Here is a 57,671-nt window from a genome sequence, read left to right as displayed (position 1 = left end):
TACTCTCGCTTGGCTTTGGTTGTGGTGATCGGTTGTGCATTGCTATTCGCGCTAACTTCTAACGACATCATCGGCTACATCACTAAGATGATCTCGACAGTCATGTCTGGCATGTTCGTGTGCGGTATGTTGGGTCGCTTCTGGAAGCGTTACAACTGGCAAGGTGCATTGGCAACATTGGCAGGTGCGTCTATTGCTTCATTTGCAGTAATGCTGAGTCCTGACCTAACCGCTTTCTGGGGCAACCCAGTGATTCCATCTTGCTTATTTGCCCTAACTGCTGGTGTGGCAGTGAGCCTAGTGACTCCAGCTAACCAAGTTTCACCAGAAATGGCACGAGCAATCCTAGATGATGAGCGTGCACTGATGGAAATGGAACTGTCTGACGATGGTGTTCTGGAAGAAGATGCTTCATTAAAAAACCGCACAACAGCAAATCAAAACGCTTAACAGCAAAGAGTTTCGGCTCGAACAGAGACTCGCTCATAAGCTCCTGACAAACTGGTGGCTCCCCCGAGCCACCATTCTAAATTTATCCAAAGTAGGTGAACGATGACCGATTCATCCCAGACTAAAATTGCTTTCTTTGGCGAATGCATGATTGAACTAAGCGGCGACCCAATTCGCAAAGGCTTTGGTGGCGACACGCTCAATACCGCACTTTACCTCTCTCGACTAACGGCTAAACAACCTGTCCAAGTGTCTTACGCGACCGGTCTTGGGGAGGACGTACTTTCTCAAGAGCTTCTGGAAAACTGGCAACAAGAGGGCATTGCGACTGATCTTGTCGAGATCTTCCCAGCTCAACTGCCGGGTTTGTACATGGTGCAGACCGACCAAGAAGGCGAACGCAGCTTTCTATACTGGCGTGACAGCGCAGCCGTTAAAAGTTACTTCTCTACTTCTTCGCTCAACAAATTAGAAGCCGCGATTGCGAACCGAGCGCTGGATTATCTTTATCTGAGTGGCATCAGTATTGCGATTCTAAATGACGATAGCAAAGTAAGGCTTAAAAAGGCATTAAGTCAGTTCTCACAAGATGGAGGCAAGGTTGTCTTCGATAATAACTTCCGTCCTCAACTTTGGTCTGTACAAGAGGCGAAACATTGGTACAGCCAAATTCTGCCTTTAGTCGACATTGCGCTTATCACTGAAGGCGATGATGTCTTGGTGTGGGGTGAAGAGGAAAGTGTCGAGCAACGCTGCCTTCGCTTTGGTTGCCAAGAAATCGTGATTAAACGTGGTTGCGAGCCTTGCAAACTGGTTTGGTCGCATGGTGATGACAAGCAAAGCGCTTACGTAGGCGCCGAGAATGTCGTCAAAGTGATCGACACCTGTGCTGCTGGCGATTCATTCGCTGCAGGTTACCTTGCAGGACGATTGACCGGACAAAGCTGCGAGCAGTCTGCCCAACTCGGTCACGCACTAGCGGCAACCGTTATTCAATATCCTGGCGCAGTCATTCCAAACGACGCCATGACTCATCTAATTCGATAATTTCCGAGAACGTATTATGTCCCAAGCAATGATTGAGCAACTTCAGCAATTCAAAGTTATTCCTGTTATTCAAATCAATAAGGTTGAGCACGCGATTCCATTGGCAAAAGTGCTAGTAGAAAACGGTCTGCCAGTTGCGGAAGTGACCTTTCGAACAGAAGCCGCTGCCGATGCGATTAAAGCCATGCGCGATGCCTACCCGCAAATGTGCATCGGTGCTGGCACGGTACTGACGCCAGAGCAGATTACCCAAGCGAAAGACGCGGGTGCAGAGTTTATTGTCGCGCCGGGTTTGAACCCCAATACCGTGCGTCGCTGTCAAGAAATCAACATGCCAATCGTACCGGGCGTGAATAACCCAAGTCAGGTTGAACAAGCACTTGAGCTGGGTTTGAACTTCCTCAAATTCTTCCCGGCAGAAGCGAGCGGTGGTATCGCGATGGTGAAGTCACTACTTGCACCTTATGTTGATGTGAGTCTGATGCCGACAGGCGGTATCGGTAAAAGCAACGTCAATGATTACCTAGCCATCGACCGTGTGGTTTGTTGCGGTGGTACTTGGATGGTGGCACCGAGCTTAATTGAAAACGAACAGTGGGACGAAATTGGTAAGCTGGTTCGTGAAGCAGTAGAGCTGGTTGCGTAACTCAAACAGAGCTCTTTTACCCAAGTCACCAGACCCCATGAAATAGCGTGACTTGGGTTGAATAATAATAACGACGACAGGATGGCGCGGATGAACAAAGGTACATTAGCACTACTCATTTCAGGCTTAATCACAATTCCAACGGCAGCGATGGCGATGACTCCCAACACCGATCTTAACCTAATGCCTTACCCACAAAATGTAGAGTTGGGGCAGGGTAAAATCACACTGGATAAATCCTTCAGCATTTACATCAAAGGCTACGATTCCCCGCGCGTGCAGTTCAATGCTAAGCGCACCATGGATCGTCTATATCGCCAAACCGGCTTACCAATGTTGAACTGGCATGCTGAGTCGGAAAAAGACGCGACCTTGGTGATTGATATTCGTAATGCGCCCAAGTCAGAGGTGCAAGACATTAACAGCGATGAATCGTACCAACTTGAATCGCGTAATGGTCAGATCATCATTCGCTCCGAACGCCCTTACGGTGCTTTCCATGGTTTAGAAACCTTCTTGCAGTTAGTGACTACGGACGCGACTGGCTACTTTGTGCCTGCGGTGTCGATTCAAGATGAGCCGCGTTTTCCTTGGCGTGGTGTTTCTTACGACACTTCTCGTCACTTCATTGAACTTGATGTGATCCTTCGTCAACTTGATGCGATGGCATCAGCAAAAATGAACGTTTTCCATTGGCATATTTGGGATGACCAAGCGATTCGTATCCAGCTGGATAATTATCAAAAGCTGTGGCAAGACACCGCTGATGGAGATTACTACACCAAAGATGAAATTCGCTATGTGGTGAATTACGCGCGTAACCTTGGCATTCGAGTTATCCCTGAAATTTCTTTGCCGGGACATGCTTCGGCCGTAGCGCACGCTTACCCTGAATTGATGTCTGGTATGGGTGAGCAATCTTATCCGCATCAACGTGGCTGGGGTGTGTTTGAGCCGTTAATGGACCCGACCAATCCCGAACTTTACAAGATGCTGGCGAGCGTGTTTGACGAAGTGGTTGAGCTCTTCCCAGATGAGTACTTCCATATCGGCGGCGATGAACCAAATTACCAACAGTGGAAAGATAACCCGAAGATTCAGCAATTCATCAAAGACAACAATCTGGATGGAGAGCGTGGTCTGCAATCGTATCTGAACACCAAGGTCGAACAGATGCTGGAACAGCGCGGTAAGAAGATGACTGGCTGGGATGAAATCTGGCACAAAGACCTTCCAACCTCGATTGTGATTCAAAGCTGGCAAGGGCACGACAGTATCGGTAGAGCAGCAAAAGAGGGCTACCAAGGTATTCTCTCAACAGGCTATTACCTAGACCAGCCACAACCAACCAGTTACCACTATCGAAATGACCCAATGCCGAAAGGAATCACGGTTGATGATCAACTTCATCAAGGTGAGAAATTCGCGACTTATGATTGGGTGAAACTACGGAATAAAGGTGGTCCACGTACAGGTAATCTGACCATTATTGAAGCGACAGATGGCAGCTACCGTGCGTTTACCGATTACAACGGCAAGTCCCGCGAAGAGGTGTTCATCATTGAGTATGTGCCGGGTGTGAAGTTTAAAGGGCACTTCGATAACTTTATGTCTTACACCGAATTCAACTATGACTTTGCGGATGGCAAGTTGAAAGACACCAGTTACCAGTTGATTGGTAATGTGCGTTGGCCTGCTACTGGAGAATTGGTCGCGAGCAGTGACATGCAGGGGAGTGTTATTCCAGAGCCGAATGGCGGCTATCCGGCTGAGCTGACCGAGAAAGAACAGCAGTTAATTTTAGGTGGAGAAATCACCATTTGGGGTGAGAACCTCGATTCAATGACCATCGAGCAACGCTTATGGCCGAGAAGCTACGCAATTGCTGAGCGCCTATGGTCGAGCCAAGACCTGACCGATGAGCGCAGCATGTACAAGCGCATGAAGGTGATGGATACATGGTCTGAGATTTCGCTTGGTCTACGTCATCATGCCGATGCCAATATGATGTTGAAACGTCTTGCCAATGGTGCGGACGAAACGCCGCTACTAACATTAGCGAAGTACATCGAACCTGCTCAATACTACGCTCGTCATTGGGAGAAATGGATCTCTACGCCAAACGAAGGTGATTTATACAATCAGTATGAGCGATTAAACCGATTTGCGGATGCACTGCCAGTAGAAAGCTTAACAGTGTATGAGATGCAAGATTTGGTCGCGGCTTATGCTCAAGGTGATACAGCAGCATTGGATGCGTTGGCGATGCATTATCAGAGCGTTAAGTTAGCGGCGCAGCAAGCCAAACCTACTTTCGCTGCAAACATGGCATCGGTAGAAACCGTGCCAGTTGCAGAAGCCGCAATCAAAGTTGCCGATTTAGGTTTAACATTGATTGAGCTTGCTAAGCAGGGTAGTGGTATTGGCCAACCTGACGCTGAAGCGTATCAACGCGCCATCGATGAAAATGCGATTATTTTTGATGAAACGATTGTCGCTATCGTAGTACCAACCGAGCAGTTGCTTCACACTTTAACCGATTGATAACTAAAAGGGATTGCCGTCTGGTAACGCAGGCGGCATCTTATCGGTTAAGCACTCTTTTATCTCCTAAAGGTTTCCCATGATAGTAAATGGTCACTTACATTTTTATGTAGGCACCTATACCGATTCACCAAGCCAAAGTCAGGGCATTGCGTGTGTTTCTCTCGATACTGCTACTGGCGCATTAACGCTCACCAATGAACATGTTCCAGAAGCGGTGAAAACGGTTCGTAACCCTTCTTACCTTGCGCTCAAAGGAGAGGGTTTATATACCTTTAATGAAGTCAATCGCTTAGAAGGTGCAGAGCTGATATTTGCTGAAAAAACAGACAGCTATGGATTGCCAATTGAAGGTGACTACCCTTGCCATATCGACATTAAAGAACCGTTACTCGCTGTTGCAAACTACGGTTCCGGCAATGTAAGTGTTTACCAACTTGATGAGCAAGGCAAGCCTTTGAAATCCATTGCAGAATTGTATGTAGAAGGCAATGGGCCGAATATTGATCGTCAAACTTCACCTCATGCGCATCAAGTCACTTTTCTAAAACACTCCGCTCAATTGGCTGTGGTCGATTTAGGCACAGACTGTGTTCATTTCTATGACTACGACAATGATGGTGAAACAGTTAAGTTTTCACTTTCTCAAAGCGTCGCTATGCCTGCTGGCTCTGGGCCTCGTCATTTGGTCTTCAATCGTGATGAATCTGTCGCGTACGTTGTTTGCGAATTGTCTGAAACGCTGGTGGTACTTCGCAAGCAAAGTGGGCAGTGGAATCTGACTGAGCAAGTTAAGCTGCTAGCCGATGAAGAGAACAAAGAAGCGGCGTCTGCTATTCGTCTCTCTGCGGATGAGCGCTTTGTCTATGTCTCATGCCGTGCGCAAAATCTGATCAGTACATTTGATGTAACGAGCAATACTCCGGTTCAAATTGCGGCGTCCGATTGTGGTGGCGCGTTCCCAAGAGATTTTGTTTTATCCCGTGACGGGCAGTGGATGCTCGTTGCTAATCAACATTCACATAATGTCGCTAGCTTTCATAGGAATCAGAAAACTGGCGTTATCACTCCAACCGGATACTCATGCGACATCGGTGCGCCTGTGTGTTTGGTTGAGAAGTCGTAATTAAGAGAAATAACATGACAATTCATCGTATTAATCCATGCAAACGTTGGTCTGATGTAACGGTGTTCAACGGTATTGCCAACTTTGTTGAGGTGGCAGAAGCTGACACTACTGCGGATATGAAAGGGCAAGTACAACAGATTTTCGACCAAGCCGAGCAAATGCTAGCCAGTGTTGATAGCGACAAGTCGCGCATTCTATCTGTGACGATTTACGTGACGGATTTTGCTAACTTCGATGCCCTTAACGAAGTATGGGATGCGTGGTTCCCTGAAGGCTGTGCACCAAGCCGTGCTTGCGTCAAAGTTGAATTGGCGAACCCTGAACTGTTAGTAGAAATGGCGTTCGTTGCTGCTGCGGGTGAGAAGTTCCAGTAGCTCGACATCACTCTACTTAAACCATTAAGCCCAGCGTTATCCTCAGCCCAGCGTTATGTTGTTCAATAACGCTGGGCTTTGTTTTATTGGGCTAATGCTAAAGACAAACTAAAGGTCTACACAAAGATCTTGCCTTTCATGTAGAGCACGCCGTCGCCCGATACTCTTACTTGTTCGCCGTTTACTTCACAGTGCAAAATGCCTCCACGCTGAGAAGCTTGATAAGCAACCAGTGATGTTTTGCCTAATTCTTCTGCCCAGAATGGTGCTAATCCAGCGTGAATCGAGCCGGTTACCGGGTCTTCGTCGCCACCATTTGCAGGCCAAAAGTAACGTGATACAAAGTCTTGTTGATTGCCTTTCGCAGTAACGACCACATCGTGAGGAGCGAGTGTCTTGAGGTGCTCAGAACGGTACTGAACCTCAATTACCTCCTGCTGGCTGTCGACCACCACGAAGTAAGCTTGGGGGCTAAGCAGTACGCGTTCCACATCGCAACTTAAGCCTTCAATTAATGCCGAGGGAATATCAGAAACGGCTTTTGGAGGACGAGTGGGGAACGTCATCTCGATCTTACTTTGCGCATTCTTCTCCACGGTGAGGGTTCCTACTTCCAGAGTATGAAACTCAATCGTGCCACTAATGCCAAGCTCATCAAACAGCACTAACGACGAGGCCAGTGTGGCGTGTCCACAAAAGTCGATTTCAGTTATAGGAGAGAACCAACGAATCTCATATTGGTTTGCGCCAATGGATTTTAGAAAGGCCGTTTCCGATAAGTTGTTTTCTGTCGCGATACTTTGCATCAACTCTGGAGCAAGCCATTCCTCTAACGGCACCACCGCTGCAGAGTTGCCTTTGAATTGCGTATCGGTGAAGGCGTCCACCACGTAGATATCCAGTTTCATTTACGCTTCCTTGTTTGCTTTGGGCTAATGAGCATATACCCAAGTAACCTCGAGATGCTAGGTTCAGCGAGAATGACTTGGTTTGTAGACGCGGCGGCGATTTAAAGGTCTAGTGGATCTAAATCAAGAATCGACAACAAAGTATACAAGCCAAATCCCTTACTATTTACAAAGAGGTCCCTTTGGGAGCGTGTCATTGCCCCGATTGCTGCGTCAAACAACTTTGAAAGAGCTGGCTATTACGCTGCGTTGTTTTCCTTGAACTCGAGTCAATGACAGCGCTCTGAATCCTGCATCTTGAAGTCACTTGGGCAGACACCAAATAGGTCGCCAGTAAGCACGAATTTGAAAATATTACGAAAAGTATCACTGATTAGCTTAAAATGAATGCTATTGATACTTAATGATGGGTTGCTGTTTCTTTTGGGGCTTACACTTATGCCGAACTTAAGAAATAGGAACATCATCATGAAAGTAATCACGACATCAGTACTAGCAATGAGCTTATTGGCGGTTGGTTCAGCACAAGCATTTGAGTTAACCAGTAAAGATATCCAAGAAGGTCATCCTATGGCGAAGACCTTCGAATACAACAGCTGGGGCTGTAATGGTGGCAACCAATCTCCACAATTGATGTGGAAGGATGCGCCAACAGGAACAAAGAGCTTTGCAATCACGGCTTATGACCCTGATGCGCCTACTGGCAGTGGTTTCTGGCACTGGGTTGCGTTTAACATTCCAGTTTCAGTAAGCGAACTGCCACGCGCAGTGAACATTGAAAAATTGGGCGGTAAAGAGTCGCGTATTGACTACGGAACAGTTGGTTTTGGTGGCGTTTGCCCACCAGAAGCAGACGGCATGCACCGCTACCAATTTACGGTTTGGGCATTGCCAACAGAGAAACTAAACCTAGATGAAAACACACCAGCTGCTGTGGTTGGTTTTACGCTTAACAGCATGGCACTAGACAAAGCAAAACTGACGGCGACGTACACACGTTAAGCCGTAATAGATAGATGATAAAAAACGAGGGGAATAGATGATCCATCAATATCGAGTCACGTTGTTTCGTGCCGAGCAGTTACAGAAGCTGCGTAATGTGAAGATCCATTCCCCAAGTATTATTCAGATCATTACAGGCAGTAAGCGTTTTTTCTGGAAAGAATCGGCGCTGGATCTTTCCAATTCTGAGCTGCTGCTTTGTGAGGCTTCTGCATCGCTGAGTTTTGAGAACTTACCGCAAAAAGGTAAGTTTCTCTCTAGAATGTTTAGCTTCCATTGTTTGCCGTCAGAATCAATGCTTGAACTTAGCGCGAGCATTGATAGTGGTGAGGAAAAGCCAACATTAGAATCCGATAAAGCCTTGGAAGACACGCTCAATGCTCTGTTCTCGTTTGACCAACAAACCCTGAGTAAAGAGACCCAAACCTTCTGGGTAATGGGGTTGTATCAGCAACTTGCTGAGCGTGGTGTGTTGCATCGTTTGTTTGCGAGTGCGAATACAACATTCAGCCAGAAGCTGAGCCGTTATTTGTCGCATTCTCCGGGAGAGGAACACACTTTAGAGCTGGTGGCTGAGCGTTTTGCCATGAGCCGTGCGACCGTGATTCGCAAGCTCAAGCAAGAGGGTACTCAGTATCGGGAAGTGCTTGCAGAAGTTCGCTTAAATCATGCGCTGCACTTAATGCAAAACGGTCACTACAGCGTGGCGATGCTGGCGCAATTATGTGGATATCAATCTGAAGGGCGTTTTAGCCAGCGTTTTAAAGGTAAATTCGGCCTAACACCGAGTGATTACATCAAAACGGTGGTCGTCAATTAATGTGTCCTGAATAAAACTAAGCGCGTTTTACTGAGCTTAATGTGCTCGAAGACTTAGAATCCGCAATCGCAAGATCGGACAAGAGTTGTTGCAGTAGTTCCGCTGCATGAACGTTCGCGCGCACTTTGTCGACATCGGTCAAAGTTGTGCTGTCTTCCTCTTCTAGACACTTAATCGTCTGTTGTGAAAGCTTGAGAACAGCATGCCACTTCAGTTTTTTATATTCTAAATTCATTACTCAAACTCCTATATGAATTTCTAATTTAAAACATTGTTCAAAACTTTGAGTTAGCAAATTGGATTTTGTTGATCTCATCATGCCTAGCATGGAAAACAAAAAGCGCCCGTCGCTTTAACGACGGGCGCTTTCAAGTCACTATAACCTTTGGTTATTTGTAGTATTTCTTTTTCATTTTGAGCGCGACGTTCACCAAAGCAATCAATACAGGCACTTCGATCAGTGGACCAATGACACCAGCAAACGCTTGGTCTGAATTTAGGCCAAACACCGCGATAGAAACCGCAATTGCCAATTCAAAGTTGTTGCCTGTTGCCGTGAAAGCAATCGATGCGTTTTTGTCGTAGTCGATGCCCATTTTCTTACCGACGAAGAAGCTGACAAAGAACATCAACACAAAGTAGATAGCCAGTGGAATTGCCACACGGAATACATCCATTGGCAGTTCAAGAATCATTTCACCTTTCAAGCTGAACATCAGTACGATGGTCGCAAGCAGGGCGATAAGCGTAATTGGTGAAATGCGTGGGATGAACACGTCGTTGTACCATTGCTCACCTTTCGCAGCGACCAGCCATTTGCGGCTTAGGAAGCCCGCTAGGAATGGGATACCAAGGTAAATCAGAACACTTTCCGCGATGTCCATCATCGAGATATCAACCACGAAACCTTCGTAACCAAAGACTGGTGGCAACACCGTGATGAACAACCATGCCATCACACTGTAAGTCACAATTTGGAAAGCGCTGTTTAATGCAACTAGAGCTGCGCCGTATTCTTTGTTACCACCACCGATATCGTTCCATACCAGTACCATTGCAATGCAACGAGCAAGACCGATCAGAATGATACCGACCATGTAACCCGGATGATCACCTAGGAAAGTCAATGCAAGGATAAACATCAAAATAGGGCCGACAATCCAGTTCATGACCAAAGACAGCGTGATCGCTTTTTTGTCTTTCGTCACTGTACCTAGCAGGTTGTAGTTCACCTTTGCGAGTGGCGGGTACATCATCAAAATCAAACCAATCGCTAGCGGTACGTTTGTGCTACCAACTGACATTGACTCGTTCCACTCAGCTACTTGAGGGAATGCTGCGCCAATACCTACACCGATTGCCATTGCAACAAAAATCCACACCGTTAGGTAACGGTCCAAGAAGCTCATTTTGTCGCTGGCACTATTTAAAACTTGAGTAGTCATAGTGTTCTCTTATTCGTTTATCGTCGAAAGGCGATAGTTAAAGGTATAGTTTATCTCTGCACGCCTGACCAGCGTGCAAAGGGAATTAATCAAATAACTTGGAAAATCCTAGATTGAACTGATCAAACGCGTCGCGTTGAATGCGGTAACACACCTTAGGTGGGTTTGGCTCGGCGCTGATAAAGCCAGCTTGCTTTAGAATACGCAAGTGCTCGGAAACAGTAGATTGCGCAAGACCCAGTTCAGAAACCAAATCACTGTTCAAACAACCGCCCATGGTATCGAGCGTGTGCAGGATATGCAGAATGCGCAAACGTGCTGGATGTGACAAAGCTTTTGCTTGTGCTGCTAGAGTTTGTTCTTTCTCGAGCTGTTGTTGTGTTGTCTGAAAAACAACTTCGCACGTGTCGTTGCACTTATCACTCATTCGCTGGCCTTAATAGTTAATCGTCGAATTGCGATAGAGTGTACGCCTGCTCTGTGGAAGATGCAACAACTCGATGAAAAAATTAATCGGGAAATAACGATGAATAAAAAGCTGAAAGAATATATCTTTTAAAAACAGTGACATAGTAAAAAATCAAATAGGTTACTAAAAGTTAACTAATTGCACTATATTTCTAGGTTACCATAATAAACCACATCCGACGCACAATGGTTATTGCGTCATCTTGTGAACTTATTTAAAGGTAATCCCATGAGCAACGTACTGATCATCAACGCACACGAACCATCACCATACTCAGAAGGTCGTTTAAACGCTTCTCTTGTCGACAAAGCACAGACGCTTCTGCAAGCAAAAGGCCATGAGGTTCGCGTTGTGACAATGCAAGATGAGATCAACGTAGATGAGCAACTTGCACATTTTGAATGGGCTGATCGTGTGATCATCCAAAGCCCAATCAACTGGATGTCTGTGCCTTGGTCATTCAAAAAATACATGGACGACGTGTTTACTGCGGGTATGGGCGGCGCACTGTGTGCATTCGATGGCCGTAGCGCAGAAGAACCAAAGAAAAATTATGGTACAGGCGGTACTCAAACCAACAGCAAATACATGCTGTCACTGACATTCAACGCGCCAGAAGAATCGTTTGATGATGAGAACGAATACCTATTCCAAGGTAAAGGCGTGGACGATTTGATGTTCCACATGCACGCTAACTTCCGCTTCTTTGGTATGTCAGCACTGCCTACATTCGCTTGTTACGACGTGATGAAGAATGCAGATATCGAAAACGATTTTGTTCGTTTCGAAGCGCACATTAACGAAAACTTCTAATCCTTTTAGAAACATAGTGCGAACTGAATGATGGATTGAGATGGACTGCTGCATGCGGTCCATTTTTATTTGTTTGCGGCGAGGTGACGTTTTTATTACTCTAAAGCACTAAATGTATCTAGCTTACTTTTCGTTACCTAGATTAGGTGCGTATCTTGAGGTGTATTGTGGAAAGCAGAATCAGTGTAGATAGCAAAGGTCGTAAGTCAGTGGCGAACGTATGTGCAGAGCCATGTGCTATCGAGAAAGGGATGCGTCTAATTGGTGGTAAATGGAAAGGCTCTTTGATTTTTCATTTGAAAGACGGCCCAGTTCGCTTCAATGACTTAGCACGCATGCTAGGCGGCGCAAGCAAAAAGATGATTGACCAACGCCTTAAAGAGCTGGAAGCGGAAGGTATGGTGGTGCGCAAAGTGATCAGCGATCGCCCAATTGCAGTCAGCTATGAGCTAACAGAGTTCGGCCGTACCGCACTTAAGATTCTTGATGATTTGCGAATCTGGTCTGAGACTCACCAGATTGAGTTGCGTAAATAACGCGGTCTCTTGTATCTCATCATCGCTTAACGGTTTAAGCCAATAAAAATGCCAGCACATCGCTGGCATTTTTTATGTTTGATTGTTGTTTGGGACTGATTGGGCGTAATCCGCTTAGTAGTCCAACGTACCACGAATAGGGTAGTTGTTGTCTGGATTACGAATCCAAGCCAAACCACGTGATAGCGCGCCAAGCTCCGGTCGAACAAACGGGTTGTTTGAAATATCCACCACGTGCAAGTTGCCGTGTTCATTCACCACAAACAGACCTGGTTCTGCGAAGTTATGGTCAGTTTCTTGCTCTGAACGAGGCAGTGAAATGTACAGACCCAATGTTTTCATTTGTTCTTCAGTTAGGCCGTAAGCAATCGGGAAGCTGATTTCGAGTTTCTCTAGATGTCCCTCAAGCTGTTCTTTTGAATCGCCAGAAACCGCAAGAATATCAACGCCTGCTTCTGCAAAAGCTTGCTTGTAGCCCTCTAACTCATTGAGGTATTTGGTACAAAGAGGACAGTGTTTACCACGATAAACGAATACGGCTTGCCAAGTCGCATCACCTTGCGGCTGACCTAACGTCACGCTTGAACCATCTAGCAAGGTTGCTTGAAGAGAAGGGAAGCTGTCGCCCGCTTTAAGTTTCACTGAAGTTGCCATAATGACTCCCGAATTGGTGGTATATATCCATGGATGCCCCTTCTCAATAAAAGCGATTGTGTAGGGGGTGAGACTTCAATGTAGACCCAGTTTTACGGCATTTCAACTAGTTAACTTTTGGTAACCTAGATAATGAATGGCAAGAAAAAGAAACAGTTAGAAGAGGAAAGCAGAACTTAAAGATACAACGAAGTGGGGGTGTAGTATCAGGAGCTAAGTTCTGCTTAAGGTTCGTTTACCAGTTGAAGAAATCGTTCATTGTTACCAGAGCCATTACTTCAAGCTTGTTGTCCGAATGCGCAACGCGCTCTCGGAAATAGGTTGCCATCGTAGGCATGTCTTTCGCTGATCGAAATCGGAATCGCATAGTGTTTCCTCCTTGTTGCTGACAGGGTCAGTATGCGAAGAAAAGAGGAGCTGAAAAAGAGAGTAGATTTCTGTGGTTTATTCCTAGTTAGCCCCAGAAGGTGCGCTAACTCACCGATTTTTGTGTTAGTGGGGGAAAAAAGGGGAACAAAGTGTTTGGAAGTTTTCTTATTTTCTCTCGGATAAGTTGAGTAAAATAAACCTATATCCACTTTTTGAGGGCGCGCGGTGTCTGATCTCAACTTGTTCCGCTACTACCAACGACTCACTCCCTTTGGCGTGGGGAGTGAAGCCAAAACCACATTGCAGGAAGTCGCTGACTTGTTGTTCACTTCTCCTCGCCATGCACGCAGCTTACTGTCGCAAATGCAGGAGCAAGCATGGTTGAGTTGGCTGCCAAAAGCGGGACGAAATCAGCGTTCAACGTTATTGCTGAACATCGAGTTGAGTGCGTTAAAAGAAAGCCTCGCACTGGAGCGAATCAAACTGGGTAAATACGAAAAAGCGTTGGCGATTCTCGATGAAGATGAAGCGGCGTTTGGACGTTTGCTCAAAACGACTTCAGGAGCGTCTGTTCAAGAAGGTCGACTCAACATTCAGCTCACCTACAAACGTATGTTTGAGCGTATTGTTCCTCATCAACTGCATCGAAGCAGTGAGCGCTTCTTCTTGCGTCAAATCTACTGTTGTTTGGTATCCAGTGACTACAACGGAGTGGTGAAGCCAGAACTTGCTCATCATTGGCGTTATGACGAGAAAAGTTTCGAATGGACCTTTTACCTGCGCCCAGGCTTAACTTTTCACAATGGCGCACCGATTGATGCCGATACCGTTGTTAGCCTGTTTGCCAAACTCAGTTCTCTTGAGTTGTATGAGAAAGAGCTAGCTCATGTCGATAACATTACCGCGCCAAACCCACTTAAGGTCGTGTTTACCCTCAGTAAGCCAGATTTGGGTTTTGCTGGGCTTATTTCTGGCGTGAAGTACGGCATCCAACCCGTTAGCCAAGTGAACGTTGCCAATAACAATTTGGTCGTTGGCAGTGGTCCTTTCTCTGTGATTGAACACAGTGCTCATCGATTGAAACTGCAAGCTTTTGACGGCTATTACGCGTGTCGAGTACTGACCGACATGGTGACGATCTGGATCGTTAATGATGAGAAAATGGAGAACCCATCTCTAGCCGCGAATACACCGCCTAAGCAGGTAGAAAAAGCAGACGACGAGCTTGCCGACAGCATGTGCGGGCATTACATGTCGACACAAGATGCAGAAACGGCTCCGGCTAGTCAGCACAGTCGCACCGAGGACGGTTGCTTGTTTGCCTTATTTAATCAACATGCCAAGTATCCTCTGTCTCAAGCGCAGCGTCGTTATATCGCCGAGTTGATTCAACCGGAGCGACTTGCTGATGTGATGCGCAAAGAAAAGATCGTGTTTGGAAGTGTGCCTGCTTACAACATGTTGCCAACGTGGAAGCCCGTACTAAGACCGTTTGGTGAAGAAAGCAAACTGCCTAAACATATCACCATCGCAGGATACAACTACACAGCATTGAGACGGTGTGCGCGTGCAATTGCTAACCTACTTGAAGGGACGGGAAGCAAAGTCGGCATTGTGATGTATTCCTACCGAGAGCTAAGCGAAAAAGCCAAAAACGGCACGCTAGATGAAACCTTGGTGGTGACGAACATCAACTTAGATGACAACCGTCATGCATCGGCGTTTACCAACTTCTTTAGCAATACCGTGTTGCACCACACTTTGGGTGAAGAGAATGCGACTTGGTTGGATGAGCAATTAGAGAAAGTGCGCGCGTATACCTCGCTAGAAGGTTACCTCAAAGCGCTTGAACCTATTGCTTCCACACTCGTCAGCGAATACTGGATTGCACCTATGTTCCACCATACGCAAACTTTGCGCTTCCATGGTGTATTGGAAGATGTTGCTTTAACCAACTGGGGTTGGCCAGATATTCGCTCGGTGTGGTCAGCGGATTAACTGTCTTACTTATTTAGCAAAGTGCTGTTTCACGAATTCAATGAAGGCTTTGGTTTTCGCCGATTGATAGATGAGTTGCGGATACACCAAGTAAACCGCGTTGTGCTGGTGGTCAGTTTCTTCCGACAGAACCTGCACTAGACGGCCGTGTTCAACGTCTTGCTCGACAAAGTAACTTGCTAATCGTGCAACGCCATTGCCAGACAGGGCTGATTCTTTAAGTAAGCGGTTTTCATTGGTAGAAAGCCAACCTTGGGTTTGAACTGTTCCCGTTTTTAAAGGCCATTCTTTTTGATGCAGTGTGGTTAAGCATTGATGCTGTTTTAAATCCACTAACGTCTCCGGTGAGCCTTTTTCTTGCAGATACTGAGGAGAAGCAACCAGCCAGTGATAGTAGTCCAAAAGGTGATGCGCAATCATATTCTCGGGTGGCGTTCATGTCGCTCGAAACGCAAAGTCGACGCTGGTTTCTGTCAGATTAAACGCTTGATAGCTAGAAAGGATCTCGAACTCTACGTTTGGATGTAGAGCGCGAAACGCTACGCATAAATCATGCAGCACCGCTTCAGCAAACATCTTGGGAGCGGTAAGTCGAATCAGACCGTCTATTTGCTCAGATTGCTGACTTAAACTCTTTTCCATTTCCATTACGCGGCGTTTGAGATCTTCCGCTTGTGCAAAGATCGATTCACCTTCTGCCGTTAGTCTCACGCTGCGTGTGGTTCGAACAATCAAAGGCGTAGCGAGTTCCGATTCCAATCGCTTGATTTGTTCTGACAGGTAACTTTTAGAAATGCCAAGTTGCTCCGCTGCCCTAGAAAAGTTGAGTGTTTGAGCCACTTCGGCAAACAGCATCAGTTTTTCAATTCTTTTGTAATCTGCCATCTCGATTGTTCGTCTTTATTGTTCGCTTTAATTGTTCGGTAGCGAGGATAATGAATTCAATTTTACGGTATTAAACTAATTTTTACGAACGGTAAGATGGTTCGAGTTAACTTAAGAAATTGAAAATGCAGAAATCGGAAAAGTGAGAACAACGATGAACAATCCAACACTACCGCTCGCCAAAACCTTACCTAACGTTAGCCGCTTGGTCTTCGGCTGCATGGGGCTAGGAGGGGAGTGGAATCGCAACCCATTAACCGCCCAAGATGAAAACCAAGCTTATGCCGCTGTAGAGGCAGCATTAGAGGTTGGCATCAATCTCTTTGATCATGCTGATATCTACAAATTCGGTAAGGCAGAAGAAGTATTTGGGCGCATCTTAGCCAATGACTCAATGTTACGAGAACGAATTTATCTGCAATCCAAGTGCGGCATCCGTCTAGGAGATGAGCAAGGTGTTAAGCAGTATGACTTCTCTGCTAAATGGGTGACGGCTTCTGTTGAGGGCATTCTTGAGCGCCTTGGCGTGGAGAATCTTGATGTTTTGATGCTGCATCGTCCTGATCTTTTGGTTGAATTTGAAGAACTAGGCACAGCGCTACAAGCCCTGAAACAAGCTGGCAAAGTTAACCACTTCGGTGTTTCTAACATGAACAGTGCTCAAATTGATCTTCTCCAACAAGCAACGGGCGAAGTTGTTGTGGCGAACCAGTTGGAAATGAGTCTGGCTAAGTCTGACTTCATCAAGCAGGGCATGGGCCTTCCTTCGTCTGCATCTGACTACGTTGCGGGAACACTGGAACATGCCCGTAGGCACAATATCCAACTGCAAGCGTGGGGCAGTATGGCGCAGGGAAGATTCTCAGAGCGTGGCTTACATTCTGATTATCACAATACTAGACAGGCAGCGGAGATGGTGATGGCGCTAGCAGCTGAATATGGCGTGTCGTCTGAGGCGATTGTTTTAGCCTTCTTGACGCGTCATCCAAACCAAATTCAGCCTGTTATTGGTACTGCAAACCCACAGCGTATTCGCGCTTGTGCTCAAGTAGAGAACGCCACGCTATCACGCAGTCATTGGTATGGATTGTTCGAGAAAACCCTTGGTCATGAGATCCCGTAGGAGAGAAAAATGAAATACGTACAAGTTCAAACTCTGATTCAAACGGCATTGGAAATTGCTGCTGCTCGTAAGCAAAACATTGCGGTTGCTGTGGTTGATACACATGGTGAGTTGCTCGGTTTTGCCCGAATGGATGATGTGAGCGTGCAAGCAGGTTTGTTGGCACAAAATAAAGCCTACACCTCGGCTAGAGACCGTCAGCCTAGTGGCAATCTGGGCGCTTGGGCTCGTGAGACGGGTAAGCAGTTGAGTTATTGGACTGACCCAAAGATCACAGGCTTTATGGGCGGTGTACCTGTAGAACAAGAGGGGAAAGTCGTCGGTGCAATTGGCATCAGTGGGTTGGCAGAGCAAGACGATGAAGCGCTTGCGATGGAAGTATTAAAAGCGCTGTAAACAAAAAATCCCACCAATGCTCTTCGCTAGACATTGGTGGGGATGGTCAAAATGATGGAGTTGACCACGAATATCAACGGTAAATGCCTGCTCGTCTTCGAAAAGCGTCATCGAAGTGGAGCGTGACAAGGTGGTTATTGCTGACCACTGACAAAATCAGCGCAAACCTAGGTTAGGAGCGTGCTTACTGGATAACAGAAAGCCACTATCCAATAAGCTGTCAGTTCATTTTGCCAATCAGTTAAAGGCGCGAGCTAAGGTTCCGTGACCTTGGCAAGCGTACTTTACTGAGTTGCTGCAGACGAATACCGATTCACCCGCTTTCAAAGTGATGTGATCGTCTTGGCTAGAAACCGAGATTTCCCCTTCGATACAAAACAAAATCTCTGCGCTACGTACGAATTGAGTCGTTGCTGTACCTTCAACTGCCATCACTTCAAAACCGAAATCATCCACCGGAATTGGGTAACTAAGCTTGCCTTGTTTATGTACGGGCGCGAGCTTGATTTGTTCTGGGTCAATCGCATTGAAGATGGTGTTGTCGATAAGCTCAGGAACATCGATGTACTTAGGTGTTAAGCCAGCGCGCAGCACGTTGTCTGAGTTCGCCATGATCTCCAAACCTGTCCCTTGAACATATGCGTGCGGCGTTTCTGCATGGAGGAACATCGCTTCGCCCGGAGCGAGTTCAATCGTGTTCAACATCAATGGTGAAAACAGACCAATATCGTCCGCGTAATGCTGACGGAAGTCTTGAATATAACCGTAAGCTTCTCGTGCCATAGCGGTTTTCGTAGGGCGCTCTAGGCTTGCGTATAGCTCATTCAAAGCCTGCTGTTTGCGCTCGCCTTCTAACGACATAATTGCTGAGAAGAACACTTTAAGACCTTCACTGTTTGGTGTGGCTTTCAGTGCGTTGATTTCTGTCTCTAGAGTAGAGATGTTCGCTTGCTCAAACAGAGATAAGATCTGTTCAATTGGGCGGAAGCCGTTCATCGCTTTGTAAAACGTCAGCGCGTAAACCAACTCTGGTTTGTGGTTTGGATCTTTGTAGTTACGGTTTGCAGCATTCAGCGGGATGCCTTGTTCGTTTTCACGAGCGAAGCCCATTTCCGCTTTGTGCTTACTAGGGTGTACTTGGATAGACAGCGGTGTTTCAGCCGCCAATACTTTGAATAGGAATGGCAGTTCACCAAAACGTGCCGCGGTGTAATCACCCAGCGATTGCGTTTTGTTTTGGTTGATGACTTCTGACAGCAGTTGTTTGGTGTCGGCAAGCTTTGAACAACCGTTTGGATGAGCACCCATCCAGATTTCTGCTTGTGGCTCGTTCGCTGGATTGTCGATGCCGAATAAATCATGGATCGAGGTGTGGCTGCCCCAGGCGTAGTTTTGAATTACATTGTCCAGTTTGAATAGAGCGTGTTGCATGGCGATATTCTCTTGATTGGAACGAAAGAAGAGGAGAGGCTTGCTCCACGATGAGAGCAAGCCTGAGTCGGTTTGGACGGGCTATCTAGTCGATGGCCTTATCCCGAGAATCGGATTAGAACTTCACTTGGAAAGACTTAACCTGACACGGTTTCAGCGTGCCGAACGATGCTGTGTCTACCTCGTTTGGTAGCACTTTCTCGTCTAGCTGTGTTTCTTTCCATGACGTTACTGCAGAAGTAAATGCCACGGTGTCGTTAATCACTTCGCTCTCTGATGGGTTGTAGACGCGCAGGATGAGTGCATCCTCGTCTTCCGCCTTCTTCAGTACGCTCAGTACTGCGCCTTCTAGCGATTTGTTTAGCAAGCTGTGCGTTAGCGGTAAATTTTGCTCGCCTACGTTCAGTTTCATCGCGTTGTAAGGGATCTTGTTGTAGCACTGGATTGGAGTCACGTTGTCACGCGCTGCCGCCATTACGTTTGCGTCGATGTGGTTGCCCGTGAAACCAAATAGTGCGAACTCACAAACGATCTTGCCGCGTACTTGTGAATCTGGCGTCGGGATCTTGATACCAGATGGACGACCCGGACGAAGCAACAACTCTTCTTTACCCAATACGCCGATACCACGCAGAAGGGTTAGGGCGAATGTGTCACGCTCTTCATTGCCTTGGCTTGAAATCACTTCAAACTCACGCAGACCGTTGCTCATTAGCGCCATACCACCTTGTGCGTTCTCAACCGCAGCAAAGTTCATTAGCTGGTAAACCGGCACTGGTGCTTCTTTCCAGCCGTCTGCTTCCCAGTTCGCCATTTCTGGATCGTTCGTTGGGCGAGTGATCAAACCGAACTGGTTGTCTGCTACTACGGTTTCAGACACAAACGGCGTTGGTACTAATACGCGAACGCGGTGGTCGTCAGCTTGGTTATCCAGCTCCATACGAACTTCAATACGGCGTGTACCTTGTTTTAGAACCACTTGGCAGTTCACGTCTAGGTAACCGTTTTGACCTGTGCGCTCTTCACGTTGTTGTAGATCCTCAGGCAAGTTCATGCGCAGCTTGATGGTTGCCACAGATTGGAAACCTTCGTGCTTCACATTCACTTCTGCGTCGAATTCGTCTGAGTACAGTAGCCACTCTTTACGAGAAGGTGAGTAGTCGTATTCGTCGCCATCGTCAGAGCCATCTTCAATGCGCAGCGCTTGTTCGTAAAGGTGCTCTGTCTCTTTGTCGAAGATGTTCAGAGTGCCATTCGCGTTTACGTTGATGCGGTAGAATTCATTCTCCAGCAGGCTATTTTCATATGAGAAAGCTTTCTGCTCAGCCACTTTTTGCGTGCCTTTCTCATTCGCTTGAATGTGTAAGGTAGTGAAGCCCATCGCTGGCACAGTGTGCTTGATTTGAATATCGTATTCGATGAACGGGTCGTAGTTACCGTAGTGAACGATTTGACGGTCAATCTTACCTGGGTCGATCACGCGTTGATCTTGGATGAAGTACTCAACTGGCGTGTCGTTTTCATCAAACAGGTTGAACTGTTCTGCACGGATAGTTATGGTGGTGTTTACCACTTCTTCACGAGCGTATGGCGATAGGTTGAATAGTGCTAGCTTGTCGCAACCTTCGCGTGCTGGCATGTGGTCAACAATCTTACGTTTGTAGAAGTTGATCAGGTTAGTCGCCATATCGTCCGCAAGGATGTAACGGTTCAAGATCTCTGCGTGTACCTTGTCTGAACAGCAGCAGCCAATCGAGTCGTGAGCGTGGTTCTTCATGCTCTCTTTCCACATCTTCTCGATTAGACCGTGGTGGTATTCAAAGCCCAGTGTCCATGCGATAGACGCTAATGGCTCAAGAATGTTTACGATCTTGTTCTCTACTTCTGCGTGGATCAGTTTGATGTCCATACGTGTTGAAGAAATAGTACGGTGAACACGCATGTATTTCCCGTCGTTGAACTCGCCTTTGATGGTATCAAGCTGATCGCGCTCGGCTTCAATACGCTCGAACACTTCTTCAAAGCGGCTCATTTTGAATTCTTTGTCTGGGTAGATTTCACGTAGCTTATCCATCACCTCGAAGATGTCTTTTTGGATAGGCATTTGGTCGTGACCGTTTGGTAGTAAGATGTCTTTGGTTACCGACGGCTTTTCTAGCACTGGGAAGTATTTATCTAGACGTGCGCGCAGACCTTCTTCGTCTTGCGGTAGGTATTTACCAATCGCGTAGCCCAGTGGCAGTACTTGCGCAGAGACTTCGCTGCCATCGTTTGATTGCCACAAGAATTCGGTTTTATCTGTGCCGTGACGCTCTGAACAACCACGCCAGAACATAGCGCGATTGATGCCAAAACCTTTGTAGATAGCTGGCAGCTGAGCGCTCATAGAGAATGAATCTGGTAGGTAACCAATCTTCATTGGCTCACCTAGAGCTAGACAGTCGCGCAATCCGTAAAGCATGTTACGTACGATAGATTCACCAGATACTTGCATTGTATCCGTTTGAGAGTACCAAGGGCCAACAATCAGTTTGCCAGCTTGTGCTAGCTCACGTACGCGCTCTTTGTTTTCTGGCTTGATTGCGAAGTAATCTTCCAGAACTGCGGTTTGACCGTCTAGAACGTAGTATTTGTAGTCTGGATCGTTTTCCAGACGAGTCATGATTTCTTCCATGTTGTTCACTAGTAGAATGCGAGACTCTTCTGTAGTGAAGTACCATTCACGATCCCAGTGCATGTGAGGAGTAATATGAACGCGAGATGTAGTCATAACTTTTACCGTCTTAGGCAATAATTGCCGTTAATTTGTTTTAAATTTGATTGTTTTCTATTCGTTTTTGCGGCGTTTATGCTTGCCGACGAATATTTAGGGCGCAGAAATCCCACGCCCAAAGTTTGTGTTGAGCGAATCTATGAATGATTCGGGTTATGGCTGAGCAGCAGCCTCAGTGACAAATTTGCCCTTTTTTACTGCGTGTGCTCGCCACATGATGAGAGTGATGGTCGAGATAGTTGCACCAATCAGCGCAGCGCCAAACCAGATTGCCGCAGCAGTGAATGCGCCTAGACCTGCATCGTGTAGTAGGAAGATTGAGAAGATACCTGCACCTGGAGTCGATAGACCTACGCCAGCAGCACCTACCATTGCACCTGTTACGACAGAACCAAGTAAGAACGAGCCAATAACGCGGATTGGGTCTTCGATAGCCATCGGAATCGCACCTTCAGTGATGCCCGCTAGACCAAGCAACCAAGTTGATTTACCCGTCTCGATTTCGAAATCTTTAAACAGGCGAGGTGCAAGCATGGTTGAAGCCGTTACCGTGAACGCAGAGACCATTTTCACTGAGCCGAAGATAGCGTATGGGCCGTAAACACCGTTTGCCATTGCACCCAGACAGAATGCGTAAGCGGCTTTGTTGACTGGACCGCCAAGGTCGAACGATACGAATAAACCAATTACTGCGCCTAGAAGTAGGGCGTTGGTGCCAGACATGCCGTTTAGCCAGTCCGTCAAACCTTGGTTTAGCCAAGCAACAGGTTTACCGATAACGAACAGCATCAATGAGCCAGCAACCAAAGTACCGATAACCGGGTATAGGTAGAAGGTTAGGAAGCCGTTGAACGCAGGGTTTAAACGTACGTTTTCTTTTACCCAGCGCATGACGTAACCAGCAATCAAACCACCGACAACACCGCCAAGGAAGCCTGAGCCGATAAGGTTCGCAGCGATACCTGCGGCAAAGCCTGGACCAAGCGCTGGTTTATCTGCCAATGAGTAAGCGGTGTATGCTGCTAGTACAGGAACCATCAATGTACCCAGTAGACCACCACCTAGCTTGCGGTACATCCACAGCCAAGAGCCTTCTTCTGCATACAAATCTTGTAGGTTGAACATTTGTGCCAATAGCACGGCAACAGCAAGTACGGTACCGCCAGCAACGATAAGAGGAACTGCGTAAGAGATACCTGATAGCAGTGCTTGTTTTAGTTCAGTTTTAAGTGGTAGCTTTTTCGGTTTGTCGTTGGTTGCAACTGCAGCGTCTGCGCTTCGACCTGCTTTACCTGCTTCAACCGCTTCGTTAAGAATGCGCTCAGAGTGTTTGATTGGCTCTGCTACTGGCACTTCTACACGAGGAATACCGTCAAAACGCTCTAACTCTTTGATTGCCACTTCAGCCGCGAAGACGACCGCAGTTGCACTGTTGAGCTGTTCAGCAGTCAGACGATCTTCAATCCCGTTTGCGCCTTGCTTTTCAACATGCACGTTGTAACCCAGCTTCTTACCTGTCTTCTCTAGGTATTCTGCTGCCATGTAAGTGTGCGCAATACCCGCAGGGCAAGCCGTCACACAAACGATGGTTGGTGCATTTGTATCTAATTGGTCTTGTTTTTCTTCTTGCTCTGCTTGACCATCAAGCAAAGCGAAAATTTGTTCTACATTTGTAGCATTTAACACTGCTTCACGAACATCGTCATCCACTAGCGTTGTGGTCAGTTCGGTCAGCAGGTGCATGTGTGTTGAACCTGCTTCCGCGTTTGGAATTGCGATTAGGAAGATCAGGTTTACGTCTTCGTCTTCATCCAGACCTTGCCACTTTAAGTCTTGTTTTAGTGTGGCTACGGCAAATGCCGCCTCTTTTACTGCATCTGTCTTACCGTGCGGTACTGCCAAGCCTTCGCCTAGCGCCGTCGGGCCTTGCTCTTCACGAGCAAACACTGCTTGTAGGTATTCTTCCTTGTTATGCAGTTTGCCTTGCTGGTCTAGCTGGTCGGCAAGTGCACGAATCGCTGCGTCACGACTTTCGAACGTCGTTTGTAGGTTTATCAGCGATGGGTTTGTAAGAGAGGTTAATTTCATAACTTTTGTCCCATTGTCACATTCGACATTGTTGTGCATTCAACAATGATGTGAATAATACCTTTTAAATACAAATGATCCGTGACCAGGATCGCAGTTGAATTAAAATATGTATTATTGTTGTATTGTTTTGGCTTGTTTTTGTATGCCGATATGCGAACAAGTGCTTGTCATGTTGACCTGAATTCGTATTATAGAGCCCATAAACCAAGTCTTTCTTGCAATGATAGTTCACTCCAGTGTGCTCGGTTCTTGAGTTGTCTCAAACAAGTTCACTTGAATGGTCATTTGTATTGTTTTTATAGAGGTAAACATGGCAAGACTGCCAATGTATCGCCAGATTGCGGATGCGATTCGCGAGAAGATCAGCGATGGCGAATACAAAGTAGGAACCGCTCTTCCTACCGAAGCTCAGTTACGCGAAGAATTTTCTTGTAGCCGAGTCACGGTTCGCCAAGCGTTAAAATTGCTGATTGAAAATGGTGAACTGGAGAGTGTGCAAGGTAGTGGTACCTATGTGAAAGAGAACAAGGTTAACTACGATATTTACCAGCAGACCAGCTTTGCAGAGAAGTGGGCGCACCTAAATGCAGTGACGCACAGTGATGTGGTCGCGTTCGAGATTACCAAAGCATCGCTCACGATGGCTGATGCGCTGAACATTAATGAAGATGACAAAGTCTTTTACGTGAAACGTGTTCGTTACCTTGATGACAACCCAATCACGGTAGAAGAAACTTGGCTGCCGACAGACATGTTCCCAGACCTCACCTACCAAGTGATGCAAGGTTCTAAGTACCACTTTATCGAGAAAGAGAAGGGCATGGTGATTGATCGCAGTGAGCAAGAAATCATCCCGGTATTGCCACCGCAAGACATTGCAGAGTTGCTAGATATTGATCCGGCCGAGCCGATCATTGAAAAGCGCACGCGTGGTTTCTTACAAGGAGATGTGGTGTTTGAATATAGCCGCAACTACTTTAAATCGACTGACTACAAGTTTACGCTGGTGGCAAAACGTCATAAGTCGTAAGCGCGATACTACGCATTTCATTTTAAACCCGCCACTCGGCGGGTTTTTTGTGTCTTTTCTCTTCCGACCTTCTGCTTGCTATATGTTGAAACTAAGCAACGTTTCGATTTCTTTTAACAAACAAGTGTGATGATTATCCCTGTTTGAAACTCACTAGTGCCGAATTAGTGGAAAATGAAGTTTGAATTTAATCACGATAAATAGCGAGTCAAGAGTCGTAATGTGATCGAGATAAATTATTGCGAATTTCTAGAAATGTTTGGATAGGTGCGGAGGTTCAAATTATGCCTATTGACATGTTGCTTAAAGAAAATTTGTTGCTAACTTTCTTTGTCTATTTTTGAGCTACGTCCATTAAAACAAATTGACAGCCATTTAATTGTGATTTGTTGCACAAAAGAAGCGTGCTTGCGCGGTTCTACTACTCTTATTGATAATTAACCCATCGATACCGAACTGTTGATAGGGTTTAAAAATGCTGTATGAATTAATCGACCACGAACTAGTAGATGTTATTAATGACCGCGCTTACCAATGGCAAGATGCAGTTAAAAAGACAACGCAATACCTAGAAGACAAAGGTTACGTTTCTCAGCAATACGCGGATGCCATCATCCAATCGACCGAAGAAAATGGTCCTTACTATGTGTTGTGCCCTGGACTGGCGATGCCACATGCTCGCCCAGAAACCGGTGTCCTAAAAACGGGCTTGGGCATTCATATTTTCCCTTCACCAGTTGATTTTGGTTCGGACCTTGGTCCTGCCAACATTCTAATTACCCTAGCTGCAAAAGACTCTGATACCCACATTGAGGTGATTCAAGCGCTGAGCGAGATGTTTGTGGACGAAGAGAACATTGCAAAACTGGCACAAGCTTCATCTAAGGAACAAGTGCTAGACATAATAAAAGCATACTAAAAGGAACATAACGTGAAAGCAAACATGCGAGCCAATGTGCAAGCCTTCGGGGGTCATTTGACCGCCATGGTGCTGCCAAATATCGGAGCCTTCATCGCTTGGGGCTTTATTACTGCACTCTTTATCCCAACAGGTTGGATGCCAAACGAAGCGTTTGGGGAACTCGTTGGTCCAATGATTACTTACTTATTACCACTGTTGATTGGTTATACCGGCGGTCAGATTGTTGGTGATAAACGCGGCGCGGTAGCCGGCGCCATCGGTACCATGGGTGTTATCGTTGGTGCGGACATCCCAATGTTCGTTGGCGCGATGATCATGGGCCCACTCAGTGCTTGGGTTGTGGTACAAATGGATAAGCGAATCCAACACCTTATTCCTTCTGGCTTTGAGATGGTGGTGAACAACTTTTCACTAGGTATTGTGGGCATGATCCTGTGTCTGTTCGCCTACGAGATTGTTGGTCCTGCAGTAACAGCGGCAAACTTGTTTGTGAAATCAGGCATCGAAGCCTTGGTGGCAACGGGATTCCTTCCTCTGCTCGCTATCATTAACGAGCCTGCGAAAGTGCTGTTCCTCAACAACGCTATCGACCAAGGTATTTATTACCCACTAGGTCTGCAGGCGGCAGCTGAAACAGGTAAATCTATCTTCTTTATGGTGGCATCTAACCCAGGTCCGGGTCTTGGTATGCTGCTGGCTTATGCGAAGTTTGGTCAAGGTCTGTCTAAACGCTCTGCGCCAAGTGCCATCATCATTCACTTCTTCGGTGGTATTCATGAGCTGTACTTCCCGTACGTGTTAATGAAGCCAATCATGATCTTGGCGATGATTGCGGGTGCAGCGACAGGTATCGCAACCTTCAACCTACTTGATGCAGGTTTGGTAGCAGGTCCAAGTCCAGGTTCAATCTTCTCTTACCTAGCACTGACTCCGAAAGGCAGCTTCCTAGCGACCATCGCAGGCGTCACAACTGCAACGATTGTTTCCTTCCTTGTCGCAAGTGCGATTCTGAAGATGAGCAAAGCAGAAGACAAAGAAGACGAGTTTGAACAGTCTGTCTCTGATATGAAAGACATGAAAGCAGAAGGCACAATCAAACCAGTTGCTGCTGCAACACAAGAAGTAAACAAACTAATTTCATTTGTCGCATTCGCTTGTGATGCGGGTATGGGCTCAAGCGCGATGGGGGCTTCAACCTTCAAACGCAAGTTAGTTCAAGCTGGGATTGATATTGAAGTGAAGAACTTCGCCATCGAAAAAGTCCCAAGTGAAGCCGACATCGTCGTGACACACGAAAGCTTAGAAAGTCGAGCCATCAAAGCAACAGGCTTGCCAGTGGTAACGATTAAGAACTTCCTCAATGACCCAGCGCTCAATGAGCTGATGGATACGATTAAGCAACAAGCGGTCGCGACTGAGCAACCAGCCTAACAATGCAATATGGGGTGGCACCTACCACCCCATTTAGGAGAGAGATCATGGTACAAACAACGGCAGCGGTTATCTGTGGCGAGAAAGACGTTCAACTAAGAACCTTTGATTTGCCAAGCATTTCAGCCGATGAACTTCTGGTTAAAAACATTTCAAACAGCATTTGCCTGTCCACTTACAAAGCAGCATTGTTGGGTAGCAAACACAAACGCGTACCTGAGAACATTGATGAAGTGCCAGTGATGACGGGTCATGAATACGCAGGTGTGATTGTTGAAGTCGGTGAGAACCTAAAAGACCAATACAAAGCAGGCGATTACTTTGTACTGCAACCAGCAATGGGTTTGCCTAGTGGTTACTCGGCGGGTTACAGCTACGAAACCTTTGGTGGCAACGCAACGTATTCCATCATTCCTAAAATCGCTATCGATTTAGGCTGTGTGCTGCCTTACCACGGTGACTACTTTGCAGATGCGTCTTTGGCTGAGCCAATGTCATGCATCATCGGTGCTTACCATGCGAGTTACCACACTACGCAATACGTGTACGAGCACGATATGGGCATCAAAGAGGGCGGAGCATTAGCGCTACTTGCATGTGCTGGCCCAATGGGCATTGGCGCGATTGACTACGCGATTAACGGACCTGTGAAGCCAAAACTGATTGTGGTGACAGACATCGACGCTGCGCGCTTAGACCGAGCAGAGTGCTTAATCCCGGTTGAAAAAGCAAAAGAACAAGGCGTTGAACTGCATTACGTGAACACCGCTCAAGTTGATGATCCTGTGACTTATCTGAAAGCGCTGAACGATGGCAAAGGCTACGACGATGTGATGGTGTATGCAGCGGTATCGCAAGTGCTAGAGCAAGCTGATGAGCTGTTGGGTAACGATGGCTGCTTAAACTTCTTCGCAGGCCCTACCGATAAAAAATTCAAAGTACCGTTTAACTTCTACAACGTGCATTACGAATCAACGCACATTGTTGGCACATCTGGTGGCTCGACTGGCGACATGGTTGAATCTATCGACTTGTCTTCACAAGGTAAGATCAATCCATCGTTCATGATCACCCACGTTGGTGGTCTGCAAGCTGCGCCACATACGATTCTGAATCAACTGGATATTCCGGGTGGTAAGAAGTTGATTTACCCACACATCGACCTGCCATTGACCGCGATTGATGATTTCTTATCGTTGGCAGACCAAGACCCGTTCTTCGCCGAATTAGACGCAATTTTGAACGCGAATAACTATGTGTGGAACGCACATGCAGAAAAAGCGTTACTTGAGTTTTATGACGTGAGCTTAACGGTTTAGTTGCAACGAATTTGTGTGGTAGCCTTTGCGCTGCCACATAATGGAGAGGTCATAATACGTTGTCACGTGAAGACGAATTACTGGAGAAACTGGACGAGTGCGAAAATGCCACGGCGTTTCTTCAGGTTTCTAACAAAATAATTAACCTCAAGTTAAAAGCATTACTTCCGAGCGTGTTCGTCCAAGACGATCTAGTGAAGGAGTATGCTGTGGATCCTTTATTGAAAGAAGATGGTCCGTTGGTGACGACCGATGTGGTATCGAAGCTGATGTTTGCGATGGGCAAAATCTCTTTGGAAACTTACGCCGATATCGGATTGTACGATCAGGTCTTGGAGTACGTGGTTAGCCAACCGGAGAAAGTCGAATTTGCGGATGACGTAATTTACGACTTCATCAAAAACCAAGCGGTACTCTCTTCTCAGCAAGACAGCTTTTATCTTGAGTCGATCAATCAGCTTAAGTTCTCTTCGTTTGAGTCCTTTTCGCAAATGAGATATGAATCTCTCATCAAAACAGTGTTGAAGCTGTCATGTGAAATGTTGATAGAAAGAATCGAAGGGGAGATCAATCAATAAGGGTTCACCATGAAAGTGAATTTAAACGTCAGTGGTTTTGAAACCGAAGCTACCTTTCCCGATGCCGACGTAAAGCGAATCCATCAACCTCTTATCGAAAAATTTACCCGTCTTTATCATGAGAAGCAGGAACGCATTGTTGTGTTCTTGTGTGCCCCTCCGGGCAGCGGTAAGTCGACCCTAGCTGCGTTCTGGGAACACCTCTCTGAACAAGATGAAAACCAAGAGCCACTTCAGGTTCTGCCTTTTGATGGTTTTCATTACCCGAACGAAATCCTCGACAGCAACACCATTGAACGTAATGGTGAAATTGTTCCTCTGCGCAGCATTAAAGGCTCTTACGAGACGTTCAATCTCACCGAGCTTATCGACAAGCTGAAACAGCTTAAAGTGAAAGACAGCAAATGGCCTTACTACGATCGCAACCTGCATGATCCAGTTGATGATGCCATTCAAGTTAACCGCAATATTGTCGTCGTCGAGGGCAACTGGTTGTTGCTAGATGAACCGGTATGGAAAGAACTGCATCGCTTGGCTGATTTTACGGTGTTTATTGATACCCAAGCGGAGTTTCTACAAGAGCGTTTAGTCAATCGTAAGATCCGTGGTGGTACAGATCCAGAAGCCGCCTTGGAGTTCTACTTGCGTTCGGATGCGGTCAACGTTGATAAAGTGTTGAATCATTCGATTCCTGCTGACTTATCGTTGTTCCTCAATCAAAACGGTTCGTTCGAAATTCGATAGTTCGTCCACAATCTCAGGAGGTCACCATGGATATCGTGATTGATAGCCACACCCATACTATTGCCAGTGGACACGCTTACAGCACCATTTTAGAGAACGCATTGTCTGCTAAGAATAAGGGGCTAAAACTTCTTTGTACCACCGATCATGCTCCCGAGATGCCAGGAGCCCCTCACTACTGGTATTTCAACAATCAAAGAATTTTGCCCCGCTTTTTACACGATGTAGGTATTCTCCGTGGCGTAGAAGCCAACACGCTGAATGTGAAAGGGGAGATAGACTTGCCACCGTCCTCTGACCAACATCTTGACTGGGTGATTACGAGTTTCCATGAACCCGTATTCAAGCCCGCGACCGAAGCTGAACATACCGCTGCCCTGATCAATGCGATTAAAAGCGGCAGAGTGGATGTTCTGGGCCACTTGGGTAATCCGAACTATCCATTCGATATGGAGCAAGTGTTGCGCTGTGCCAAAGAACACAATGTTGCAATTGAAGTGAACAATACATCTTTGACAGGCAAAAGCCGCAAGGGCAGTGATTCCCGTTGTGATCGCATTGTCGAGCTTGGCAATGAGATTGGCGTTTACTTCAGCACAGGATCGGATGCTCACTTCTGCGAAGAGATCTCCAAGTTAGACTTGGCGATTGCTTTACTGGAGAAACACAATGTGGATGAAGAGAAGATACTCACTACGTCGACAAGCAGATTCTTGAACTTCTTATTACTGAGAGGTAAGGCGAGGATTCCAGAGTTCGAAGCGCTCTATTGAGAAGCTAGTGACTCAAACGACAATCTACAAACAAACATAAACCCGCAGCGTGCGGGTTTAGTTCGTTTTGGATGAGACATAAAGCACTACAACGGGGATTCCACCACAACAAACTTACGTTCGGCTCTAAGTGGCGCAAACCAAGTATTTTTGTATTTGAAATAGCTCTGTCCGTCGACGACGACCGTTTCTTTCGTGTGAGGCAGTGAATCTACGATCTCTCCAAGCTTGTAAGGGCTAGGCTCAGGTTTTGTCGCCGGAACCACATGGGTGACTCGCGGCGTATTCGAACTTGGCGAAGAAGATAGCACTTGCCCTGACGACGATGGCGCATAGTTTGACGACGTTGAAGAAGACGTCGTGATGGTGTTTCCATTCACAATCGTGTAGTTACCGCTTGGTGGGTAACGGACGTAATCATAGCGGTCTCCATTCCTACGGTAATACGAGTCTTGAACGATGGCATAGGTGATGCCTGCAAAAATGGCGAAAGTCGCTATGCCAACGAGATCGCTATGATAATAGTAATAACGTCCACGATAGGGTGGATACCAATAACCCGGTCTCACATAGATAAACGAGGAATGGTAACGCGGTGGCCTAACGACATATGGAGGTCGATGGTAATAGGGTGGTCTGTAGTAGGGCGGGCGGTAATAAGGTGGCCGATTATAGTGGGGCGGCTTGATTGGCCTATGAGGGCGATTCACAGGGCGCAAATCGTGTTTGTTACCCGGTTGCGTGATCGGTTTTACCGCGGGTTTAGCTTGCGGCTGTGCAGACAGACTTGTCGCGCCCAGCAAGCAGAGAATGGAGGTAATCATGACCCAGATGCTTCTCATAATGCTTTCCCCCATGGTTGGAGTACCGAAGCTCTAATCTTTAAGTTTAGCTCACCATAGCTTTGTTTGACCGAGGAGTCTAGGGCACGACTTTATGCTCTCGTTGAGCTTTTGCTTTCGTTGGCTTTCTGTTCTAACACCAAGAAGATCAGCTTGGTCAGCATGGATTGTGCTTCTGGTGACAGTAATCTCGCTGCTGAAGCAACATCGCTTGCAGAAATGTTACCGACCCCTCTAGCATCGAGGGCGACATCCAAATCTGTTAGGTTGAGAGCCCGCAGAATGGAGCGATATTGTGAGAGTTTTAAATCCGATTCGCCTCTCTCAATTCTTTGATAAGTCTTTTCGCTCATCCCTGCGACTTTTGCCATTTGCTCACGCGACATACCTCTCTCTTTGCGTCGAGCGATCAGTACTTCAATCAGTGGGTCTACATGCATAGGCGCTCCTTAAAGGACAGTTTTGTCCTGAAGCACGCAATATCCGGACCAGTTTAACCACCTCGTATTTACCCAAGTTGATATAGCGATAAGAATGACGTTCCACAAAAAAATTACTAAATTTCAGTCAGTTTCAGAAAATGGAAAAATATCAGCTTTATAAATCAATCTCTGGTGAAGTAAGCGTTCGCAAAATGCAACGCGTTTTAGAACAATTGCTTGATGAAATTCGCAATCGCAGCCGTGATAGTCGCTTGGATATGACATGGTTAACCAGAGAATCACAGAAAAGGTTGATGAAGTATAAAGAGCTGTTTTTGCATCGATGCGATCTTGACCAGACTGAGCTGAATCAAACCTATGAGAATTTGAGCCTGATAGAGCGCTCAGTGGCCGACATGGGGGTTGCAGCACTCACTTACATCATTGACGCACTAGACAAGGAAATGTGATCGGTTGAAAGCGTTGCTCGTTGTAAAGCATGGATAACTGTAAAGTATGGAGAGCTGTAACAACATGAACGTGAGCAGTAAAAGCATGAACGAGCGAAATCCCACAAAGCCAATTGTGTGAAATAAAAGCACTGAAGGAATTTAAAGAAAGGATGCAAATGCTGGGGAACCAAACCCAGCATTCGGAACACTCATTTACCTATATTTTCGAACCGTAAATCAGTGTTTAGAGGTATGTGAACCGAAACGTGTCGGTACGGAGCGAATAATAACGATATTGCTGAATCTAAGCTATGTTCCGGGTTTCTAACACCTCTCAACAAAGTGTACATTTTCATGTACACCTCAAAAATTGAGCGTCAAAGCTCACTTCTTAAGCTTTATAACAACAAAAGACTAAATAATCGGCGGTTTTACAACATATCTGTTGCATCAACTGATAGTTGTTAAAATATATGGCTATAAGATGGAGCTTTTGCTTTTCAATCGTCCTATTTATGCCTTACAATCCTTTCGAACCAAATCCATTCAGCAGAGAATGGGATTGACGAAAAAGGATGCGCTGATTTTGCTTCGAACCCAAAGTGAGACATTCCGTTAGTCGAACTCTGCCCGGAAATGATTCCCTACATCCCCAATATACTCAGACAGGATAGATCCGTCTTGAGTCTAGGCTTCTTGCATCCTGAATTGCTGTTTAGCATCGAATTCATTGGCTGCAAAGTAGGGAGTTTCCGTAGATCGTGCTTCGAACCAAAAGCACGATAAGTCAAAACAAAACGGATTAAATTTAGAGGTATTAACCGTGAACCTAAAACTTGTCGGCAGCTCCCTGATCGTTGCAGGTACTGCTCTTGGCGCTGGTATGCTTGCTATACCAATGGTGCTTGCTCAATTCGGCCTCCTTTGGGGCACTCTTCTTATGCTGTTCATCTGGGCGGGTACAACTTACGCTGCACTTCTTCTATTGGAAGCAAGCTGTAAAGTAGGTGGTGGCGTTAGCATGAACGCGATTGCTCGTGAAACCCTTGGTAAAGGCGGTCAGTTTGTTACTAACGGTCTTTTGTACGCGCTGCTTGTTTGTCTTTTGATGGCGTACATCATCGGTGCTGGTGACTTGGTACAAAAAGTGACTGCGTCAATGGGCCTACCACTTTCTACTATCTCTAGCCAAGTTGGCTTTACCGTTTTGGTTGGTCTAATCGTATCTGCAGGTACAGGTGTGGTTGATAAGCTAAACCGTGGCTTATTCATCGGTATGATTGTCGCGCTTGTTCTTACGCTATTCTCTCTTGCGCCAAACGTATCGTTTGAAGGTCTAAGTGAAGTCGTAAACGCAGACAAAATGGCGCTGATCAAACAAAGCTCAGTTCTGTTCACAAGCTTTGGCTTCATGGTCGTGATTCCTTCTTTGGTGACTTACAACAAAGAAGCGAGCAAGACCCAACTGCGCAACATGATCATTGTTGGCTCGACGATCCCTCTTGTGTGTTACCTACTGTGGTTGTTTGCAGTAGTGGGTAACTTGCCACCACACGAACTTATCCAGTTCTCAAACGTGTCTGAGTTGATCTCTGTTCTTGGTCAACAGTACACAGGTCTTGAGTTCATTCTGTCTATGTTTACTGGTTTGGCACTGCTGACGTCTTTCTTGGGTGTGGCAATGGCGCTTTACGACCAAAATGCCGACCTTCTAAAAGCAAGTAAGCCAGTGGTATTCGTGACGACGTTTATTCTGCCGTTGCTTGGCGCGGTATTTGCTCCAGAGCACTTCTTAGCGATCCTTAGCTACGCAGGCATCATCCTTGTATTCCTAGCGGTGTTTGTTCCACTATCGATGACCATGAAAGTGCGTCGTGTTCCTGTAGAAGACAACAGTGTGTACGAAGCTGGTGGCGGTGCGATGGGTATGAGCATGATCTTCCTATTCGGTTGTTTCTTGCTGTTCGCTCAAGCGGTCTAAATCGACTCTACGAACACACAAATTGAATCTAGAAAGCCGCTTGTCCATAATTGGTCAAGCGGCTTTTTTGTGCAGAATTGTGAGGACTGCATCAACGGCGTGTATGGCCTGACCGTTGCCTGATAAATCGTGATGATATTTGACCTTGAGGTGAAACTGTCTCGCCACAGGCTGACATGGCTTGCGACCACTCTCTTTATGATGACTAACAAGTTATAAAGTAAAGGGGAACCGAGTGTCTAAGCGATTTTCTTTCACAGTCGTTGGAATGATGCTTTCTTTGGGGATGTTCAGTGCTGAAGCGAGCGCGCACCCTAAACATCACCACAAGCACGGACATCATCATGGGCATCACCACCATCATCATAAGCACAGACATAAGCATAAACACAAAAAGGTTGTGGTGGTGAAGCACAAGCGACCAAAGCATCACTATTACCATTACAAACACATTCCACCACGCAGCACCTACATTCAGATTGGCAATTTTACCTACCTGAAAGTGGATGATTTTTATTACAAGCGTTCGAAAGATCGCTATATACATGTGGCTTTGTAAGAAAACAAAAAAACAGCGAGCAGTTTGGCTCGCTGTTTTGCTATTGCTTGGTGAAGATTGTGGTTCGTTAAGAGGAGAGGCTATACCGTGAATCGGTTTAAAATCTCATCTTGCTTACGAACGTCGTCATGCTGTGCTTGCATGGCTTCATTAGTGCGGTTTGCTGAGTCAGCAACTTGAGTCGATAAATCTTTTATGTTGACTGTGTTGTTGTTGATTTCTTCGGCAACCAAGCTTTGTTCTTCGGCAGCGGAGGCGATTTGCAGGTTCATGTCTGAGATGCGTTGGATTGCATCACGAATACGTTGTAATGCGCCATTCGCAAATTCAGCTTTCTCGACGGCCTCTACGGCACTAGATTTGCTTTGATGCATTGCGCTTGCAACAGAAGATGCACCCGATTGAAGCTGTTCAATCATGCTGCGAATTTCTGTAGTAGATTCTTGCGTGCGCTGTGCCAGTGTTCGAACTTCATCCGCAACAACGGCAAAGCCACGACCAGACTCTCCCGCACGTGCAGCTTCAATCGCTGCGTTTAGTGCCAGTAGGTTAGTTTGGTCTGCGATGTCGTTAATCACTTTAAGAATCGTCTCGATGTTTGCTGTCGCCGACTCAAGACCTTGCACCTCTTCGACCGCTTGGTCGATGCTGTCTGAAAGCAGGTTGATCGTCTCAGTCGATTCATTTACAACGGAAGATCCTTGCACGGTCGCATCGTCCGCTTCTTTAGCCGCACTTGCTGCACCCTGCGCATTGTTAGCGACTTCTGTCGCCGTCACTGACATCTCGTGCATTGCTGTTGCGAGTTGCTCAAGTTCTTGCAGCTGAGTCTGAATCGCTACGGCGGAATCTTTCGCTCCTTCTGCGGTGATTTGCGTACCACTTAAGATCTGATCAGAAATGCTTTTCGATTCGATGATTTGATGCTGCAAGTTCTCCATAAAGGTATTGAAGCCTTTTGCGAGCTCAGAGAATTCTTGGTCAGTATTGGTGTCCAAACGTTGAGTCAAATCGCCTTTGCCTGAGGCAACCGCTTGGATGGCACTGTTCAGCTCATCAAGAGGGCGCATTAAGGTGCGGATAAGAAGAGTAAGCGCGATAATTGATGCAATTACGGCAATCAAAGAGTAAATAATGGCGCTGTTACGTAGAGTATCGATTGCTGAGTAAGCAATGCTTTCATCAACAACCGCGCCCACATACCAGTTCTCACTCGGAATGTGAGTTAGGCTGACCATATACTTGTCGCCGTTCATCTCGATATGTTGAGCACCTGACGTTAGCTCGACTTGTGGTAGGTAGCTAGATAGCTTTTCACCGTTGTACTTTGCTTCTGGGTGCGCAATGGTTGTGCCGTCAGCGGTCACAAGGAATAAGTAACCCGCATCGAATAGGTTTACTTGGTTGACTAAGTCAGAAAGGGTTGTTAGCTCCAAATCATAGAACATGGCTGCTAAAAACTGGCCAGCTTCGCGAACTGGGGTACCGATAGAGATGATCACTTTCTTAGAAGAAACATCCACGTAGGGATCGGTGACGACAAGCTTACCTTGTGCTTTTGCTGAGACAAACCAAGGACGAACTCGAGGATCGTAATCAGGCGTAGCATCCCAGTTGTCATCGTTCTCAATCACGAAACCGTTATTGTCGTACGCGTAACCGATTGCCAAGAAGCTTGATTTTGGCATTGGTTTTTCAAGCACTTCTTTCACGTAGTCGTGATCAGTTGGATTAATTTCTAGAATCTCGGTCATGGATTGAGCGAGTTCTTTCTTTGCACTTATTTCAGATTCTACCGTGTTCCCCACACTAGATAGGATCTCACTAACGCTCGTGTCGATGTTTTCTTCGATCTGCGAACGAATGGTCATAACTTGTTGTGTCGACAGCAATGCCACAGTCACAAGCAATAAAATTGAGGAGGCGGTGACAACTTTATGTCTGAATTTCATACTTTCCCTCTCGAGTCTCCCGGCTGGTTTACTCTGCTTGTACCTCTTATTTATTGGGTACATTCGGCAGAAGTGAACACATTATTGTGTTTGTAATCTTGTTATCGACAGATATGTCAGAAACCTGAAGGCGATTTGTTTAATTTCTTAACAATTGTCAGGTCGTGTTCAAAAGTTGTGAGATTGATCTTCTTTGTAAGACTTTGTCATTAAACTGTTAAAAACATAAGAATAGTATCATTGAGCCTTATATAAACAAGTCTGACGAGATTGTTTTTCTCATTTAAATTAATGAATTTAAAGTGATATTTATAACTTTGTGTTGAAAGTTAGATGTCTTTATATTGATTCTTGTCAGGAAGGGGGAGCGAAGTTGGAACGGAAATAACAAAGGTGAACGACAAATACAAAAAAGGCCCCGACAATGCGGAGCCTTTGTTAAAAAATGCGATTTTAGAAAATCAGATGAGCAACACCGGCAATAACAGGAAGCGTAATCAACGTACGTAGAATGAAGATAACGAACAGCTCCACGATGTTTACCGGAATCTTACTGCCTAGAAGCAGTGCACCTACTTCTGACATGTAGATAAGCTGAGTTACTGACATCGCTGCAATCACGAAGCGCGTCATTTCATTATCAATTGAAGCCGCTAGGATCGCTGGGATAAACATGTCTGCAAAACCCACTACAATCGTTTGAGACGCAGCCGCTGCTTCCGGAATGTGCAGTAGTTCTAGGTAAGGGATAAATGGCTGGCCTAGGATTTCGAATACCGATGTGTATTCAGCAATAATCAATGCCATTGTACCTAGACCCATAACGACAGGAAGTACGCCAAAGACCATGTCGATTGCGTTATGTACGCCTTCTTTAAATACCGACTGTACAGAAGTCACTTGGCCAGCGCGTTTTAGCGCAAGGTCCATACCCCAAGAGAAAGTTGTGTGACCTGCAGGTACTGCGTCTGCGTCTTTCTTAGGCTCGCTGCCATCCATGTAGCGGTCTTTCTTTAGACTCAATGGCGGTAGGCGAGGAATGATGATAGCCGCGATAACACCTGCTAAACAGATTGCGCCGTAGAAAGGCAGGAATAGATGTTCTAATTGAACCTGAGCAAGAACAACCAAACTGAACGTGATAGATACTGCAGAGAAAGTTGTACCTACAACTGCGGCTTCACGCTGGGTGTAGAAGTTGTTTTCGTACTGTTTGCTTGTCAGTAGGATACCCACACTGCCGTCGCCTAACCAAGAAGCCATACAGTCGATTGCACTGCGACCTGGAAGGTTAAATACCGGACGCATCACTTTACTTAGTAGCGCACCGAATAGCTCAAGCAGACCAAAGTTGAGCAGTAGAGGAAGCAGTAGGCCTGCAAAAATGAATACTGCAAACAGTGTTGGTAGAAGACCAGTCAGAACTAAACCGCCAGTATTCTCTTCCCAGATCGCTTCAGGACCCACTTGGAAGAACGTCATCAGAACCGCTGCACCACCAAATAGTCGAACGATTAACCAAAGTGGGGAAGGGTTAAATAGACCGTTTAAGAAACCATTACGTAGGATTGCTGCTGGCTTAAAAATTTTGCAAAGAACAGAAGCTAGAGCCATGAAAGCGACAATTGCCGTTACGATAGCAATTAAGGTATCGCCAAGAACTGCAGGAATGACTTTTGCCATTACCGCGACAGGAATTGTCAGGCTACCATCGTAAGAAATTGGTGCCATGAAAAGTAGAAGACCGATTAGGGATGGGATGAAGAACATCCAAAAGTTGCCCTTAGGTGCTTCAGCAGCATTGGTGTTGTTATGCATGTTTTGTCTCGTGTTACTACTAGTCAATACTCGCCATATTCCATGACATAAATATTCACTAAACATCCGTATTTAATCACAGTGTGCGGAGGTTACCCGCAAACTGCATCCATTGCAATACTATTCATTAAATACATCTAGTTATTCAGCCGTTTTTATGGTCAAACTGCACTTAACTAGAATCTTGTATATGAATTTGTTGCCTGTGTTAGAAAATTGTAGCACGTGAGCCGCTGTTAACAGACTATGATGAAGCACAGTGTGACTCGAGCAATAAAAAGCCTAGCAAATGTGATTAGGATCTCAAGGCGATCACGATGTTTTCTGTTAGTAGTACTACTTAATTTATGGATTTGAAGGATAAAACACTGGTTAAGATTAACCAGTGGCGTCTTTCAAGTAAAAGACAAATATGAAGAAAAGAATAAGAGGAGACGGTTTAAGGCAAATGCTTAAACCGCCACAATCGCATTAAGCAGTTTGTTTACGACTAATAAGGAAAAGATAACTCCAGTAAGCGATAGCAATGATGAAAGCCAAAATCGCTGGGAACGCTAATGCATAAAGCTCAAACGAATTAAACAGCATTGCGCCGGCAGTACCACCTAACAAGAAGCCGAAGAAGATAAAGATAAACAGCTTGGCTTTACGACGGTCAAATTGGCGACCACGCAAGCTTTCACCAATCATAATGCCGAGATCGGTAATAATTCCGGTCATGTGTGTTGTTCGAACCACTGCTCCACTGAAGGTGGTGATCATAGCGTTCTGCAAGCCGCACGCAGCAGAAGCAAGATACTGACCATAAACATTGCCTTGAACTAGGAAGCCTAAGCTGAGAAGTAACAGGCTGCCTTCAATACAGAGTGCAACGCCGTAGCGACGACCGAGTTTAAGTGCACTGCTTTCGATAAAGAACCCACTAAACGCTGAACCAATCAAAAAGCTAAATACGATGAAGAGCAGGTGAATAGTGCTGTCTGCATCGGTTAATAAGCTGTTCCCTAGCTGAGTTACGGTTCCGGAAAGATGTGTTATCGCTTGATGTTGAAAGCCTAGGAGACCCACGGCATTGACGCAGCCTGCGAGAAGAGCAAGCAAAAACGCGCCATATTCCACCCAACGAGGAAGTCTGGAAATCACAATAAAACCTCACTAAATGTTAGGGGCAGATTATAGCGCTCATAGCGCGGAACGAAAGTACTTCTGCGAAAACTCGGTTGATCATTCTCAATAAAATCTCAACTTTTGTTGAATGCTTTTCTTGAATTTAGATTGTTTAGTGCCATGTTTGTTGAAAGAGATGCTTAGCTAATGTGTTCCATAGTGCAATCAAAGCTCACCCAGCCGTGCTTTCGTTGCTCATAAATAGAGACAGTAGGCTCTGGAAACTCCTTATCGTTAAATAACCCCATAGGAATCACGGCGTACTCGGGAGCATCTGATAGCTTCAAACGCATTGTCGTGCCGCATGCTGGACAGAATTCGTATTGAACTTGATGACCTGAGTCAGCAACACGAGTATAGCTAGTGACATCACCATCGAGGATGACTTGGTCTTTGTTGAAGCGGGCTTGAACGCCGAATACACTTCCCGTGCGTTTTTGGCACTCAAAGCAATGACAGACGGAAGTACGAATAGGTTCTGCGGTGCAGCGTAGTTGAACTAGACCGCAGGCGCATTCACAAGAGTGGGTGATTTTTGTCATCGTTGTCCCCAATTGGTTGCTCATCAAACAGTTTAGTTTAATTTTGAAACACTTGAGTCAAATCGAACGAGTAGGCGTTGAGGTCTTCATGGGTGAATTGGTATATACTTCGAGCATAATTAAGAGAACAAGAACACAAGGAAGTCTTCATGGCTCGTAAAAGAATCTTACCCATTCCTCTCATTCTTCTTATCCCGATTGTTTTGCTTGCTGTTGTGATCATCGCTGGTATATATCGCTTCAGTCTCTCAGATGATGAGATCATGGCGAAATTCCCCCAAGTGCAGACTCAATCCAACCCAATCGTTGAAGAGGTATTGGGCATTCAGTCACGAAACCCATGGACTGTCCAAGTCCCAGAGCAAGGGGCGGTCACTTTCTTGCAAGAGTGGGACAAAGAGCATGGCAACTTAAAAGGGGATTATGATGCTGGTGCGACGAAAGGGTCTGTGCTTGTACCGACTGATTTTATTGCTAAGCGAGAGATTGGTAAGACTACATGGGTTGCCGCACCAGTGATCGTGACGACACAAGGTTCAGGGGCATTTTATTACCTGGGCTTGTTTAAGTTCGACCCCGTACCAAGTCGTGTTGTACTGATCAATAGTGTGTTTGTTGGTGATCGAATTCAAATGTCGAAACTCGAATGGAAAGACGACAAACACATATCATTGTCTTACTTAGAACACGGTGAAGATCAAGCGATGGCAGAACAACCAGAACAATTGATATCGAAGACACTCAAGCGTGTAGGTAATGACCTACATATGCAACAGTAATGAATTTTTTTGTCTTCTGTAAAAAATAAGTGTTTTCTGCGCTAGATCTCGTAATTACCTAGTGATTTCTTATGCGGGAATGCATAAGCTATGAGCCTTGTTATAAAGGAGGAAGTAATTCCCGTGTCTACAAATGAAATTACAACAAGACGGTTGCCGAATCTGACAAGTCGTAAAGCGCTACTGTTGTACTCCTTGCCAGTATTAGTTGCGATTGGTGTTTCCAACTCTCTCAAAGAGTCTTCCCTTACCAAAACCATCGCTTTAAACCTGCCAGAGTCGCAGGTTGTTGAAAAAATTCTTGATGCGAAGACAGCTGTTGTTGTCACGCCACCCAATTTTGAATATCAAATCCAAGCAGGTGATAACCTGAGTACCATCTTCAGTCAATTAGGCCTCGGCTACAGTTCGCTGATGAAAGTGATGGAAACGGATTTAAACTTCCTTGCCCTTGATACGTTAAAACCTGGTAACACACTGCGTTTTTGGCGTGATGAATCGACGGGTGAACTCGATAAAATGGAGCTGCAATTCTCTATTGCAGACAAAGTGGTTTATCAACGCAATAGCGATGGTAGCTACGACTTCTCTGATATTTCCATTCCAGGTGTATGGCACCAAGAGCCTCTTGTTGGTGTGATTCAAGGTAGCTTCTCTTCTTCTGCAAATCGTTTGGGTTTAAGCTCAGCTGAAATCAGCCAAGTGGTTAATCTGCTAAAAGAGCAAGTGAACTTCGGTAAAGATTTGCGTGCTGGCGATCGTTTTGAAGTTGTGCGTCGCTCTCAAAGTATTGATGGCGTATCGACGGGTAAAAACGAAATTGAAGCGATTAAGATCTACAACCGTGGCCGTGAAGTGACGGCTTACCTTCATACTGATGGACAGTTCTACAATGCGAAAGGTGAAAGCCTACAGCGTGCCTTCCAACGATACCCTGTTAGCCGCAGCTGGCGTATTAGTTCTGGCTTTAACCCGAACCGCCTACACCCAGTAACCGGCCGCGTTGCTCCTCACAATGGTACCGACTGGGCTGTGCCTATTGGTACTCCTGTAGAAGCGACAGGTGATGGTACGGTGATCATGACACGTAAACACCCTTATGCGGGTAACTATGTGGTGATTGAGCATGGCAGTAAATATAAAACGCGCTATCTGCACTTGAGTAAAATACTGGTTAAGAAAGGCCAGAAAGTTTCACGTGGACAGCGTATCGGTCTATCCGGTAAAACGGGTCGTGTGACTGGTCCGCACCTTCATTACGAATTGATTGAATATGGTCGTCCGGTGAACGCAATGCGCGCTAATATCCCGATGGCAAGTTCGGTTCCGAAGAAAGAGATGGCAACGTTTGTAGCGAACCGGAATGAAATGGATAAGCTGCTTAAAGACAAAGAGAAAGCCGTTCTCTAATTGAATAAAAAAGACCAAACATTGTTTGGTCTTTTTTATGCGCTTTTTACTTGTTTGTCATTGATGATCGAAACCAGTTCTTCGACGCTGTGTGGTCGGGAATAGAAGTATCCTTGAATATGATGACAGCCCATCTCAATCAGCTTCTGCAATGCTCGATCGTCTTCGACCCCTTCTGCAATCAAGTCGACGTCGAGTAATTGTGCCAATTGTGCAATCAGTAAAACCACTTGCTCTGATGTGGTATTAGCGAGCATGTTGCGAACAAACGTTGCATCGATTTTAATGCTATCAATCGGGTAGTTATGGATGTAGTTTAAACTCGAATAACCCGTGCCAAAATCGTCGAGTGCGACTTTGAATCCAAGGTATCTAAGTGAGTTTAAAACCATCTGTTCTCTGCCACTTTGTGATAACAGAACCGTCTCCGTGAGCTCTATAACAAAGTCTGAAGCTTGATGATTGTATTTCTCCAATACTCTAGTTAAGTAGTTTATATAGCGATTGGAATCGACCAGCTCATAAGCAGAACAATTAACCGACAGCTTTACGGTGTAACCCAACTCTCTTTCGAGCTTTTGTTTTGCTCGGCAGGCTAGCTCAACGATGCGTTCGCCTAGTTCAATGATCAAACCGGATTGTTCAGCAGCCTCGATAAATTCGACTGGGGAGACGCTGCCATAAGTACTGCTTTTCCAACGCGCCAATATTTCAAAGTAGTCCCAACGGTCACTGGTGATATCGACAATAGGTTGAACCACAACATAGAGTTCTTCGTTTTCATCGATGCTTAAGCGTAATTGGTCTCGCAATGCTTCTATCAATTGTGTTTGACGGTGGTACAACGCGCTTAAATGCGTGTCATAGTGCTGAATTCGCGTATCACGATGCTTTTTACAGTCTTTTAGCGCCAAACTCGCGTTAAGTATCAAGTCATCGCTATTGAGCATGTGGACAGGGGCACGAGCTATACCAATGCTAACTGTGAAAGATATGCGATTGGATTTGTCGACATAGCCTGATTCTATCTTGTCCAAAATTTCCTGACATACCGCAACGGGATCTTCATCGTAAGTAATGAAGGCAAACTCATCACCTGCAACACGAAAAGCATTATTCGGAGAGGTGAGACTTTGTTGTATGGCATTGGCTGTAAACTTGATGATCTGGTCACCGATGTAATTGCCGTTAATGTCATTGATGGATTTAAAGTTATCGATGTCTAGGTAGGCAAGACTAAAAGGACGGCTAGCGAGTTGCGTTAAGGTTTCAAGTGTATCCGCTAGGCAACTTCGGTTGAGTAGGCCGGTTAAGTTGTCGTGTGAAACCTCATAACTCAGCTGGTTTAGAAGTTTGTCTGACCGTTCACTTATCCATTTTTCACGTAGGCTATGGATAATGACGTTAGAAAAAAAGCGGTGATGCTCAATGATGTTTTTTGCTTCTGATTCTCCAACCGCTCGGGTAAAGGTTGAGAGCAAAATCCCTAGCACCTCTCCAGCATGGGTTTTTAAAGGCAGTCCAATATAAGCTTGGATACCAGCATCTTGAAACATTTGGTCTTCAGGAAAGAGGCGGTAGACCTCTTCTTGATAGAAGATGATTTCACCAATGTCTTGTGCCACTTTTTCACAAGGTGTACCGGCGAGCCCGTAACTGATGTTATCAGTAATGGTTCCGTCACTCGAATGAGAAAGCGTAACCGCGCAATGCTGGAGATGCGCTATCTCAACCACACATGTACAGTGGCTTTGAAATTGCTGATGAAGATCCAGTGTTACTCTATTGAGCAGAGCGCTTCCGTTCAAATTCAGAATTTCATCAATTACTTGGATACTAATTTGTTCATGATCCATTGAAGGCTTCACCCGACGTTGTCATTAACCGTATCGTGTTTCTTTTGGTTTTGTTACACGATCATTTCTCATTTAATCGATATGCATCACGTTAACTATTGTTTACTTCGTGTGATTTTTCAAATTCTGATGGCTCAAGAAAGGTATTTTTCAACTATTAGGTTAGGGGGAATTGAATCAAGCTCTCACAAAAGTGGTAGTCTTTTTGGTTGTGATGGCGTTTCTGCATTATATGACGAGTCTGAATGCAGAGTGATTTTTGAAGGAACACTCATCTCGAATGAATACAGAGATTCAATATCGAGATTAGCCTGCAGAGTTAGATCGAGTGCGTTTGTCTACAGGCATTTTGATTTTTCAGTAGATTAGCTCAATAAACTGAGCTATTCGCAGACGACCGCTACCTTCTCACTTGCGGCAGTGTTGGCTGGAACCGGGTGGTCGATCAGTCGAATCGGGGACTCATACAGTGCAGACAGTGCTTGTTCATCGAGTAACTTATCGGCGCTGCCTTCGAATGCTATCTGACCTTTCTTCAGAGCAACGATGTATGTCGCGTAACGCAGAGCAAGGTTTAAGTCGTGCAGAATCACGACCACGCCAACGTTTTCTTTTTTATTCAGCTCTGACAGTAAACCCATCAGTTGGAATTGGTGATGAACATCCAGTGCTGATGTTGGCTCATCGAGGATCAATACGGGAGACTGCTGCGCAAGCAACATCGATACCCAAGCACGCTGGCGTTCACCGCCGGATAAATCGTCTGCTAATGCCAGTGAAAACTCGGCGACGCCCGTTCTCTCCATTGCTTGTTGGATGATGGATTTGTCTTCAGAGTTCCAACGACCTAACGCTCCCCGCCAAGGAAAGCGCCCTAAACGAACCAGCTCGGCTACCGTTAAGCCTGCAGAAGCAGGGAGCTTTTGCGGCAAATAAGCAATCTTCTTGGCTAGGTCTTTGCTTTTGAAGGCAGAAAGAGAGGTATCGTCTAACTTCACTGTGCCGTGGTCTGGGGCCATTTGCCCTGAGAGCAAGTTAACCAGCGTAGATTTACCAGAACCATTGTGACCAAGAACTACGGTGAGCTCATTCGTCGGAATAGAAAGTTCGTCGATTGCGAGAATGGTTCGCTCATCACGAACGATTTTGATATTTGAAAGCTGAAACATGTCAGTCCTGTCTCCGACCAATAAAGCCGCTGATAAAAGCAAATGCTCTCTGCTGCTCTTTAATAATAGATGGTGATATTAAGCGATTTTTTTGTTTTCTGGGAGCCTTGGGCAATCGTCGCAATACTTTCCAGAGTCGCATTTGTAGACTAGACAACAGCTGACTCTTATCAGCCTAAGCATCCCTGAATTAGCATCGACCTTGAGGCTGTCTAAATGACTGTCCGGTAATTGGCATGCTTCTAACCAAAGCTTGGCTTGCTCGGTGATGTAATCATTGGTTAGGCTTGGCTCATGCTGCTGCAATTTGATCAAACTGCTTAGCAGTAGATCCGCTAACAAATGGTTGGTGAACCCTGGTCGGATACGTGTCCATTCAGTTATCTGACTGCGGTAAAACTCGGTGAGTGCAAGTATGGCTGCACCAGCCTGAGGTATCAGTTCCTCGGGTGAACCGTGTTGATGGTCACCGTTAAAGAAGCGATAACCTGTGACGAACTCTTTGTACCTAAATTGACCAATATTCTTGATATCAGGTAGAGAGTGGAGGCCGTAAATAGAAACGAAAGTGACATAGATGGGCTGCCAACACACTAGATCCCAAGTTCGAGTTAACCAATAAGCTTTACCAGCTTCAGAGTGATTTGCCGCTAGACCATCGTAAACGCGTTTGATTTCGATATGACTCTTATCATTGGTCATCGCGATACTTTTGCTGCTCAGAGAACCATAGCTTCCACTTAGATAAGGTGTGACCTGCTTAGAGTAAGCGAAGATTTTCTGGTGTAGAGAAGGGGCTCTCCGACGAGTAATAATATTGTGCAACTGGGAAAGCATCTTAAACCAATGAATGAGAATTAGTTGCGTTATCATAGCTAACCTTATCGAGGATAACCATACAATATGGAGCATCTCCTCGGAGTTCTTGCACGTTGAGGGAGCTATCAATTGATTATGCATTAGTCATTTTTAAGTGATAAAAGGCTCTTTAAATGATAAAAAGTATTTCTGTATCTACTATATTGTTGCCACTACAGAGATTATTAACGCGTGACTATGAACACACCTGCATTTGATCGTATCAGCCGTGTCTTGGCTTATATCCATGCGAACCTAAGCTCGACACTATCGCTAGAAGATATTGCGAAACAGAGCTGTTGGTCTCGCTGGCAGCTGCAAAGAGTGTTTCAAGCCGAGACTGGGCTTACCGTCGCAAACTACGTCAGAGAACTTAAGTTAAGCCAAGCGGCAGAAGAACTGTTGGATAGCAAGAAGCGAGTCATTGATATCGCTCTTGCTCTCGGGTTTAATTCAGAAATTAGCTTTAGCCGCTCGTTCAAGCAGATGTTTGGCTTAAGTCCTAGTCAATATAGAAAAGCGGGCAAAAGAACTGAGCTTCGTAAACCAATACAAGTATCGGATATGATGAGCGCAGCTGATAATGGCCCACTCAGTTTTGTCGAGGTACGCATTGATGAAAGAGAGTCATTCCTTGTTAAAGGCATCACTTCTGAAATCAGTGGTTTGTTTTCGTTGACCCAAGATTTCGCACAGAAAGTTCCTCAATTGTGGTCACGTTTAGAAGGGGAAGTAACGCTTCCAGACGCGGGTGCCTTTCAATTTATTGGCGTTGTCGATCTCACCCAGTCTTGCTTTGATGGTACCAACATTTACTACTGGGCTGGCATTGAGCTCCACGACGAGATTTCGATTCCGCAATTGCCGAGCATTATCTCTGATAAATTAGAGGTATTAACTATTCCAAAGCAAACCTACGCTGTAGTGAAACATTGCGGTCCTATTGAGAATCTTCGACATACTCTAAGCTGGTTTGTTCTTAACTGGTTGCCGAGTTCTGGTTATCGAGCCATCGATGGCTATGAGCTTGAAGTGTATCCCCTGGGTTATCGAGCTCATTCGACTGATGCGGTAATGGAATACTGGGTTCCTATTATTAAATCGTAGTCATATCCCACCTAACGCACTCTCTACAGAGCCTCTCGTTTAATAGGGCTAATTGTGCTTTTAATGAGCAACTGTCTTAGTTTTACTCAAAATAGGCCAAGTTCTTTTTGAACTTGCACCAAATTGTTAATTATCCCATTTATAGATACATACAATGCAAATGAGATTTATTATTGTTTATGTTAAGCATTGGTACCGAGGGAATCATGACCACTCACACTCGTTTTAAGTATTCATCATTGGCAGTCGCTTTGTTGACTGCATTTTCAGCGCAAGCTTTGGCGGAAGAAGCCGTTTCAGCGACAGATTCGAATATCGAAACTATCACTGTTTTAGGAAAAGCTTACCGTAATACCGCAACTAAGTCGGCTCTTGAGCCAGAGGAAACGCCTCAAGGTATTACCGTTATTGATGAAGAACAGTTAGAGCAACGAGGTGTGAAGTCCCTCAACCAAGCACTCAGATATGCACCGGGTGTTGTAACCGAACAGAAGGGCGCATCAGTAACCATGTACGATACGTTCTCTATTCGTGGTTTTAGTAACAACCAAAGCTATTATGATGGTTTGGTGCTTCCATTCCTAACCGGTTGGAATCTACAACCTCAGATAGATCCTATTGCGATTCAGCAAGTTGAAGTATTTAAGGGTCCTACATCTGTGTTGTATGGAGCGATGCCACCAGGTGGTATGGTCAACATGATTGCGAAGACACCGCAAGAAGATGGGTCGACGAAAGTTGGTGTATCTACAGGTTCAAGGAACCTTATGGAAGCGTCAATTGATACTACAGGTCAATTAGGTGACAGTGACTTTTCTTATCGCTTGTTAGCACTTGCCCGTAAACAAGACAGCCAAGTAGATCACGCAGAAGAAGAGCGCTATGTGATTGCTCCTTCACTAGATTGGCAGTTGTCTGATAGAACACTTATCAACTTCAACCTTTACTATCAGAACGATCCATCGATGGGTACTAACTCTGCTATGCCATTAGAAGTGCTGAAGGCGAGTGATCCATCTGTGTCCATGGGTGACAAGAATTGGAGTACCTTTGAACGTGAAGTCTTGATGCTAGGCTATAAGATCAATCACCAAATTAACGATGATTGGACTTTCCTTCAGAATGCTCGCTATACCGATGCGTCTCTGTACCAAGAGAATACTTACCACACCGCTACTAACTTCAATCCTGCGACGGGCAGTTTAATCCGAAATGTTTACAGTACAGATGAGGATTCACAGAGCTTTGTTATCGATAACCAAGTTTCAGGTCGTGTCGAAATTGGTGGTTTAGAACACAATTTATTATTCGGTGTCGACTACCTAAAGCTAACAGGTGATTCTCTGTACAAAGAATTTACTGCGAATGCGAGTTTCTATGGGTTTGATGCTTATAATCCGAACAATGACCTTTTGGATAGAAGTCAGCTTCAAGAAAACTACCGTGAATCTCATGATATTACGACCGAACAGTTAGGTTTGTACTTCCAAGATCAAGTTCGTTATGACGCGTTGGTTTTATTAGCTGGTGGACGTTATGACATGTTTAAGGCAAGCGATGACAAAAATAGTTCTTACCCAACTTATGATGGAAAAGATGAAGCTGATCACAACCAGTTCTCGTACCGTGTAGGTGCTTTGTATGAGCTAGATAATGGTATTTCTCCTTTTGTAAGTTACGCGACGAGCTTTGAGCCAGCTGCTGGTACTGATATTAACGGCAACTCTTTAAAACCTCAGCTAGGTGAACAGATCGAGTTGGGTATTAAATACTTGTCTCCAGATATGTCACAGCAGGTTACTGCTTCTTACTTCCATATCACTAAGAAAGACTCAATTGCCGCTGATCCATCAGATCCTACATACCGTTCTAAGATTCAGCTAGGTGAGGTGCGCTCGCAAGGTATGGAGCTTGAAGGCAGATGGTTTGTTACTGAAGATTGGGATGTTAATGCGAGCTACACGTATATCGACATGGAAGTTACGGAAGATGCGAATCCAGATCTAGAAGGCACTACACCAATCTATGTACCGACACATGCCGCTAACCTATGGAGCAATTACTATGTCTATGGTGGTGCTTTATCAGGAACCCGCTTCAGTGTAGGTGCTCGTTACATGGGTGAAATGGAGATGGATGCAACGAATACTCAAGGCAAAGTGCCTTCTTACACGGTCGTCGATCTTTCAGTAGGCTATGACTTAGGTGAGGCAAGCGACACACTATCTGGTGCAACAGCTAACTTGCTAGTGAACAACTTATTCAATGAAGAGTACTACACCTGTTATGACCAATCGAACTGCTGGTTTGGTGCAGAGCAATCTATCGAGCTTAGTGTAAACTATGAATTCTAACTAAGTTAGCGTTCCCAATTTTAAAGCAGCCTTTTCTGGGCTGCTTTTGTCGTTTGTAGAAATCTCGAATTTAGATGAAGTAGGCAAATATATGAGCTTAAAATCAATCGCTTCCCATTTTTCTAAAGTAAAAAAGTTGAATACAAAACTCGTTCTAACGATGTTAGCGAGTGCTTTGTCGTTTAATGCGATGGCGGATTTCCAAGTAGAAGACAGCGAGGGGATCAAAACCCTTAAAGCTCAGCCTGTTAGAGTGGCAGCGCTTAACTGGGACATTGCAGAACAAGTGATCGAACTCGGCGTAACGCCAATCGCGGTGCCAGATATTGCAGGATATACCGAGTGGGTTGTTCAACCTGCGATTCCAGAAGGTGTGGCGGATATTGGCACTCGAACTGAGCCTAACTTTTCTGCTTTGAAGAAGCTACACCCTGATGTGATTCTTATCGCCTCACCTCAGAAAGATCTTCAGGAGCGACTTTCAGAAATCGCGCCGGTACTTTACTACCAAACGTACAGTGAAGAGCACAGTAATGCGGCGGCGGCTATCGATAACTTCAAGAAGATAGGCCAATTGCTTGGTAAAGAAGAGCAAGCGAACAAGAAACTGGCTGCGATGGATCAGCGTCTTGAGGTTCTTAAGGCTGAATTAGATAAAGCGTACCCGGGAGACAAGCCAAAAGTCACTTCTTTCCGTTTTGCGAGCACCACGTCGGTTTACATTTACGGCGATAACTCGATTCCGCAATACGCGCTTGAGCAGCTAGGTTTTGAAAATGCGTTGGATCTTCCGGCGAGTCAGTGGGGGATCAGTCAAAAGCGTATGACTGAACTTAAGAAGGTGAAGAACGGCATTGCACTTTACTTTGAACCTTTCCCATATCAAGACAAGTTAGAGCGTTCTCCGGTTTGGAAGAGCATGCCTTTCGTTCGCAATGGTCAATTTAGCCCAGTAGCAGCGAGTTGGAGCTACGGCGGTGTTATGTCTATTTTGTATAACGCTGAAGCCATGGCGCAATCGTTGTTGATGCTAGCGGAGCAGTAATGAGATCCAGTGGTTTCATGATGGGGGCGGTGCTATTGCTCACCGCTCTTGTTCATTTATGGTTAGGCCAGTCAGAATTTGGTCCTGTTGGAGAGTTGTTCCAACAAGTCTCACAGATCAGTGACATCGCTACATTCAATAAAATGGTCGATGATTCATTTGAGTTGATGGCGTTAGTCTATGTTAACTTGCCTCGTTTGGTGATGGCGATTTTGGTTGGTGGAACACTCGGTACCATAGGTAGCTTGTTTCAACAATTAACGCAAAATCGCATGATGTCTCCGCTTACACTCGGTACATCATCAGGCGCTTGGCTTGGCCTAGTCATTCTGAATGTAGTTGCGCCGATGCTGGTCGCGCAATATTCCGTTTGGTTTGCGCTGATAGGCGCGCTGCTTGCAATGGGTCTGATTGTCTCCATTGTTGGCATCAAAAACATGAGCGGCTTGCCAATTGTTTTGGCAGGTATGGCGGTTAACTTACTGCTCGGCGCATTTGCAACTGCAATTATTTTGCTCAACGACCAATATGCTCAGAACTTGTTCGTATGGGGCGCGGGTGATCTCGGGCAAAATGGTTGGGAGCAAGTGCTTTGGTTGATGCCTAAGTTACTGCCAATCTTTGCTATTTTCCTGTTGGCTCCACGAGTTTTGACTCTGCTTTCGATTGGTACTGAAGGGGCTGCTGCGCGTGGTCTCAACATCGGTACGACTTTCTTTGTCCTAATGGTGATTGGCGTTTGGCTGGTTTCCGTGTCGATTACCTCGGTGGGTGTAATCAGCTTTATTGGTTTGATTGCGCCAAACATCGCGAGACATTTGGGCTTTTTAAAGGCGAAATCTGAGCTCATCGTTAGCTGCGTATTAGGTGCGCTATTGCTTTGTGTGACCGACAGCTTGGCGATCTTTTTGGCGCAATGGTCTTTGGATATGATTCCTACAGGAACAGCAACCGCGGTGATTGGCGCTCCAGCTTTGATCATTATTGCTCGCAAGCAGATGTCGGCCCAAGATCAGCTATTTTTCTCAATGTCTAAAGGACCAAAGTTTATTTCACCTTTGGCTTATTTCTTGTTGGGTGCGATGATCTCCGGTTTACTGGCGTTAAGTGCATTGTCACAACCTTCTTCAGATATGAGTTATTTCATTATCCCAGATGCGTTTGAGTGGTCTATTCGCTGGCCTAGAATGTTAACCGCAATATTTGCTGGTGGCGGTTTGGCAGTGGCAGGTGTGATTTTACAAAGGCTCGTTTACAACCCGCTTGCGAGCCCAGACATTCTTGGCGTATCGGCAGGTGCGGTGTTAGCGCTGATTTTCAGTAGCCTGTTTATGGGATACTCGATTCACTCGCTAAGCCCTTGGGTTGCGTTTTTGGGCAGTGCGATTGCACTTTGTTTGTTGCTTTTGCTTGGTAAGAAGCATCAGTTCGCTCCGTCTATCCTAATTCTGACCGGTATCTCGCTGACCGCGGTGTTAGAGGCTCTAGTGCAATTTTCTTTAACAAGAGTGGGTGAGGGGAAATACACCTTATTGGCTTGGTTGGCAGGCTCTACGTATCGTGTTGAACCTGATGCAGCAATGATCATGGCTATCGTGATCACCGTTTGTATTGGCGTAGCTTTATTGTTGAGTCGTTGGGTGACATTAATTGCTACTGGTCGTCAGTTTGCAAGTGCAAGAGGGCTGAACATCAACATCGCCTATGTGGCTCTATTGTGTATCGTCGCGATTTTATGTTCGATGGTCACAACCACCATGGGGCCGGTCGCTTTTGTTGGTTTACTGGCTCCACATATTGCAGCTATGGTTGGTGCTCGCTTGGTTCGAGAGCAGATCTTATTGTCTTTCTTAATCGGTGCAGCCCTAATGTTGTTTGCTGATTGGCTAGGGCAAGTCGTGGTGTTCCCCGCTCAACTTGCTGCAGGTACGTTAGTTTCGATTATCGGAGGCAGCTACTTTATCTTTCTTTTGTTGAAATCTCGGAGTGCTTAGGATTGTATATTAGCAGATGGTTTTTGCATGATTAGACGTTGTGATTTGTTTTTAATAAGCAACGTTATAACGTCTTATCATATCACTCAAAACATTCACGACAGACCAACGCGCCTCTTGTGACTCTCCAATATCTTTGTTATCAAAGAGTGAGTAGATTAGGCGCGCTTTTCTTCATCTAAGCGTGATTTAAGGTAGTCGAGAAACAGCTGAGTTCGGGTGTGTTGATAATCCAGTTTTGGATAGTAAGCGTAGACCGTCGCCTCATCAGCAGTGACATCAGGAAGTATCGGTATTAATGCTCCGGACTTAAGCTCTTCTTTGATCATCACATTATTGGACAGTAAAATTCCCATTCCGCGTTTAGCGCCATGGAAAAGAGCTTCAGGGTTCGTGGTCGCGAAATTTCCTGAAAGGCTAATACGCTTTCCACGGTTGGTTTTGAGCTCTCTTGTTGGCTTTTCACCCCAAATCAACATGTTATGTTGTGATAGTTCTTCAACCGTTTGTGGGGTTCCGTGTTTTTCAAGGTAACTAGGCGCGGCATAAAACTGGGCTTTGTGTTCGAACAATGGCGTTGCTTTAAAACTTAAAGAATTGAGATGTTCCAACTCCCTGCTGATGAATAAATCTAAGCTCAGTTCGGGGATTTGACCTGGTAGCGTTGTGATAAGTTGAAGTTTAATGTCGGGGTATTTTTCAAGAAAATCGTCCAGATAATGAACAAGGAACTTAGAGCCAACGGCCAGCGTTGCTCCAATCTTAAGTAAGCCTGCTGGAGATTGATTCACTGAGCGTGTTTCGTCTAGCACAGATTGCCAAGAGTCTAGCTGTACTTTGGCTCGTTCGTAGAATAGGGCGCCAGCTTCTGTTTGGCTGATGGAGCGTGTTGTTCGCTTGAGTAGTTGTACACCGATCTTATCTTCTAGCCACTGGATACGCTTACTAATGGCTGAGCTGGTGGTATTGAGCTTTCTGGCTGCCGCATTGAAGCTTCCTTCTTCTACTACACGAATATAGCTATTGACACTTTGAATCCAATCCATTTTATTCTATCCCCATAGGAAATAATTCTTTTCCATTTTGGTTTATTATCATCTTAGAGTAACAAATATACACTGTCTGTCGTGAAACTGTCATGATGTAAGGAGGGTATATTGCGTAAAACACCATTATTATTGGCGATGATGATCATCGCGACCGGTCAAGTTGGCGTCAGCATTTATCTTCCATCTTTGCCAATGATCGGACATGACCTTGAGCTTCCGCAGCATGCGATTCAAAACCTTGTCACGTTATTCCTTGTTGGCTTTGGTGTCTCTCAGCTTTTTTATGGCCCGCTATCCGACTCAATAGGGCGTCGGCCAGTATTCATTCTTGGTCAAAGCGTTTATCTCGTAGGTACGGTCATATGTATTGCGTTTGCAGACCATATTATCGCTTTGGAAGCTGGAAGGCTATTACAAGGTTTAGGTGCGGGAAGCGCCTCTGTTCTTGGGCGCTCAGTATTACGAGACAGTTACGATGGCTCACAACTGACCAAGGCCCTTTCCTATATTTCGGTCACAGCATCAGTGATGCCGATAGTTGCGCCTTTGTTTGGTGGTTGGATCGCTTATCATTTAAGTTGGCATGCGGTGTTTGTCTTCGTATTGTTTTACTTAATCGCGATTTTTACGCTGGGCTTAATCGTTCTTCCAGAAACATTGCCTTATCCCAAGCGCCGTTTTGAACCTAAACGAGTCATATTGAATTACTTAACGCTGTTGACTAATAAACAAGTGATTGGCAGTGCGAGCTACAACTGGCTCAGTTATCTTTCTGCTCTGGTGACGTTGTCCTTATATCCATTTTTGATGCAGCAAGAGCTTGGATTAACTGCTGCAGACTATGGCTCGTTGATGATTGTCCCTTCAGCAGGGTTGTTAATGGGTAGTTTGGTGCTTAACTTAGTCAATTCGCGCTACAAAGAGCAGCAGATCCTATTGATGAGTTTTGTTGTCGTTGCTGCATCAGGAGTGATGCTACTGATTTTACCATTTACGGTTACGTCACTATTAGTTGCCTTCACTTGCTTGAGTTTTGCGCAAGGAATGTCGTTCCCGGTTTCAATCAGTTTGTTGTTATCCCCACACAAACAACAAGCAGGCGCGGTTTCTGCATTATCTGGGTCTATACAAATGTGTCTCGCAGGTTTGTTTGGCGGATATTTGGTGGAGTATTGGGTAACGAGCCAATATCAATTAGGTGTCTTCTATGTGTTGATTGCAGGGTTAAGCTGTGTTGTTTTGGCACTGAGTCAAATTCAGACGCCTACCAGTGGTTTGGCTCAACCAGAAAGCTCGCGTTGAATCTGCTTGCAAGCTTACGTGCTCCTTTCTAAAATGCGCAGCAAATTAGGCTCGCAGATGCTGACTCAAAAGCGTTGTGCGAGGAAAACGCCCGTTAATCGTTAGGTGAACCCATGCAACAAAACGAATTTGAAGCGCTATTAAAAGAAATTGGCGAAAAAGAGAGCTTGCCTCAGGCTCTTGAACTACTAAAAGCATCTGAAGAAGAAGAGGTCGCTCAAGCAGCGGAATCACTAAGTGGTCAATTTGGCCTTGCGGAGGTCGATGGTGAAAAACGTATTTACCACATTACCTTCCAAGCTGACGAGTCTGGTGAAGAGAAAGAATTTGTTGAGCATGTCATGAATGAAGGCGATCACCTGATCAAATTTGCAGCTTGGTTCTTTGAAACTTTCTTTGAAATTAAACAAAAAGATACTTACAAAGCAGCAGGCAAAACGTACCAACAGCCCAAGCGTTAATCACTTTTTTGATTCGCTAGGATTAAATTTATTGTAATTAAATTACACTTATTTTGTGATCTTTATCTTGTTTTTGGTGGTTTGTGGTGTAAAATTACAACATAAACCAGTCAATTACTTCTTAGGAGAAGGTCATGGGTTACGAACTTGGTGGCGTTTACATTGGTCAAATGATCGCAAAAGACGCGATGCACAAAGCGCTTTACGGTAAAACAAAGAAGAAGAAACCTTCAATGTTTGCTCGAGTAATGAAAAAGCTAGCGAATTAATAGGAAAAGCCCTGATTTGATATCAGGGCTTTTTGCTTTGTTAGAGATGTCGTGTTTCTGCTAGGTGATAATTATGCGCTTTGACTTGGGATCTCAACAACGTTGTTAGGCACTTTATCTAATCCCTTTTCCGCTAACCACTTTTCCAAGTTGTCTGCGCCTCCTATGTACTCTCCATCTAACCAAATTTGCGGCACCGTTACAGGTGTTTTCTCGCCAATGATGGCTTTCACTTCAGGTATCATTCGGTAAAGGGCTGCACTGTCTTTGACGACGTCATAGTATGTGTATTCTATACCCGTCTCATCCAGCAACTTTTTGGCTTTAACGCAGTAAGGACACGTCGCTTTGCCGTAGACAATATTGCCTTTAAGTTGATCGCGTTTAGTCCACTCAGCAATAACTGATTGAACAAGCACGCCTCGGTTTAGCGCTTCCCCTTGGCTGACGACTTTTCCTTCAACAACTAGGATAGGGGCGTGCCAAGCACCAAGTTTTAGTGGTTCCCACCAATGGGACAGCCAATCTTTAACTTCTAGCTCTACGGGGACACCCGCTAATTCGTTTTCAAAAGTATCGGCAAGAATGTCTTTAGTTAGGGTGCATTCGCCACATGGAATATTAACCTTGAATGGTCCCCAGCTGCCTGCCCAACGATAAAGTGTCATTTTGATTGGCTGTGTCATACGATAATCCTCATTTCCTTTCCTGAAAATATAGAACTCAAAACCAAAGAAATTCTTTCAATTTACTTTCTTTTTTTTGCTTCCCAATGAGTGATGAAAGCAATTGAGCCAACGATAATCGCGGCACCCAACCATAATCGACCTGGTGGAACCCAGCTGAACACTAACCAACCGGCAAAGACATTAAGTGGTAATTTTGCGTGGTCAAAAGGTTGAACGAAAGACGCATCTGCTACGGCATAAGCTTTTACGACCGCCCATTGCGCTAAGGCGGTTAACACGCCAGCCGCAATGAGAATACCCCAAACATCCCACCCTTCTGGCATCACGAATGTTGGCACCGCCAGCATGATATTAAATGGTGTGATCAATAACAGTAGATAAACCACCATTGTTGACGGTGGATCATTGACTGATAATTTTTTCACCATCAGAGAGTAAGAAGCCCAGAAAAAAGCAGCGCCAACTGGCAACAGTGTCGCCCAGGTAAAAGAGTCAGACCAAGGCTCAAGGATGATCATCGCGCCAATAAAGCCAGTTAAGGTAGCGATCCAACGCGCCACCCCAACTTTCTCTTTAAGTATCAGACCTGAGCCTATAGTAGCAAACAGAGGCGAGGTCATTAACAACGCAATACCTTGCCAAATTGGCACTGGGTACGCGAGTGCCCACAGCCATAGTTGGATCCCGATAACGGCAAGGAAAATACGTAGAGCGTGCCAACCAAAGTGGTTTGTGCGCAGTGATTGACGAATGCCTAGGGTGCGTAAATAAGGCAAGATCGCAAAAAAGGCAATCGCGTATTGGAATAACGCAAAGGTCGTGGACGACACTCCAAAGTGTATACTCGCAACTTGAGCAAAACTATTAACGACGGCGAATGCTAAACCCGCGGTG

General features: G+C 45.6%; 53 protein-coding genes and 1 pseudogene (2 of these 54 running past the window's edge). 32 read left to right on the top strand and 22 right to left on the bottom strand.

Features of this window, described 5'->3' with window-relative positions:
• The 6 genes from ATB76_RS14380 to ATB76_RS14355 all read left to right on the top strand — a co-directional run.
• Positions 1-450, top strand: the 3' end of a protein-coding gene (locus tag ATB76_RS14380) for a sodium:solute symporter family protein (protein WP_061035546.1). It extends 1,071 nt beyond the left edge of the window; only the last 450 of its 1,521 coding nucleotides appear in the window; its start codon lies beyond the left edge, outside the window; the stop codon is at positions 448-450.
• Positions 451-552: 102 nt separating this feature from the next.
• Positions 553-1,497, top strand: coding sequence for a sugar kinase (locus ATB76_RS14375; RefSeq protein ID WP_061035545.1), 945 nt, complete (start codon positions 553-555; stop codon positions 1,495-1,497).
• 16 nt (positions 1,498-1,513) lie between these two features.
• Positions 1,514-2,143 carry a bifunctional 4-hydroxy-2-oxoglutarate aldolase/2-dehydro-3-deoxy-phosphogluconate aldolase gene (locus ATB76_RS14370; protein WP_038865239.1) on the top strand — a complete coding sequence of 210 codons (630 nt, stop codon included), beginning with the start codon at positions 1,514-1,516 and terminating at the stop codon, positions 2,141-2,143.
• Between the two features lie 90 nt (positions 2,144-2,233).
• A complete protein-coding gene (locus ATB76_RS14365; protein ID WP_061035544.1) occupies positions 2,234-4,687 on the top strand; it encodes a beta-N-acetylhexosaminidase in 2,454 nt (817 codons plus the stop codon).
• Between the two features lie 79 nt (positions 4,688-4,766).
• On the top strand, positions 4,767-5,813 hold the full coding sequence (locus ATB76_RS14360) for a lactonase family protein (protein ID WP_061035543.1): 1,047 nt from the start codon (positions 4,767-4,769) through the stop codon (positions 5,811-5,813).
• Between the two features lie 14 nt (positions 5,814-5,827).
• The gene (locus ATB76_RS14355) at positions 5,828-6,190 is read left to right on the top strand and encodes a RidA family protein (RefSeq protein WP_005534602.1); all 363 of its coding nucleotides are present in this window, start codon (positions 5,828-5,830) and stop codon (positions 6,188-6,190) included.
• A 116-nt stretch (positions 6,191-6,306) separates the two neighbouring features.
• Here ATB76_RS14355 and ATB76_RS14350 read toward each other — a convergent pair whose 3' ends face one another.
• Positions 6,307-7,098, bottom strand: a complete 792-nt coding sequence (locus ATB76_RS14350; RefSeq protein WP_061035542.1) for a PhzF family phenazine biosynthesis protein — start codon at positions 7,096-7,098, stop codon at positions 6,307-6,309.
• A gap of 468 nt (positions 7,099-7,566) precedes the next feature.
• Here ATB76_RS14350 and ATB76_RS14345 point away from each other — a divergent pair, with 468 nt between their 5' ends.
• Entirely contained in the window at positions 7,567-8,100 is a 534-nt protein-coding gene (locus tag ATB76_RS14345; RefSeq protein WP_061035541.1) for a YbhB/YbcL family Raf kinase inhibitor-like protein, read from the top strand.
• 37 nt (positions 8,101-8,137) lie between these two features.
• Positions 8,138-8,920 (top strand): helix-turn-helix transcriptional regulator, encoded by a 783-nt coding sequence (locus tag ATB76_RS14340; RefSeq protein ID WP_061035540.1) that lies wholly within the window; start codon positions 8,138-8,140, stop codon positions 8,918-8,920.
• Between the two features lie 16 nt (positions 8,921-8,936).
• Here ATB76_RS14340 and ATB76_RS14335 read toward each other — a convergent pair whose 3' ends face one another.
• The 3 genes from ATB76_RS14335 to ATB76_RS14325 all read right to left on the bottom strand — a co-directional run bounded on the left by ATB76_RS14335 (position 8,937) and on the right by ATB76_RS14325 (position 10,792).
• Positions 8,937-9,155 carry a hypothetical protein gene (locus ATB76_RS14335; protein WP_038875496.1) on the bottom strand — a complete coding sequence of 73 codons (219 nt, stop codon included), beginning with the start codon at positions 9,153-9,155 and terminating at the stop codon, positions 8,937-8,939.
• Positions 9,156-9,309: 154 nt separating this feature from the next.
• Positions 9,310-10,365: an ACR3 family arsenite efflux transporter gene (arsB, locus tag ATB76_RS14330; RefSeq protein WP_005435488.1), complete on the bottom strand. Its 1,056-nt coding sequence runs from the start codon at positions 10,363-10,365 to the stop codon at positions 9,310-9,312.
• 85 nt (positions 10,366-10,450) lie between these two features.
• On the bottom strand, positions 10,451-10,792 hold the full coding sequence (locus tag ATB76_RS14325; RefSeq protein ID WP_009706198.1) for a winged helix-turn-helix domain-containing protein: 342 nt from the start codon (positions 10,790-10,792) through the stop codon (positions 10,451-10,453).
• A gap of 270 nt (positions 10,793-11,062) precedes the next feature.
• Between ATB76_RS14325 and ATB76_RS14320 the strand changes: the two genes are divergently transcribed.
• On the top strand, positions 11,063-11,647 hold the full coding sequence (locus tag ATB76_RS14320) for an NAD(P)H-dependent oxidoreductase (RefSeq protein WP_005375454.1): 585 nt from the start codon (positions 11,063-11,065) through the stop codon (positions 11,645-11,647).
• Between the two features lie 167 nt (positions 11,648-11,814).
• Positions 11,815-12,183, top strand: a complete 369-nt coding sequence (locus tag ATB76_RS14315; RefSeq protein ID WP_005435493.1) for a helix-turn-helix domain-containing protein — start codon at positions 11,815-11,817, stop codon at positions 12,181-12,183.
• A gap of 114 nt (positions 12,184-12,297) precedes the next feature.
• On the opposite strand, the gene ATB76_RS14310 is transcribed toward ATB76_RS14315, so the two are convergent.
• Entirely contained in the window at positions 12,298-12,837 is a 540-nt protein-coding gene (locus ATB76_RS14310) for a peroxiredoxin family protein (RefSeq protein WP_005435499.1), read from the bottom strand.
• A gap of 235 nt (positions 12,838-13,072) precedes the next feature.
• On the bottom strand, positions 13,073-13,204 hold the full coding sequence (locus tag ATB76_RS28815) for a hypothetical protein (RefSeq protein WP_258070517.1): 132 nt from the start codon (positions 13,202-13,204) through the stop codon (positions 13,073-13,075).
• 227 nt (positions 13,205-13,431) lie between these two features.
• Between ATB76_RS28815 and ATB76_RS14305 the strand changes: the two genes are divergently transcribed.
• Positions 13,432-15,204 (top strand): SgrR family transcriptional regulator, encoded by a 1,773-nt coding sequence (locus tag ATB76_RS14305; RefSeq protein WP_061035539.1) that lies wholly within the window; start codon positions 13,432-13,434, stop codon positions 15,202-15,204.
• Between the two features lie 9 nt (positions 15,205-15,213).
• Here the strand turns inward: ATB76_RS14305 and ATB76_RS14300 are convergent.
• A pseudogene (locus ATB76_RS14300) lies at positions 15,214-16,089 on the bottom strand (LysR family transcriptional regulator).
• 154 nt (positions 16,090-16,243) lie between these two features.
• Between ATB76_RS14300 and ATB76_RS14295 the strand changes: the two are divergent.
• Positions 16,244-17,212 carry an aldo/keto reductase gene (locus tag ATB76_RS14295; RefSeq protein WP_061035538.1) on the top strand — a complete coding sequence of 323 codons (969 nt, stop codon included), beginning with the start codon at positions 16,244-16,246 and terminating at the stop codon, positions 17,210-17,212.
• A gap of 9 nt (positions 17,213-17,221) precedes the next feature.
• A complete protein-coding gene (locus ATB76_RS14290) occupies positions 17,222-17,608 on the top strand; it encodes a heme-binding protein (RefSeq protein WP_009706192.1) in 387 nt (128 codons plus the stop codon).
• 237 nt (positions 17,609-17,845) lie between these two features.
• On the opposite strand, the gene manA is transcribed toward ATB76_RS14290, so the two are convergent.
• The 3 genes from manA to mngA all read right to left on the bottom strand — a co-directional run bounded on the left by manA (position 17,846) and on the right by mngA (position 23,900).
• Entirely contained in the window at positions 17,846-19,039 is a 1,194-nt protein-coding gene (manA, locus tag ATB76_RS14285; protein ID WP_061035537.1) for a mannose-6-phosphate isomerase, class I, read from the bottom strand.
• A gap of 115 nt (positions 19,040-19,154) precedes the next feature.
• Positions 19,155-21,809 carry a mannosylglycerate hydrolase gene (gene mngB / locus ATB76_RS14280; RefSeq protein WP_061035536.1) on the bottom strand — a complete coding sequence of 885 codons (2,655 nt, stop codon included), beginning with the start codon at positions 21,807-21,809 and terminating at the stop codon, positions 19,155-19,157.
• A 156-nt stretch (positions 21,810-21,965) separates the two neighbouring features.
• Entirely contained in the window at positions 21,966-23,900 is a 1,935-nt protein-coding gene (gene mngA, locus ATB76_RS14275) for a PTS 2-O-a-mannosyl-D-glycerate transporter subunit IIABC (RefSeq protein WP_038875518.1), read from the bottom strand.
• Positions 23,901-24,213: 313 nt separating this feature from the next.
• On the opposite strand from mngA, the gene ATB76_RS14270 reads away from it, so the two are divergent.
• From ATB76_RS14270 to ATB76_RS14240, 7 genes are all read left to right on the top strand, one after another.
• Complete coding sequence (locus ATB76_RS14270; protein WP_020194774.1) at positions 24,214-24,933, top strand: GntR family transcriptional regulator; 720 nt, start codon at positions 24,214-24,216, stop codon at positions 24,931-24,933.
• Between the two features lie 475 nt (positions 24,934-25,408).
• On the top strand, positions 25,409-25,852 hold the full coding sequence (locus ATB76_RS14265) for a PTS sugar transporter subunit IIA (protein ID WP_005425097.1): 444 nt from the start codon (positions 25,409-25,411) through the stop codon (positions 25,850-25,852).
• Positions 25,853-25,864: 12 nt separating this feature from the next.
• Positions 25,865-27,286, top strand: coding sequence for a PTS mannitol transporter subunit IICB (locus tag ATB76_RS14260; protein ID WP_104030020.1), 1,422 nt, complete (start codon positions 25,865-25,867; stop codon positions 27,284-27,286).
• 47 nt (positions 27,287-27,333) lie between these two features.
• Positions 27,334-28,605: a zinc-binding dehydrogenase gene (locus ATB76_RS14255; RefSeq protein WP_045372536.1), complete on the top strand. Its 1,272-nt coding sequence runs from the start codon at positions 27,334-27,336 to the stop codon at positions 28,603-28,605.
• Positions 28,606-28,664: 59 nt separating this feature from the next.
• Entirely contained in the window at positions 28,665-29,183 is a 519-nt protein-coding gene (locus tag ATB76_RS14250) for an MltR family transcriptional regulator (RefSeq protein ID WP_005435522.1), read from the top strand.
• Between the two features lie 9 nt (positions 29,184-29,192).
• On the top strand, positions 29,193-29,927 hold the full coding sequence (locus ATB76_RS14245) for a nucleoside/nucleotide kinase family protein (protein WP_005435524.1): 735 nt from the start codon (positions 29,193-29,195) through the stop codon (positions 29,925-29,927).
• Positions 29,928-29,953: 26 nt separating this feature from the next.
• Positions 29,954-30,700: a phosphatase gene (locus ATB76_RS14240; RefSeq protein ID WP_061035535.1), complete on the top strand. Its 747-nt coding sequence runs from the start codon at positions 29,954-29,956 to the stop codon at positions 30,698-30,700.
• Positions 30,701-30,786: 86 nt separating this feature from the next.
• Here ATB76_RS14240 and ATB76_RS27285 read toward each other — a convergent pair whose 3' ends face one another.
• Together ATB76_RS27285 and ATB76_RS14230 are read right to left on the bottom strand one after the other, a co-directional pair.
• Entirely contained in the window at positions 30,787-31,542 is a 756-nt protein-coding gene (locus ATB76_RS27285) for a hypothetical protein (protein ID WP_081094916.1), read from the bottom strand.
• Positions 31,543-31,634: 92 nt separating this feature from the next.
• The gene (locus tag ATB76_RS14230; protein ID WP_061035533.1) at positions 31,635-31,982 is read right to left on the bottom strand and encodes a helix-turn-helix transcriptional regulator; all 348 of its coding nucleotides are present in this window, start codon (positions 31,980-31,982) and stop codon (positions 31,635-31,637) included.
• 140 nt (positions 31,983-32,122) lie between these two features.
• Between ATB76_RS14230 and ATB76_RS14225 the strand changes: the two genes are divergently transcribed.
• From ATB76_RS14225 to ATB76_RS27280, 3 genes are all read left to right on the top strand, one after another.
• Positions 32,123-32,434, top strand: a complete 312-nt coding sequence (locus tag ATB76_RS14225) for a hypothetical protein (protein ID WP_061035532.1) — start codon at positions 32,123-32,125, stop codon at positions 32,432-32,434.
• 805 nt (positions 32,435-33,239) lie between these two features.
• Positions 33,240-34,397: an aromatic amino acid transport family protein gene (locus ATB76_RS14220; protein ID WP_009706178.1), complete on the top strand. Its 1,158-nt coding sequence runs from the start codon at positions 33,240-33,242 to the stop codon at positions 34,395-34,397.
• 235 nt (positions 34,398-34,632) lie between these two features.
• The gene (locus ATB76_RS27280; protein WP_081094915.1) at positions 34,633-34,956 is read left to right on the top strand and encodes a hypothetical protein; all 324 of its coding nucleotides are present in this window, start codon (positions 34,633-34,635) and stop codon (positions 34,954-34,956) included.
• Between the two features lie 80 nt (positions 34,957-35,036).
• Here ATB76_RS27280 and ATB76_RS14215 read toward each other — a convergent pair whose 3' ends face one another.
• The 4 genes from ATB76_RS14215 to ATB76_RS14200 form a co-directional block, all read right to left on the bottom strand.
• Positions 35,037-36,908: a methyl-accepting chemotaxis protein gene (locus tag ATB76_RS14215; protein ID WP_042600021.1), complete on the bottom strand. Its 1,872-nt coding sequence runs from the start codon at positions 36,906-36,908 to the stop codon at positions 35,037-35,039.
• Between the two features lie 453 nt (positions 36,909-37,361).
• Entirely contained in the window at positions 37,362-38,726 is a 1,365-nt protein-coding gene (locus ATB76_RS14210; protein ID WP_042600020.1) for a YjiH family protein, read from the bottom strand.
• A 471-nt stretch (positions 38,727-39,197) separates the two neighbouring features.
• A complete protein-coding gene (locus ATB76_RS14205) occupies positions 39,198-39,869 on the bottom strand; it encodes a YoaK family protein (protein WP_038865287.1) in 672 nt (223 codons plus the stop codon).
• Between the two features lie 164 nt (positions 39,870-40,033).
• Complete coding sequence (locus tag ATB76_RS14200) at positions 40,034-40,435, bottom strand: GFA family protein (RefSeq protein ID WP_039974901.1); 402 nt, start codon at positions 40,433-40,435, stop codon at positions 40,034-40,036.
• Positions 40,436-40,584: 149 nt separating this feature from the next.
• On the opposite strand from ATB76_RS14200, the gene ATB76_RS14195 reads away from it, so the two are divergent.
• Entirely contained in the window at positions 40,585-41,214 is a 630-nt protein-coding gene (locus ATB76_RS14195; protein WP_042600018.1) for a hypothetical protein, read from the top strand.
• A 123-nt stretch (positions 41,215-41,337) separates the two neighbouring features.
• On the top strand, positions 41,338-42,624 hold the full coding sequence (locus ATB76_RS14190; RefSeq protein WP_038865290.1) for a peptidoglycan DD-metalloendopeptidase family protein: 1,287 nt from the start codon (positions 41,338-41,340) through the stop codon (positions 42,622-42,624).
• A 35-nt stretch (positions 42,625-42,659) separates the two neighbouring features.
• On the opposite strand, the gene ATB76_RS14185 is transcribed toward ATB76_RS14190, so the two are convergent.
• From ATB76_RS14185 to ATB76_RS14175, 3 genes are all read right to left on the bottom strand, one after another.
• Entirely contained in the window at positions 42,660-44,480 is a 1,821-nt protein-coding gene (locus ATB76_RS14185; RefSeq protein WP_038875444.1) for a bifunctional diguanylate cyclase/phosphodiesterase, read from the bottom strand.
• A gap of 383 nt (positions 44,481-44,863) precedes the next feature.
• Positions 44,864-45,649 carry an ABC transporter ATP-binding protein gene (locus ATB76_RS14180; protein WP_061035531.1) on the bottom strand — a complete coding sequence of 262 codons (786 nt, stop codon included), beginning with the start codon at positions 45,647-45,649 and terminating at the stop codon, positions 44,864-44,866.
• Between the two features lie 78 nt (positions 45,650-45,727).
• The gene (locus tag ATB76_RS14175) at positions 45,728-46,486 is read right to left on the bottom strand and encodes a siderophore ferric iron reductase (protein ID WP_061035574.1); all 759 of its coding nucleotides are present in this window, start codon (positions 46,484-46,486) and stop codon (positions 45,728-45,730) included.
• Between the two features lie 219 nt (positions 46,487-46,705).
• Between ATB76_RS14175 and ATB76_RS14170 the strand changes: the two genes are divergently transcribed.
• The 4 genes from ATB76_RS14170 to fhuB all read left to right on the top strand — a co-directional run bounded on the left by ATB76_RS14170 (position 46,706) and on the right by fhuB (position 53,007).
• Positions 46,706-47,614 (top strand): AraC family transcriptional regulator, encoded by a 909-nt coding sequence (locus tag ATB76_RS14170; RefSeq protein ID WP_061035530.1) that lies wholly within the window; start codon positions 46,706-46,708, stop codon positions 47,612-47,614.
• Between the two features lie 206 nt (positions 47,615-47,820).
• Complete coding sequence (locus ATB76_RS14165) at positions 47,821-49,968, top strand: TonB-dependent siderophore receptor (RefSeq protein ID WP_061035573.1); 2,148 nt, start codon at positions 47,821-47,823, stop codon at positions 49,966-49,968.
• Positions 49,969-50,059: 91 nt separating this feature from the next.
• The gene (locus ATB76_RS14160; RefSeq protein ID WP_061035529.1) at positions 50,060-51,013 is read left to right on the top strand and encodes an iron-siderophore ABC transporter substrate-binding protein; all 954 of its coding nucleotides are present in this window, start codon (positions 50,060-50,062) and stop codon (positions 51,011-51,013) included.
• On the top strand, positions 51,013-53,007 hold the full coding sequence (fhuB, locus tag ATB76_RS14155; protein WP_061035528.1) for a Fe(3+)-hydroxamate ABC transporter permease FhuB: 1,995 nt from the start codon (positions 51,013-51,015) through the stop codon (positions 53,005-53,007). Before ATB76_RS14160 ends, fhuB begins: the two co-directional genes overlap by 1 nt.
• 158 nt (positions 53,008-53,165) lie before the next feature.
• On the opposite strand, the gene ATB76_RS14150 is transcribed toward fhuB, so the two are convergent.
• Positions 53,166-54,053: a LysR family transcriptional regulator gene (locus tag ATB76_RS14150; RefSeq protein WP_038865303.1), complete on the bottom strand. Its 888-nt coding sequence runs from the start codon at positions 54,051-54,053 to the stop codon at positions 53,166-53,168.
• A gap of 111 nt (positions 54,054-54,164) precedes the next feature.
• Here ATB76_RS14150 and ATB76_RS14145 point away from each other — a divergent pair, with 111 nt between their 5' ends.
• From ATB76_RS14145 to ATB76_RS28810, 3 genes are all read left to right on the top strand, one after another.
• Positions 54,165-55,358: a multidrug effflux MFS transporter gene (locus tag ATB76_RS14145; RefSeq protein ID WP_061035527.1), complete on the top strand. Its 1,194-nt coding sequence runs from the start codon at positions 54,165-54,167 to the stop codon at positions 55,356-55,358.
• 113 nt (positions 55,359-55,471) lie between these two features.
• A complete protein-coding gene (locus tag ATB76_RS14140) occupies positions 55,472-55,819 on the top strand; it encodes a hypothetical protein (RefSeq protein ID WP_061035526.1) in 348 nt (115 codons plus the stop codon).
• 134 nt (positions 55,820-55,953) lie between these two features.
• Positions 55,954-56,088, top strand: coding sequence for a hypothetical protein (locus tag ATB76_RS28810; RefSeq protein ID WP_095760458.1), 135 nt, complete (start codon positions 55,954-55,956; stop codon positions 56,086-56,088).
• Positions 56,089-56,159: 71 nt separating this feature from the next.
• Here ATB76_RS28810 and ATB76_RS14135 read toward each other — a convergent pair whose 3' ends face one another.
• Together ATB76_RS14135 and ATB76_RS14130 are read right to left on the bottom strand one after the other, a co-directional pair.
• Positions 56,160-56,774, bottom strand: coding sequence for a glutaredoxin (locus tag ATB76_RS14135; RefSeq protein WP_038865309.1), 615 nt, complete (start codon positions 56,772-56,774; stop codon positions 56,160-56,162).
• A 62-nt stretch (positions 56,775-56,836) separates the two neighbouring features.
• On the bottom strand, positions 56,837-57,671 hold the 3' portion of the coding sequence (locus ATB76_RS14130) for a DMT family transporter (protein ID WP_061035525.1). It continues 5 nt past the right edge of the window; the window shows 835 of its 840 coding nt (coding positions 6-840); its start codon lies beyond the right edge, outside the window; its stop codon occupies positions 56,837-56,839.

It is taken from the genome of Vibrio sp. MOR3 (genome assembly GCF_001557775.1).
GTDB lineage: Bacteria > Pseudomonadota > Gammaproteobacteria > Enterobacterales > Vibrionaceae > Vibrio > Vibrio jasicida.
Note: the sequence above shows the minus strand (reverse complement) of the source record. Positions and strands in the feature narration are given on the sequence as shown.

Bases quoted from the DNA above. Each gene is read 5' to 3' on its own strand.
- mngB (WP_061035536.1), bottom strand. From the start codon at position 21,809: ATGACTACATCTCGCGTTCATATTACTCCTCACATGCACTGGGATCGT.
- ATB76_RS14310 (WP_005435499.1), bottom strand. From the start codon at position 12,837: ATGGCAACTTCAGTGAAACTTAAAGCGGGCGACAGCTTCCCTTCTCTT.
- ATB76_RS14265 (WP_005425097.1), top strand. From the start codon at position 25,409: ATGCTGTATGAATTAATCGACCACGAACTAGTAGATGTTATTAATGAC.
- ATB76_RS28810 (WP_095760458.1), top strand. From the start codon at position 55,954: ATGGGTTACGAACTTGGTGGCGTTTACATTGGTCAAATGATCGCAAAA.
- ATB76_RS14375 (WP_061035545.1), top strand. From the start codon at position 553: ATGACCGATTCATCCCAGACTAAAATTGCTTTCTTTGGCGAATGCATG.
- ATB76_RS14200 (WP_039974901.1), bottom strand. From the start codon at position 40,435: ATGACAAAAATCACCCACTCTTGTGAATGCGCCTGCGGTCTAGTTCAA.
- ATB76_RS14370 (WP_038865239.1), top strand. From the start codon at position 1,514: ATGTCCCAAGCAATGATTGAGCAACTTCAGCAATTCAAAGTTATTCCT.
- ATB76_RS14225 (WP_061035532.1), top strand. From the start codon at position 32,123: ATGGAAAAATATCAGCTTTATAAATCAATCTCTGGTGAAGTAAGCGTT.
- ATB76_RS14175 (WP_061035574.1), bottom strand. From the start codon at position 46,486: ATGCTTTCCCAGTTGCACAATATTATTACTCGTCGGAGAGCCCCTTCT.
- ATB76_RS14210 (WP_042600020.1), bottom strand. From the start codon at position 38,726: ATGCATAACAACACCAATGCTGCTGAAGCACCTAAGGGCAACTTTTGG.
- ATB76_RS14270 (WP_020194774.1), top strand. From the start codon at position 24,214: ATGGCAAGACTGCCAATGTATCGCCAGATTGCGGATGCGATTCGCGAG.
- ATB76_RS14185 (WP_038875444.1), bottom strand. From the start codon at position 44,480: ATGGATCATGAACAAATTAGTATCCAAGTAATTGATGAAATTCTGAAT.
- ATB76_RS14230 (WP_061035533.1), bottom strand. From the start codon at position 31,982: ATGCATGTAGACCCACTGATTGAAGTACTGATCGCTCGACGCAAAGAG.
- ATB76_RS14245 (WP_005435524.1), top strand. From the start codon at position 29,193: ATGAAAGTGAATTTAAACGTCAGTGGTTTTGAAACCGAAGCTACCTTT.
- ATB76_RS14355 (WP_005534602.1), top strand. From the start codon at position 5,828: ATGACAATTCATCGTATTAATCCATGCAAACGTTGGTCTGATGTAACG.
- manA (WP_061035537.1), bottom strand. From the start codon at position 19,039: ATGCAACACGCTCTATTCAAACTGGACAATGTAATTCAAAACTACGCC.
- ATB76_RS14295 (WP_061035538.1), top strand. From the start codon at position 16,244: ATGAACAATCCAACACTACCGCTCGCCAAAACCTTACCTAACGTTAGC.
- ATB76_RS14135 (WP_038865309.1), bottom strand. From the start codon at position 56,774: ATGACACAGCCAATCAAAATGACACTTTATCGTTGGGCAGGCAGCTGG.
- ATB76_RS14340 (WP_061035540.1), top strand. From the start codon at position 8,138: ATGATCCATCAATATCGAGTCACGTTGTTTCGTGCCGAGCAGTTACAG.
- ATB76_RS14350 (WP_061035542.1), bottom strand. From the start codon at position 7,098: ATGAAACTGGATATCTACGTGGTGGACGCCTTCACCGATACGCAATTC.
- ATB76_RS14160 (WP_061035529.1), top strand. From the start codon at position 50,060: ATGAGCTTAAAATCAATCGCTTCCCATTTTTCTAAAGTAAAAAAGTTG.
- ATB76_RS14255 (WP_045372536.1), top strand. From the start codon at position 27,334: ATGGTACAAACAACGGCAGCGGTTATCTGTGGCGAGAAAGACGTTCAA.
- mngA (WP_038875518.1), bottom strand. From the start codon at position 23,900: ATGAAATTAACCTCTCTTACAAACCCATCGCTGATAAACCTACAAACG.
- ATB76_RS14215 (WP_042600021.1), bottom strand. From the start codon at position 36,908: ATGAAATTCAGACATAAAGTTGTCACCGCCTCCTCAATTTTATTGCTT.
- ATB76_RS14180 (WP_061035531.1), bottom strand. From the start codon at position 45,649: ATGTTTCAGCTTTCAAATATCAAAATCGTTCGTGATGAGCGAACCATT.
- ATB76_RS14335 (WP_038875496.1), bottom strand. From the start codon at position 9,155: ATGAATTTAGAATATAAAAAACTGAAGTGGCATGCTGTTCTCAAGCTT.
- fhuB (WP_061035528.1), top strand. From the start codon at position 51,013: ATGAGATCCAGTGGTTTCATGATGGGGGCGGTGCTATTGCTCACCGCT.
- ATB76_RS14345 (WP_061035541.1), top strand. From the start codon at position 7,567: ATGAAAGTAATCACGACATCAGTACTAGCAATGAGCTTATTGGCGGTT.
- ATB76_RS28815 (WP_258070517.1), bottom strand. From the start codon at position 13,204: ATGCGATTCCGATTTCGATCAGCGAAAGACATGCCTACGATGGCAACC.
- ATB76_RS14365 (WP_061035544.1), top strand. From the start codon at position 2,234: ATGAACAAAGGTACATTAGCACTACTCATTTCAGGCTTAATCACAATT.
- ATB76_RS14360 (WP_061035543.1), top strand. From the start codon at position 4,767: ATGATAGTAAATGGTCACTTACATTTTTATGTAGGCACCTATACCGAT.
- ATB76_RS14240 (WP_061035535.1), top strand. From the start codon at position 29,954: ATGGATATCGTGATTGATAGCCACACCCATACTATTGCCAGTGGACAC.
- ATB76_RS27285 (WP_081094916.1), bottom strand. From the start codon at position 31,542: ATGAGAAGCATCTGGGTCATGATTACCTCCATTCTCTGCTTGCTGGGC.
- ATB76_RS14320 (WP_005375454.1), top strand. From the start codon at position 11,063: ATGAGCAACGTACTGATCATCAACGCACACGAACCATCACCATACTCA.
- ATB76_RS14290 (WP_009706192.1), top strand. From the start codon at position 17,222: ATGAAATACGTACAAGTTCAAACTCTGATTCAAACGGCATTGGAAATT.
- ATB76_RS14140 (WP_061035526.1), top strand. From the start codon at position 55,472: ATGCAACAAAACGAATTTGAAGCGCTATTAAAAGAAATTGGCGAAAAA.
- ATB76_RS14325 (WP_009706198.1), bottom strand. From the start codon at position 10,792: ATGAGTGATAAGTGCAACGACACGTGCGAAGTTGTTTTTCAGACAACA.
- ATB76_RS14165 (WP_061035573.1), top strand. From the start codon at position 47,821: ATGACCACTCACACTCGTTTTAAGTATTCATCATTGGCAGTCGCTTTG.
- ATB76_RS14170 (WP_061035530.1), top strand. From the start codon at position 46,706: ATGAACACACCTGCATTTGATCGTATCAGCCGTGTCTTGGCTTATATC.
- arsB (WP_005435488.1), bottom strand. From the start codon at position 10,365: ATGACTACTCAAGTTTTAAATAGTGCCAGCGACAAAATGAGCTTCTTG.
- ATB76_RS14195 (WP_042600018.1), top strand. From the start codon at position 40,585: ATGGCTCGTAAAAGAATCTTACCCATTCCTCTCATTCTTCTTATCCCG.
- ATB76_RS14150 (WP_038865303.1), bottom strand. From the start codon at position 54,053: ATGGATTGGATTCAAAGTGTCAATAGCTATATTCGTGTAGTAGAAGAA.